The organism is Pseudooceanicola sediminis (assembly GCF_003575965.1).
Lineage (GTDB): Bacteria > Pseudomonadota > Alphaproteobacteria > Rhodobacterales > Rhodobacteraceae > Pseudooceanicola > Pseudooceanicola sediminis.
Map to the genome: position 1 here is coordinate 287066 of NZ_QWJJ01000001.1, position 57671 is coordinate 344736.

The window sequence follows — 57671 nt, forward strand, 5'->3', positions numbered from 1 at the left end:
CAACGAGGCGAATTCGGTTCTGAGGCTGGAGATTGCGCCGTCCATGCGCCGGGACAGGTCGTCGGTATCCAGCTCGAAATCATCGGCCATTTGTCATTCCCTCAAGTCGTCTTATCCGGTGCATCTATATCGTCACCGGGCAGAGTTTGTATAGACTGCGGCCCACGAATTGCACGCAGGCCGGGTGCGGTGCACAAGGCGCAGCGATGATCGCGACGCCCAGCCGCCCCACTTCGTGTCGACGTCGGCTTATTCCTGCACCTTGGTATAGGTGCCCTGCCCCGCAAGGATGCCACGGAACCCGCCCGGCTCGTCCAGCGAAAAGACGATGATCGGCTTGCGGTTGTCGCGTGCCAGCGCGATTGCCGATGCGTCCATGACGTTCAGGTGCTGCGCGAGCACTTCGTCGTAGGTCACCGTGTCATAGCGTTTGGCGTCTGCGTGCTTCATCGGATCCTTGTCGTAGACGCCATCAACCTTCGTGCCTTTGAAGATCGCCTCGCAGGCCATTTCGTTTGCGCGCAGCGTCGCCGCAGTGTCGGTGGTGAAATAAGGGTTTCCCGTTCCGGCGGCAAAGATGCAGACGCGCTTTTTCTCAAGGTGACGCACGGCGCGACGGCGAATGTAGGGTTCGGCCACTTCATCCATGCGAATGGCGCTGATCACGCGGGTGAACACCCCGATCTCCTCAAGCGAGGATTGCATCGCCAGCGCGTTCATCACCGTTGCCAGCATCCCCATGTAATCGGCTGTCGTGCGTTCCATGCCCTGCGCCGATCCGGCCAGGCCGCGAAAGATATTGCCGCCACCGATGACCATGCAGATCTCGACACCCAGGTCGCTGACCGACTTTACCTCTCGGGCAATCCGTTCGACAGTGGGCGGATGCAGGCCGTAGCCTTGCGGACCCATCAGAGCCTCGCCTGAGATTTTCAACAAGACCCGCTTGTAGGTGGGCTCCTGAACACTTTCGGCCATGTTGCACTCCTGCGTGACGGGGTAATAGGATCGGGCGCAAAATGTCTGAAAAGCCGGTCAGGTTCAATGCGCGAAATGGCCTGACCGAGAGGAGAAAGAGCGTTTTGCAGATCAACCGGGTCCAGGGCCTTTCCGTAGAACGCCCGATACTTATCGCGGGACCGACCGCGTCGGGAAAATCGGCGCTGGCCATGCGGATCGCGGCACAGGATGGCGGCGTCATCGTGAATGCAGATGCCATACAGGTCTATGCCAACTGGCGGGTGCTGACCGCGCGGCCCAGCCAGGCCGATGAAGATGCCCATCCCCACAGGCTGTTCGGTCATGTCGCGGCGGATCATTCCTATAGTGTCGGGGAGTGGCTGCGTGAGGTGGAGAGCCTGTTGCAAGGACCTGATCGGTTGATCATCATCGGGGGCACGGGACTGTATTTTCGGGCGCTGACCGAAGGTCTGGCGGAAATCCCACCGATTCCCGCGGCGGTGCGGTCTGCGGGTGATGCCTTGCGCGAACAAGGGGCCCTGGCGCAGATGCGCGAAGAGATCGACCCGGCAAGCGCGGCGCGTATCGACATGGCCAACCCGGCGCGGGTTCAGCGCGCCTGGGAGGTGCTGCGCGCCACCGGTCGGGGCATCGCCGCATGGCAGGACGCAACCCCTGCCCCGTTGCTGCCCGACAGTGCCACCGAGCGACTGGTTCTGGATGCGCCCAAAGACTGGCTGAGCCCGCGCATCGAGAACCGCTTTGACCTGATGCTGGCGCAGGGCGCGCTGGAGGAAGCGCGTGCCAATCTGCCGGGCTGGGATCCTGCGCTTCCATCAAGCAAGGCGATCGGTGCCCCGGAGCTGATCGCGCATCTGCGAGGCGAGATGACGCTGGACGCCGCGCGCGAGGCTGCCGTCATCGCCACGCGCCAGTTTGCCAAGCGCCAGCGCACGTGGTTTCGCGCCCGCATGACAACCTGGACCGCCATAACGCCCTGATATCGTCGGACCGCCGCCACCCCGCTTGATTGACCCGGCGCGGCGACCCGTGCACCCATGACAGCTGTGTCGCCGTTCCTTCGCTTTCCTTTGGTACAAGGCGAAAACGCGCGACATGCCGTGCCCCGAAATAGGCTGGAAATACCCCTGTCATACTGCCACGCTACCCCTGCGAAACCCCGCGACACGCGGCTTTCGGCTTGCGCTTTCGGACATGTCGCATTTGAATTGCACCAATGTCGTTTTCAGGTCCGCGAATGGCGACACGCGAATTGACCTGCCGCCCGTTTGCGTGCGCAATGCAAGAACAGAAACGGTCCGCACAAGACGGTCCGAAATAGACAAGGACATCGCGCCGAAAGGACCTAGATCCCCGGCATGAGAATTTGAAAGTCACAGGGAGAATAGCATGACGTATCGCAATACACCGCTGGGGCGGGTTCACCCGGCGGCCAGCATGTACGCCGATGAATTCAAGGCAGGCAAGCTGAGCCGCCGTGAATTTCTGACCCGCGCCTCTGCACTGGGCGTCGCCACGACAACCGCCTATGCCCTTGGCGGCATCGCACAAGAGGCACAGGCCCAGACAGCCGAGCCGAAGATGGGGGGCACGCTGCGCATGAACATGCAGACGCGCGCATTGAAGGACCCCCGCAGCTATGACTGGTCGGAAATGGCCAACTTTTCGCGCGGCTGGCTGGAGTACCTCGTCGAGTACCAGAAAGACGGCTCCTTCGACCCGATGCTGCTGGAGAGCTGGGACGTAAATGACGACGCCACCGAATACCTGCTGCATGTGCGCCCGGGCGTGACATGGAATAACGGTGATCCCTTTACCGCAGAAGACGTGGCATTCAACATCGCGCGCTGGTGCGAAGCCAATGCCGAGGGCAACTCCATGGCATCGCGCATGTCGTCGCTGATCGATGAAGAGACGGGCATGGCGCGGGATGATGCGATTACGGTTGTCGACGACCAAACCGTCAAGCTGGTCTGCTCGGTGCCCGACATCACGATCATCGCGAACTTTGCCGACTATCCCGCAGCCATCGTGCACCAGAGCTACGATGGCGGCGATCCGTCGGAAAACCCCATCGGCACCGGCCCCTTCCTGCCCGAAGCCAACGAGGTTGGCGTCAAACAGGTGCTGATCAAGAACACCGATCACGACTGGTGGGGTACAGGTGCCTATCTGGACCGGATCGAATTCATCGATTTCGGCTCCGACATGGCGTCGTGGGTGGCAGCGGCGGATGCCGACGAGATCGACATGACCTACCAGTCAACCGGCGAATTCATCGAAGTGCTGACGGCGATGGACTGGAAACAATCCGAGGCGATCACTGCCGCGACGCTGGCCATCCGGTTCAACCAGACCAACGCACCATATGACGACGTCAAGGTGCGGCAGGCACTGACCATGGCCGTCGACAACGCCGTTGTTCTGGAACTTGGCTATGCGGGCTATGGCACCGTCGCGGAAAATCACCACGTCTGCCCGGTACACCCCGATTATGCCGAGATCCCGGCAATCCCGACCGACACCGAAAAAGCCCGCGCAATGCTGGAAGAGGCAGGACATGCCGATACGGTGTTCGAGCTGATTTCGATCGACGATCAGTGGATTTCCGAAACCTGCGACGCGGTCGCGGCCCAGGTGCGCGATGCCGGTATCAACATCGAACGCAAGATCCTGCCCGGTTCGACATTCTGGAATGACTGGCTGTCCTACCCGTGGTCCGCGACCGACTGGGCCATGCGTCCACTGGGCGTTCAGGTGCTGTCGCTGGCCTACAAGTCAGGCGTGCCGTGGAACGAATCCGCGATGTCGAACCCGGAGTTCGATGCGCTGCTGGCCGAGGCCCTGTCGATCGCCGACGCCGACAAGCGCAAGGACGTGATGGCCAAGCTGGAGCAGATCATGCTGGATGAAGGCGTGATGATCCAGCCTTACTGGCGGTCTCTCTACAACCACGCCAAGCCCGAGGTGATGGGGGCAGACATGCACCCCTCGATCGAGCTGCATCACTACAAATGGTGGATCGACGCCTGATCCCGCTGCCGGGGCCGCCGCTGACAGCTGGCCCCGGCGATCATAGTGCTTCCACCTCCTGCGGACGCCAGAACAATAAGGGGCCATCGATGCCCCACCGCCACTGACAGGGATAGTGTATGATCTTCTTCCTCTTGCGACGGACGGCGACGATGATCCTGACGGCCCTGTGCCTCAGCTTCATCGTCTTCTACCTGACCAATCTGCCGCCGAACCTTGAGAAGGTCGCTAAATTTCAGGGCAACAGCCGGATGACCGACGAAGAGGTCGCACGCTGGCTGGATCATAATGGCTATACCCGTCCGACCTACGTCCGCTACGGAGAGTGGCTCGGGGTCGTGCCCGGATGGACAGACGAGCGCGACGGCACGACAACCGGGCGCTGCATCGGGACAGGAGAGAGCGCCGACACCGCGCCACGGTTCTGCGGCATCCTGCAAGGCAACTGGGGCCGCAGTACGGTGTTCCGCGAGGATGTCAGCCATATCGTTGCGATCCGGCTGGCGCAGACCGGCAAGCTGATGTTCTGGGTGATGCTGATGATGGTGCCGATGGCGCTGCTGATCGGCGTTCTGGCCGGCATGCGAGAGGGGTCGAAGCTGGACCGCGCGTTGTCGACGGTTTCCATCATGACCACGGCGACACCGGAATACGTCTCGGGGGTGATCCTGATTGCCGTGTTTGCCTCCTCTGCCGTGGGGCTGAAATGGTTCAAGGGCACGGCGACATCGGCCATGGATGGCGCGAATTTCGAGAATTTCTTTCTGCCGGTACTGACCATCGCGCTTTATGGCACGGGCTATGTCGCACGGATGACGCGGGCGTCGATGGCCGAGGTGATGACGGCACAATACGTGCGGACCGCGCGCCTGAAAGGCGTGTCGTTTCGCAACATCGTGCTGAAACATGCCCTGAGGAATGCCCTGATTGCCCCCTTCACAGTGATCATGCTGCAATTTCCATGGTTGCTGAACGGAGTGGTGATTGTCGAAACGTTGTTCAATTTCAAGGGGCTGGGCTGGGCTTTGGTTCAAGCCGCCGGGAACAATGACATCGACCTGCTGCTGGGCATTTCGGTGGTTTCGGTGATCGTGGTCCTGGTGACGCAGCTGATTTCGGATATCGGCTATGTCTACCTGAATCCGCGCATCCGGATGTCCTGAGGAGGATCGAAACCATGGAAGACCTGTCCTGGGGCGCGATCATTCTGCGCATCCTCATCCGCTTCATCCCCGTGTGGATCGCGTTGGCTGTTACATTCGGCCTGTCGATCGCCTTCAAGCGGCGGCTGGGCCTGTATGGCAAGCTGTTCGACAATACCATCGGCGCGGTGGGTTTCGGGCTGGTGATGTTCTGGGTGTATACGGCACTGGCTGTGGGACTGTTCGACTGGATCGTGACGCATGATCCACTGTCGGCGGCGACCGGCATGAAGAACAAGCTGCCCGGCACCCCGCTCCGCGGCGCCGCCGAGGGGGAATATCCCTATTACCTGCTGGGTGGCGACACGCTGGCGCGGGATGTGTTCAGCCGGATGATCGAGGGCGCCTGGGTGGTGATCCGCATCGCGCCGCTGGCGACACTGTTTTCCTTCATGGTCGGGATCACGCTGGGACTGCCGGCAGGCTATATCGGCGGCAAGCTGGACACCGGGTTGAGTTTTCTGGCCAACCTGATCCTGGCGTTTCCCGTGATCTTGCTGTTCTATCTGCTGGTGACACCCGAAATGGTCGAAACCGGCATCCCGAGCTACATGGCCATCGTGCTGTTCCTGTTTCCCATCGTTTTCCTGATCGTGCTGATCAATGCACGGTTCCATACGCAGCCCACACGGCGCAATATCATCCTTGTGGTGCTGCTGGTCGTGTTGGGCTGGTTGTATCTGTCGTTGATTTCGGACCCGATAACGGTGGTGCGGTTCTGGCCAAGCGAGCTGGATCTGTTCAACGTGCCGGCCGGGATACTGGTGGTGTTCGTCTCGGTCGTCTTCGTCAACGCGCCAACCGTGTTTCGCATCGTGCGGGGGCTGACGCTGGACATCAAGACGCGCGACTACGTGGCCGCGGCCCAGACCCGTGGCGAGGGCCCATGGTACATCATGTTGTGGGAGATCCTGCCAAACGCGCGCGGGCCGCTGATCGTCGATTTCTGCCTTCGCATCGGGTATACGACGATCTTGCTCGGTACGCTGGGTTTTTTCGGACTGGGCTTGCCCCCCGAGAGCCCGGACTGGGGCAGCACCATCAACCAGGGGCGCAAGTTGCTGTCGATCTATCCCCATGCCGCAATCGTGCCCGCCGTGGCGCTGCTGAGCCTTGTGCTGGGCCTGAACCTGTTGGCAGACGGGTTGCGGGAAGAAAGCCTCAGGGACTGATTACAGGTTCCGGACCGGGGGCCAGCCCCCGGACCCCCGGGATATTTTGCAACAGGGAAACCAGGGCAGACCTGCCCGCCGCGATTGAAACAGGGGCCCACAAACCCCGGGAGAGGTGTCATGGACGACGCGTATGACGGACCCATTCTGGAGATCGACAACCTGTCGATTTCCTTTTTCACGCGGCTGAGAGAGATCCCGGCGGTCATGGATTTTTCCGTTTCCGTACGCCCTGGTGAGGCAGTCGGGCTGGTCGGGGAAAGTGGCTGTGGCAAGTCGACGGTAGCTTTGGGAGTGATGCAGGATCTGGGGGTGAACGGCAGGGTCGTCGGAGGGACGATCAGGTTCAAGGGGCGCGATCTTGGCGCGATGAGCGACGGCGAATTGCGGGCAATCCGCGGCAGCGAGATTGCCATGATCTATCAAGAGCCGATGGCCAGCCTGAACCCCGCGATGCGCATCGGCCAGCAGTTGATGGAAGTGCCGATGATCCATGAGGGGATCGGCGCGAAAGAGGCGCGGGCAAGGGCGCTTCAGGTGGTGACGGATGTCAAGCTGCCCGACCCCGAGCGGATCCTGAAAGCCTTTCCACACCAGCTGTCGGGGGGCCAGCAGCAGCGCATCGTCATTGCCATGGCGCTGATGTCGAAACCCGCCCTGTTGATCCTGGACGAGCCGACGACGGCGCTGGACGTGACCGTGGAGGCCGCCATTGTCGAACTGGTGCGGGATCTTGGCAAGAAATACGGAACATCAATGCTGTTCATCAGCCACAACCTTGGCCTGGTGCTGGAGACCTGTGACAAGATCTGCGTGATGTATTCCGGCGAGGCGGTGGAGCGTGGGTCGATCGGAGATGTCTTCGACAGCATGCGCCATCCCTATACACAAGCGCTGTTCCGGTCCATTCCGCTGCCCGGGGCCGACAAGACAGCGCGACCGCTAAAAGCCATTCCGGGCAATTTCCCCCTGCCGCATGAGCGCCCGCCCGGGTGCAACTTCGGCCCCCGTTGCGACTATTTCGAAGCTGGACGATGTGATGTGCAGGACATTCCGATGGCGCCTGTCACAGGCGACGCGGCGCATACCACGCGGTGCCTGCGACATGACGAGATTGACTGGCACGCCGATTATGGCGCGGGCACGCAGAACACCAAGGGCGAGATCGGGCGCACGGTGCTGAAGGTTCAGGATCTGAAGAAATATTACGAGGTCGCGGCCTCGGCTTTGTTTGGCCGGGGCGAAAGGAAGGTCGTGAAGGCCAATGAAACCCTGAGTTTCGAGGCCCGCGAAAGCGAGACCCTGGCGATTGTCGGCGAGAGCGGTTGCGGCAAGTCCACCCTGGCCAAGGTGCTGTTGGGGCTGGAAACAGCGACCTCTGGCACGATTCTGCTGGATGATCGCGAAATTCAGAACACGGCGATCGAAAAGCGCGGGGCCCGCACGATTGCAGATGTGCAGATGGTGTTTCAGAACCCCTTTGACACGCTGAACCCGTCGATGACCGTGGGACGGCAGATCACCCGCGCGTTGGAGGTTTTCGGCATCGGAGACAGCAACGCGGCCCGACGGGAGCGAATGCTGACGCTGCTCGACCTGGTGAAACTGCCGCGCGCCTTTGCCGACCGCATGCCGCGACAACTGTCGGGGGGGCAAAAGCAGCGGGTCGGGATAGCACGGGCCTTTGCAGGTGGTGCACGGATCGTGGTGGCGGATGAACCGGTTTCGGCGCTGGACGTGTCGGTACAGGCCGCTGTGACGGATCTGCTGATGGAAATTCAGCGCGAGGAAAAGACCACTCTGCTGTTTATCTCTCATGATCTGTCGATCGTGCGCTATCTCAGCGACCGCGTGCTGGTCATGTACCTTGGCCATGTGGTCGAGATCGGGACAACGGATCAGGTCTTTGCCCCGCCCTATCACCCCTACACCGAGGCCCTTTTGTCTGCCGTGCCGATTGCCGATACGACAGTTGAAAAGGCACATATCGTGCTGGAGGGGGATATTCCCTCTGCGATGAATCCGCCGACCGGATGCCCGTTTCAGACGCGGTGTCGCTGGAAATCCATGGTGCCGGACGACCTGTGTGACCGCGAGGTCCCCCCCCGCCGCACGATTGCCGACGGGCATGAAATCAAGTGCCACCTGGCGGATGCACAGTTTCAGCAGATGGAACCGGTCATCAGGACCGCAGCAGAGTGATCTGCGGCCCCTGCCCAAGGCGTGCCGGCGGCCTGATTTCGCAGCGGTGATCTGAGTGCGGGAAAGTGCGGGCGCGTCTCAGCCGCCCCAGATGACCTTCACGTAGTTCTGCGTTTCGGCATAGGGGGGGATACCGCCGTACCGCTTGACCACTTTCGGACCCGCGTTATAGGCGGCAAGCGCCAGGGGCCAGGAACCGAATTCACGGTATTGAAGCGCCAGGTATCGCGCGCCGCCGTCCAGGTTTTCATATGGATCACTGGCATCGACGTTGAGGACGCGGGCGGTGTCAGGCATCAGCTGGGCCAGACCGAAGGCCCCCTTGACGGATTGCGCCGTTGCGCTCCAGCCGCTCTCCTGCTGCACGAGCCGCAAAAAGAGCCCCTCGGGCACCCCATGCCGCCGAGCGGCCGAGCGCGCCATGTCCAGGTACGGACCGTTGTAACGACCTTTGTAGAGGGCCGTGCCCCATTTGGTCGGTGCTTCGAAAGCCTGAGGTTGCAGGCGGACCGAGGCCGAATATTGCTGCGCGGAGCGGGTGTCGAGAACCCTTGTCTGTGCGCTGAACTGTGCCTTGCGCGCCTTGGAGGCCAGAACGTCCGCGGAAACCGCTATCGGCAGGGCAAGCGCCATCGCCGTGGCGCAGAACAAAATGTGCAGCTTCACCCGCATCCCCTTTTACCTGTCCCACCCGCCATCCCCCCAAAGGACATCGGGTCATCGTTTTCGGCGTGCACCTTAGCGCGGAGGCTTGAAAAATTGCACCCCTTTACGTCAACATCGGCAGCGGCCCGCCCATCGTGCCCGACGGGAGATATTTTCAGGGAACTTTTCTGAAACTTTACCTTTCGTCGTCGCTCTGTTGTAACCCTGCAAACGGCTGCTGCGGATTCGCGGTCTGCCATATGGTTTAACGGATACGCTTTTCGAACGAAGGGGAATTGCGACATGGCTGGATCTGTCAACAAGGTCATCCTGATCGGCAATCTGGGGCGCGACCCCGAAGTGCGGAACTTTGCCAATGGCGGCAAGGTCTGCAACCTGCGGATTGCCACGTCCGAGACGTGGAAAGACCGCAACAGTGGCGAACGCCGTGAGCGGACGGAATGGCATTCCGTCGCCATCTTTTCCGAACCCCTGGTGCGCGTCGCGGAACAATACCTGCGCAAGGGATCCAAGGTCTATATCGAAGGCCAGCTTGAAACCCGCAAGTGGCAGGATCAAAGCGGCGTCGACAAGTATTCGACCGAAATCGTGTTGCGCCCCTTCAAATCCGAACTGACCATGCTGGATGGCCGTAACGAAGGCGGCAGCGGCGGTGGCGGCGGTTCCTTTGGCGGCGGTGGTGGCGGTGGCTACGATGACCGTGGTGGTTCGGGTGGCGGCTATGACGACCGTGGCGGCTCGGGCGGCGGCTACGGTGGCGGCAGCGGCGGTGGCGGTGGTACCCCCAACCGCGATATCGACGACGAAATCCCGTTCTGATCGGCGGCCGGCGCCGCCCATAGCATCCAGTCCAGCAGGGTCAGAACAACAAAGACCGGCGCTGCCAGACCGATGAACACAAGCAAGGCCGCCTGCCATGTCGGGCGGCTTTGTTCTATTCTGAGGTCGGAAATATTCAGCGTCATGGCCAGCATTAACCATAAATAAGGTTTTCACAGTCTTAACAGGTCTATGAAAGCTGATGGATTTGCCGGTTTCGAAACAACGAAAGAGGCCGCTGTGGCCCGGCCCGCGGCTGATGCAGTGCGTCTACAGCAGCATCCCTTCTACGCGACGACGCTGGCAGCCCTGGGGGCACAGGTCGGTGTGCTTGAGGATGATGGGACAACTCTCGTCGTCGAACGTCGCATCGGCCCCCTGTGGCTGTCCTGGCTGCCGGCACCGCGCAGGTTGCCGGATTTCACAAAGCTCCACCGGATCACGTTGCTCAGCGCAAGGGACATGTCGATGGACGCCGCCTTGCGCGGCACCGGCGCGATCCCTGTCATGACGCCGCAAACACATGCCGTGCTCGACCTGGCACGACCCGACGACCTGCGCCGCAGCGGCATGCACCAGAAATGGCGCAACCGTCTGTCGTCCGGCGAACGCAAGTCGCTTACCGTCACCCACAGCCGGTTTGGCGCTGCGCCGGGCCATTGGCTGTTGCCCCTGGATCGCGCGCAACGTCAGCAAAGGGGCTACCGCGCCCTGCCCCACAGCTTTGCTCTCAGCTGGCCAGACAGCCGGTTGTTCGTTGCAAGATCGCGTGGCACGCCAATTGCCGCCCTGCTCCTCCTGCTGCACCACCCCGGCGCCACCTATCACATCGGCTGGAGCGGATGGGAAGGACGCGCGGCCTCTGCGCAAAACCTGCTGATCTGGCAGGCGAGCTGTTGGCTGAACGCGCGCGGCTTCACGCAACTGGATCTCGGGGTGGTCGACACGGTGCGCAGCGCAGGCCTGGCGCGGTTCAAGCTGGGCACAGGCGCCAGATGCGAACAATCGGGCCACACGTGGCTCTATAGTCGCGCAACCGCCCCCCTTGGGCGGCTGATCGGCTGAGTTCTCGCCTTTCCTCTGGCAATTCTCGCCGAGCCGGTATAGGCGCGAGCGCAAGCTAATAAGGGATGTCCAATGGACCTGCGCAACATCGCCATCATCGCTCACGTGGACCACGGTAAAACCACGCTTGTGGATGAGCTTCTGAAACAGTCGGGTGCTTTCCGCGCCAACCAGGCCGTGGCCGAACGTGCGATGGACTCGAACGACCTCGAACGTGAACGGGGCATCACCATCCTCGCCAAGGCGACCTCGGTCGAATGGAAGGGCCTGCGGATCAACATCGTCGATACGCCCGGCCACGCCGATTTCGGCGGTGAAGTCGAACGTATCCTGTCGATGGTCGACGGTGTCGTCCTGCTGGTCGACGCGGCCGAAGGCCCGATGCCCCAGACAAAATTCGTGACCTCCAAGGCGCTGGCCCTTGGGCTGCGCCCGATCGTTGTCCTGAACAAGGTCGACAAGCCCGATGCCGAGCCCGACCGCGCGCTCGACGAATGCTTCGACCTGTTCGCAAGCCTCGGCGCGAACGACGATCAGCTTGATTTTCCGCATCTTTATGCCTCTGGCCGCAACGGCTGGTGCGATGCCGAGCTGGACGGCCCGCGCAAGGACCTCTCGGCCCTGTTCAACCTGGTCGTCAACCACGTGCCGCGCCCGAAACAGGTCGCGCGCCAGGACGAAGACTTTACCATGCTGGCCACGACCCTCGGCTCCGACCCCTTCGTGGGTCGCATCCTGACGGGCCGTGTCGAATCCGGCAAACTGAAAGTCGGCGCGACCGTGCAGGCCTTGTCGCGCATCGGCCAAAAGATCGAACAGTTCCGCGTCACCAAGATCCAGGCGTTCCGTGGCCTTGGTCAGCAGGACATCGACGAGGCACAGGCAGGCGATATCGTTTCCATCGCCGGCATGACCAAGGCGACCGTGGCCGACACGATCTGCGCCCTGGCCGTCGAGACGCCGCTGGATGCACAACCGATCGACCCGCCGACCATCACAGTGACCTTCGGCATAAACGATTCGCCGCTGGCTGGCCGGGATGGCAAGAAGGTGCAGTCCCGCGTCATTCGCGAGCGCCTGATGAAAGAGGCCGAATCGAACGTCGCCATCAAGGTCAAGGACACCCCCGGCGGCGAGGCATTCGAAGTTTCCGGCCGTGGCGAACTTCAGATGGGCGTCCTGATCGAGAACATGCGCCGCGAAGGGTTCGAGCTTTCGATCTCGCGTCCGCAGGTGATCATGAAGGAAGGCGAGAACGGCGAAAAACTGGAGCCGATCGAAGAAGTCACCATTGACGTCGACGATGAATACTCCGGGGCCGTGATCGAAAAGATCACTGGCGCGCGCAAGGGCGACCTGACCGAGATGAAACAGGCCGGCGCCGGCAAGACGCGGATCATCGCGCATGTCCCGTCTCGCGGCCTGATCGGCTATCATGGTGAGTTCCTGACCGACACGCGCGGTACCGGCGTGTTGAACCGCGTGTTCCACAGCTGGGCACCGCACAAGGGTGCGATCCCGGGCCGCCGCGCGGGCGTTCTGATCTCCATGGACGATGGCACCGCAGTTGCCTACGCCCTTTGGAAACTGGAAGATCGCGGCAAGTTCTTCATCGGTGCGCAGGCCCCCGTCTACCAGGGGATGGTCATCGGCGAACACAGCCGTGAAAACGACCTGGAAGTGAACCCGCTGAAGGGCAAGCAACTGACCAACGTACGCGCCTCGGGTACCGATGATGCGGTTCGCCTGACGACCCCGGTCACCCTGTCGCTGGAAGAGGCGATCGCCTACATCAACGATGACGAACTGGTCGAAGTCACGCCGCTTTCGATCCGCATTCGCAAGCGCTTCCTTGACCCGCATGAGCGCAAGCGCCACTCGCGCGGCCAATAAGGCACAACGCAATAAACAAAAAAGGCGGCGCTGTTTGCGCCGCCTTTTTCATGTCCCGAGGTTGCTGCTCAGGGCCGCTTCAGAACGGCCCCCGAAATATCACGACGGCCCCGGCAAAAATCAGCGCGAACCCGACCAGATGATTTATCGTCAGCGATTCTTTCAGGTAAATCACTGAGAAGGCCGCGAAAACCGTCAGGGTTATCACCTCCTGAATGGTTTTGAGCTGGGCCGTGGAATAGACGGCATGACCGATCCGGTTGGCAGGCACTGCAAGGCAGTACTCCAGCAACGCGATACCCCAACTGACCAGGATCACCAGAAAAAGCGGCCTGTCGGTAAATTTCAGATGGCCATACCAGGCCAGCGTCATGAACAGGTTCGACGCGACAAGCAGAAGAACCGGCGCAAGGTACGCGACCATGATCGGCAATCAGTCCAATGCTTCGATGATTATCAGATCCCGCTCGGATGCACCGCGTGCATGCGCAAGGGCTTCCTGATAATCCGGCCCGCGGTAGCAGGCCTCGGCATCCTCGAGGCTGGGAAACAACGCCACGACGTTGCGGGCATGTTCTGTCCCCTCGAGCGAGACATAACGCCCGCCACGGGCCAGAAACTTGCCGCCATGCTTGGCGATGGCCGGGCCGGCCAGCTTTGCATATCGGCCATAGGCCTCTTCATCCGTGACGGTGACGTGAGCGATCCAATAGGCTTGGGGCATTTTGCTTATCCTTCGATGACAGCTTTGGCGGCAGAAATAGCCTCGGCGGAGTTGGCGGCATCCTTCGCGCCACCCTGCGCCATATCGGCCCGTCCGCCACCGCCCTTTCCGCCCAAGGCCGGAACAGCCGCACGGACCAGATCAACGGCAGACACCCGGTCGGTCAGATCGGCGGTGACACCCGCGGCCACTGCCGCCTTGCCATCCGCATCCGCGATCAACAGGACCGCGCCGGAGCCCAGCCGATCCTTGTGCGCATCAATGAGAGCCGGAAGATCCTTGCCCGAAACACCGCTGAGCACCTGCGCCAGGAACTTGACGCCATTGACCTCGATCGCTTCGGGGCCAGCGCCCTGCCCGTTGCCACCGGACATCGCCAGCTCGCGCCGCAGTTGGGCAACCTCGTTGGTCAGGGCCTTGCGTTCATCCGACAGCGCCTTGACGCGTTCAACAACTTCGTTCGCAGGCGCCTTCAGCAGCGCGGCGATTTCCGACACGCGTTCCGCCTGTGCACCAAGGTGATCCAGCGCCGCCTGCCCTGTCAGCGCCTCGATCCGGCGCACACCGGCAGAGGATGCTGAATCGCCCAGGATCACGCAAAGGCCGATATCCCCCGTCTGCGCCACATGTGTGCCACCGCAGAGTTCCAGGGAATAGGTCTTTCCATCGTGCCCCTTGCCGGTTTCCGCGCGCCCCATTGAAACGACGCGAACCTCGTCACCATATTTTTCCCCAAACAGAGCCTGGGCGCCGATGGCGCGGGCATCGTCGGGCGTCATGATGCGCGTCTCGACAGGGGTATTCTGACGGATATAGCGGTTCACGTCGGCCTCGACGCGGGTCATTTCGTCGGCACTCAGCGCCTGCGAATGACTGAAATCGAACCGCAACCGATCCGGGGCATTCAGCGAACCGCGCTGCGCCACGTGATCGCCAAGCGCCTCCCGCAGGGCTTCGTGCAGCAGGTGCGTCGCCGAGTGATTGGCCCGGATCGTGCCACGGCGCGCATGGTCAACCTCCAGAATTGCCGCTTCGCCGGGTTTCAGCGTGCCCTCGACAACCTCGCCGATGTGCATGAAGATGCCCGACACTTTCTTGGTGTCGGTCACCCGCACCTTGGCGGAGTCCGTGCGAATTTCACCCGTATCTCCGACCTGGCCGCCACTTTCGCCGTAGAACGGCGTCTGGTTCAGAACAACCGTGACCGTATCCGTCGGACCAGCCGCGGCAATTTCCGTGCCGTCCTTGACCAGGGCCAGGATCTGGCCCTCGGCAGTTTCAGTGTCATAGCCAAGGAATTCGGTCGCACCATGCTTGTCTGCCAGGTCGAACCAGATCGCCGCGTCGGCGCTTTCGCCAGTACCGGACCAGGCCGCGCGCGCCTTGGCTTTCTGTTCGGCCATTGCGGCGTCGAAACCAGCGGTATCAACGGTGCGGCCTTTTTCGCGCAGTGCATCCTGCGTCAGGTCCAGCGGAAAACCATAGGTATCATACAGCTTGAAGGCCGACGCACCTGGCAGGGCGGCTTCCTGCCCCAGCCCCATCAGCTCGTCGTCCAGCAGTTTCAGGCCACGGTCCAGCGTTTGCTTGAACCGGGTTTCTTCCAGCTTCAGCGTTTCTTCGATCATCGCCTGCGCACGGCGCAGCTCGGGATAGGCTTCGCCCATCTGGCGCACCAGTTCGGGCACAAGACGGTACATCAGCGGGTCCTGGCTGCCCAACAGGTGCGCATGGCGCATGGCCCGGCGCATGATCCGACGCAGCACGTAACCGCGCCCGTCATTCGACGGCATCACGCCATCCGCAATCAGGAAGGAGGTAGAGCGCAGGTGATCCGCGATCACCCGGTGATGGGTGCGCCCGGGACCATCCGGATCGCTGCTGGTTGCATGGGCCGAGGCCTCGATCAGGGCCCGCATCAGATCGGTCGCATAGTTGTCGTTGGTGCCCTGAAGCAACGCGGCGACCCGCTCGATCCCCATACCGGTGTCGATCGATTGCATATCGAGGGCGCGCATCGTGCCATCCTCGAACTGCTCGTTCTGCATGAACACGACGTTCCATATCTCGATGAAGCGATCGCCATCCTCATCCGGCGAACCCGGAGGGCCACCCCAGAATTTATCGCCGTGATCATAGAAGATCTCGGTGCAGGGCCCACAGGGTCCAGTCGGGCCCATCTGCCAGAAGTTGTCGGAGGTCGGGATGCGGATGATCCGATCGTCGGACAATCCCGCGACCTTTTTCCACATGTCCGCCGCTTCGTCGTCGGTGTGATAGACCGTGACCAGCAGCTTTTCCTTGGGAATACCCAGTTCCTTCGTGATCAATTCCCAGGCGAAGGGGATCGCTTCGGACTTGAAGTAATCGCCAAAGGAAAAGTTGCCCAGCATTTCGAAAAAGGTGTGGTGCCGGTTGGTGTAACCAACATTGTCGAGGTCGTTGTGCTTGCCACCCGCGCGCACGCATTTCTGTGCCGAGGTGGCACGCGTGTAGTCGCGATGCTCGACCCCGGTGAACAGGTTCTTGAACTGCACCATACCGGAGTTCGCGAACATCAGCGTCGGATCGTTACGCGGCACCAGCGGGCTGGACGGCACGACCTCGTGCCCCTGCCGTTTGAAGTAGTCAAGGAAAGTGCTGCGGATATCGTTCAACGACTGCATAGGGGCGGCCTTTTTCGGTTGCCTGACGGTCTTGCTGATTTAGCCGGGGCGGGCGGCGGTGTCCACCGGGTCTGCGCCGTATCACGCGACACGCTTGCAACAGTGCACACCTCGCCAAGGGGTCCGACATGCCGGAGTTGGCAAGCCGCCAGGTCAACAACGGAAAAAGGGTGGCCATATGACCACCCCTTCGGGTTCTTCACAATCGACGCGCATGGCGCCAAGGCCACGAACGGAAATCACCCCGGCCAGTCGAACGGCCGGGGTGAAACGCCTCAGCTTTCCATCACGTCGTCGTCGCTGTCTTCCTTGAATCCATTGCCGAAATCCAGGCCATGCGCCGCCCTGATCTTGTCCTCGATCTCGAAGGCAAGATCCGGGTTCTCCTTCATGAAGATCTTGGCATTTTCACGCCCCTGCCCGATCCGTTCATCCCCATAGGAATACCAGGAACCCGACTTTTCGACCACGCCAGCCTTGACGCCAAGATCCAGCAACTCCCCCGTCTTGGAGATGCCTTCGCCGTACATGATGTCGAATTCGACCTGTTTGAAGGGCGGTGCGACCTTGTTCTTCACGACCTTGACGCGGGTCGAGTTGCCGACGACCTCGTCACGATCCTTGATCGCACCGATGCGGCGAATATCCAGGCGCACGGAGGAATAGAACTTCAGCGCGTTCCCGCCCGTCGTGGTTTCGGGCGAGCCGAACATCACGCCGATCTTCATGCGAATCTGGTTGATGAACACCACCATGCATTTGGACCGGCTGATCGAACCTGTCAGTTTGCGCATTGCCTGGCTCATCAGCCGGGCATGAACCCCAACGCTGCTGTCGCCCATGTCGCCTTCCAGCTCGGATTTCGGCGTCAGCGCCGCGACCGAGTCGACCACGACCATGGAGACCGCGCCCGAGCGTACCAGCGTATCGACGATCTCCAGCGCCTGCTCGCCCGTGTCGGGCTGAGAGATCAGCAATTCATCCAGATCGACACCCAGCTTGCGGGCATAGAGGGGATCGAGCGCGTGTTCCGCATCGACAAAGGCGCAGACACCGCCCTTTTTCTGCTCTTCGGCCACGCAATGCAGCGTCAGTGTGGTCTTGCCCGAACTCTCTGGCCCGTAGATTTCAATGATCCGCCCCTTGGGCAGACCCCCGATCCCGAGCGCGATGTCGAGACCGAGCGAGCCGGTCGAGGTCGCCTCGATTTCCTGGATGGCACCCTTGCCCCCCAGCGTCATGATGGAGCCCTTGCCGAACTGACGTTCGATCTGCGCCAACGCGCTGTCCAGGGCCTTCTGCTTGTTGGGGTCTTTTTTGCTATCCATGGATAATAGATCTGCCGTTGCCATTTTCTGCACCCTTATTTCACACCCGCAGGTGAGCGGCAATGATTGCCGATGTTCGCCTCTTGTTCCAGACACATATGAGGCTAAAACAAGAACATTTCAATCAAATTCTTGGTAAATCGACTTTGCGGGGCGCGGGTTAAGGAGTAGTTTACACCTGAATGCTCAACTGCATTTTCTGCGAAGGGTCTGAGAATGCTGGTATTTTCCAAGGCGCGACTGGTGTTTCTATCGGTTCCAAAAACCGGAACAACTGCCTATGAAACCGCCCTATCGCCCCTGGCCTCGATGATTATCAGCGATCCACCTGAGCTGAAACATACGCCGCTCTATCGTTACAACCGGTTTTTTCGACCTGCGCTCGAGAAATTCATCGGCCCTGACATCGACGTCATCGCGGTTATGCGCGAACCGGTATCCTGGCTTGGCAGCTGGTTTCGCTACCGCCAGCGGTCCTTTCTGCATGGGCATCCGAACGGCACGCATGACCTCAGCTTCGATGCATTCGTCGCGGCCTATTGCCAGCAGACCCGGCCGCCCTTTGCCAACGTGGGTAGCCAAGCGAAATTCCTGGAGCCAACCCGCAGCGGCACCCGCGTGAGCCGGATCTTTCGGTACGAAGACCAGCCGCAGCTGATCGCCTTTCTGGAAGAGCGCCTGGAAGCGAAACTTGATCTGTCTCGGAAAAATGTCTCTCCCGAGATTCCGCTTGGTCTGGCCCCGGAAATCGAGGACCGACTGCGCCACAGACATGCCGATGAATTCGCCCTCTACGCCTCTCTTGCGTGATCATCGGATCTGCCGACGCACCGTCTCGGTCAGTTCGGCCAGGGAAAACGGCTTGGGCAGAAAGACCGAATTCGGAATCTTGGAGTTGGAATCGCGGAAGCTGTCCTCCGCATAGCCCGATACAAAGACCACACGCACATCGGGATAGGTTTCGCGCGCCTTGCGCACCCAGGTTGGGCCGTCCATGCCCGGCATGATCACGTCGGTAACAAAGACGTCTATCTTCATCTCGCAGCTCTCAAGCATCTCCAGCGCCTGCTCCGCACTGTCGGCCTCAAGCACCGTATAGCCGCGCAAACGCAGCGCCCGCGATGCAAAGGCCCGTACTGGCGCCTCATCCTCGACCAGCAGCACCACCCCATCGGCGTGGGTCGGCGCATCCTCTTCGACAATCGGGGCCGGCAGTTCGAGGACAACGTCGTCGTCCCGCTGCGCCGGGAACATCAGGGTGAAACAGGTGCCCTCGCCCGGTGTGCTGTCGACAAAGATGAACCCGCCCGACTGCTTGACGATGCCATAGGCCGTCGACAGGCCCAGCCCCGTCCCCTCGCCCACACGCTTGGTGGTAAAGAACGGTTCGAACACCTTGGGCAACTTGTCCGGGGGAATGCCGACGCCCGTGTCGGTCACCGTCACGATCACATATTCGCCCGGAACGAGCGAGGCACGATCACGCTGGATTTCTTCGGTCAGGTGCAGGGTCTCGGTCACGATCTGGATTTCGCCGCCATTCGGCATCGCATCGCGCGCATTCACGACGAGGTTCATCAGAACCTGTTCCAGCTGCCGCTTGTCTGCGCGAATCTTGGGCAGAACGGGATCGTGGCGCAACACCAGCGTCACCTTTTCGCCCACCAGCCGGTTCAGCAGATGCGTCAGGTCCGACAATGTATTCGGCAGGTCGAGGGTTTCGGGGCGCAGCGTCTGCTTGCGCGAAAACGCCAGCAATTGCCCGACGAGCGAGGCCGCGCGGTTGGCATTCTGGTTGATCTGTATCAGGTCGCCATAGTCGGGGTCGCCGTGGTCGTGGCGCAATAACAACAGATCGCAATGCCCTGAAATTGCTGTCAAAAGGTTATTGAAATCATGCGCCACCCCGCCCGCCAGCTGGCCGATCGCCTGCATTTTCTGGCTCTGGACGAACTGCGCCTCAAGGGTCTTCAGCTCAGTTGCGTCACTCAGCATGGCAATCAAAGCGACCCGGCCTTCGTGGCGGATCGGCTTGATCGCCACCTGCACGAAGACCTCGCGTTCGGACCGGGACAGGCGCAGGAATTCCGAATGCGGTTTCGCACCGTGTTCCATTGCCGCCGTGGCGGCCTCGGCCAGCCATTCGTTGATCGACCGCCCAAGGCCCTCCATCAGCCCCGATAGCGGCATCTCCGGCTCACGCTCGATCGACAGCAGCTGCTGGGCCGCACCGTTCGCCAGCTCGATCATGCCCGAGGCCGCAAGACGCAGCATCGGTACAGGCAAATCGTCGATGGCCTTCCAGACGCTTTCCTCCTGCCCTGCGGCGGCGGCGGGACTCTCTGAGATATTGTGTTCGCCCTGAACCGGAATGAACAGAAATTCCGATCGTCCTGCCGCATTGGCAATCTCGGTCACGCGGCATGTTGCGGTTCCCGAACTGGTCCGGATTTCGGCCAGATCATCCCCATCCTTCAACGGCCGCGTCAGCAGATCGTCCATCCGTCGCGGACGGTTGCCGATCAACTTGCGCGCCGCGGTGTTCATGTACAGGATCGCCTGCCCGCGGCCGACCGAAATCAAGGGCACCTGCGCCTCGACATCCTCATCCGGGGCTGCCACCGAAAATTGCTCGATCCGCCACAGCAGGTTGCCGCAATCCAGCGACTGAACACTCAGCCTGACATGGCCATTGGCACTGACCAGGTCTTCCCGCAACGCGCCTTCGGTCTGGGCCCGGCGCGACAGGCGACGCACAAGCGCCTCGGCGTTGTTGAAGCGAGAGGCCAGCGCAGCAACGACCGTTGCGCAGTCTTCGTGCCCCGTCAGCTCCAGCGCAGCGGGGTTGCGAAAGCCCAATGTGCCGTCGGGCTGAGAGATCATCGCCGGGGTGGGGTCACCGGACAGCAGCCCGGTCAGCATCCCGGTTTCGGCCGTCGCAGCGCCGGCAATCCGGCGCGGCTCACGCCTCAGCAGCACGATCACGAGGACAAGTGTGACACCGCTCAGCAGCAGCGCCAGCGATGTGACACGATGTTCGATCAGGAGGGCAAGACTGACGAAGGCGCAACAAAGCAACATCAGCAGGCTGGTCCGCGTGCCCAGCTTGTGCCAGGCAATCGCGCCAGCATTCAAACTCAAATCCGACTGAGCCACCCCCGCCCTCCTAGCCTAGGTGTCGACGCATTCTTGTGGGACGCACCAGCTTAACGAGAGGTTAACAACGACGCGGAAAAAATCATAGCACCCTGATTGGCAGACTCTCCGCTTTCAGATGCGGCGCAGACAGGCAAGAAAGAAACCATCGCCCCCATCAAGCGGTGTCAGGCGTCGCGTCGTCTCGACCTGCCACCCCGGATTGCGCGCAAGGAACGCCGCGATCTGGTCGCCGTTTTCCGCCTCGAACAGAGAACATGTCGCATAGGCCAACAGGCCCCCCGCCGCCACAAGCGATGCCGCCTCGTCCAGGATCTGCGCCTGTATGCCCAGCAGTTGCTCAAGGCGGTCCTCGGTCAGCCGCCATTTTCCTTCGGGCGCGCGCCGCCAGGCACCGCTGCCGGAACAGGGCACGTCGCACAGCACGACATCGAAAGGGGCCAGCCCCGCCAGCTCGCCCCGCTCGGCCAGGTGAACATCGATCCCGGCGCGGCGGGCCCGCACAGGCAGATCCCGCATCCGTTCGGGCGCCACGTCATGCGCTGTCAGGTGCAGCGTGGCCCGCGCCCCAAGCGCCAGCGTCTTGCCACCGCCCCCGGCGCAGTAATCCAGCACGCTGTGCCCGTCCTGCACCGGTATCGCGGCACAGATGGCCTGGCTGGCCGCGTCCTGCATCTCGAACCGTCCTTCGCCAAAGGCGATGGTCGACGCCAGGCGACGGGCGCCTTCCGTGACCTCAAGCGCCGTTGCCACCAGCGGGCCCGGCGTGGTCAGAATGCCTTCCGCCGCCAGTTCGCGCGCCAAGGCATCGGCACTGATCAGGCTGGTATTGACGCGGATATAGACCGGGGCCCGGTGGCGCAGAACCTCGGCCACGGCGGCGGCCTCGTCTGCCAGTGCACGTGTCAGATGCGGCCAGAGCCACTCCGGCATATCGCCCGCCTCGGCGTCGCTTACGGGGGGCTGGCCCGCGGCGCGCTCGGCGTCGCTTAGCGCGGCGGCACCGTGGCCTTCGCCGGTAAAGATCGTCTCCGGGTCTGTTTCCGTGCTCCGGGCCATGCCGATCATCAGCCCGCGCCCTGTCATCGCACCGCCAAGGGCGGCAAAGCTGCGCAGGCAACGCAGGGCATCAAAGACATGGTCCCGCACCGCCGCGCGATCCTTTGACCCGGCAAAGCGCGACCGGCGCGCCCAACTGGTCAGCACCTTTTCCGCCGCCGCGCCCTCCAGAACCTCGTCCAGCAGTTCCGCCGCCGTGGCGATACGTGCCGCCGGGGTCATTGCACAGCCCCGAACAGCTTGCCGGGGTTCAGGATCTGGCGTGGATCCAGCGCCAGCTTGATCGCGCGCATCACGTCCAGCGACGCACCTGCCTCGGCGGCCAGAGCAGCCATCTTGCCCTGCCCGATACCATGTTCCCCGGTACAGGTGCCCCCCGCGTCCTGCGCCCGCTGCGTAATGCCTTTCAAAAACGCCGAAACCTTCTCAGCCTCTGCCGTGTCCTCGGGGTCGGTCATCAGCACCACATGAAAGTTCCCGTCGCCGACATGCCCGAGGATGGTGCCGATCAGCGCCTTTTCCACCAGGTCGGCCTGCGCCGCCGCGATGTTTTCGGCCAGCGCCGAAATCGGGACGCAGGCATCACTGACCAGCCCCTTGCATCCCGGTCGCAGCGCCAGCGCCGCCCAGTAACTGTCATGGCGCGCCTGCCACAACCTGCTGCGGGTATCGCGGTCCGATGACCAGTTGATTGCCGTCGCGCCATGTTCCTCTGCGATATCGGCAAAGGTCTGTGCGGCGTCACGGGCCGACGTGTCGCTGCCCGAGCATTCAAAGAACAGGGTCGGCACCTCTGCCAGATCCAGCTTTGAATAGGCATTGCAGGCACGGATCTGAGCGGCATCCAGCAACTCGACCCGCCCGACCTCCAGCCCGACCTGAACCATCACGATCACGGCCGCACAGGCGCTGTCCAGGTCGGGGAACGCCGCGACACCGCCCAGAGTTTCCTCGGGGATGCCACGCAGGCGCAGCGTCACTTCGGTAATGATCCCCAGCGTCCCCTCGCTGCCGATCATCAGCCGCGTCAGATCATAGCCTGCCGCGCTCTTGGCCGCCCGAGATCCCGTGCGGATCACGGTTCCGTCCGCCAGAACCACCTCCAGCGCCAGAACATTCTCGGCCATCGTGCCATATCGCACCGCATTCGTCCCCGAGGCCCGCGTCGCGCACATGCCCCCGACCGAAGCATCGGCCCCCGGATCGATCGGAAACTGCAACCCTGTCGCCCGCAATTCGTGGTTCAGCGCCTTGCGCGTGATGCCGGGCTGGGTCACCGCCAGCAGATCCTCGGCGCGCACCTCCAGCAATTGGTTCATGCGGCTCATATCGACAGACACCCCCCCCAGCGGCGCATTCAACTGCCCCTCCAGCGATGATCCGGCGCCAAAGGCGATGACAGGTACGCCATGCTGCCAGCAGCAGCGCAGGATGGCCGAGACCTCCTGCGTGTCCAGCGGATAAACCACCAGGTCAGGGGCCTGCGTTCCGCGCCCTGTCGCCGTATTCGCATGTTGCGCGCACAGCGCCGCCGACGTCTGAAGCCGGTCGCCCAAAAGGGCGCTCAACGTCGCGCGCACCGCATCCAGCGAAGCCTCTGCAGGTTTCACGATCGCATTCATGGCCAAAACCTCCGGCAAATTGGGAACCTGCCCCGCGCCGGGACGCCGCACCATCAACCGCGCCAACGACTCGTAACACTCCGCAGGGGAATGTCTTTTCCTACCCCCCACAGCCGATGCAGGCAAGGTGCGCACCACCGCGCGCCCCGCACCACTGATCGGCCGGCCATGCGGCGATCATCGGCCACGCCAAAGGAACCTGCACCGCATCACACCCCCTATATGAACCAGAGCAGTAAGGGGCCTGGCACCGGACCATCGGCACCATCACCGGTCCCGGAAATCCGCAGCACGGCAGAGATCTTCGCAAACATATCCACTGAACAACTCGCTGTCCCCAAGACCCTTGACCGGCCCCGTCAGAAGACCCTGCGCCACAACCTTAAATAGAACCACTCATCCGGGGGCAACATCCTGAAACCTAAAGAAAAACGTTAGATATGAAGTTCAAGATATTGAAATACCTGAATTCGATAGATATTGACACCACTCCAGACTTTCGCACAGCGAGAGTGCGATACAACATTAATCCCTCGGTGTCCGGCACGGCCATATGACAGAAATGAAACCTGTCCACCCCGCAAGGTGACAAGTCTCCCCAGACTTATCCACAGACTTTTACGTGCGCTTTCCATGACTTGCCAGCCCCGCGTGGATAACGCGGGGCCGCTCGTCTCAGCTCATCTGGTACCCGGGGGTCGAGGTTGAAATGGCCAGTTCCTCGGCGTCCATCTCGGCGTCGATGGCCTCGAACAGCGGGGTGCTCATGTACCGTTCGCCGGTGTCGGGCAGCATTACCAGGATCACCGTTCCCGGCGGGGCCGTCTCGGCCATCTGCATCGCGACGGCAAAGGTGGATCCGCCTGAAATTCCGGTCAGGATCCCCTCTCGCGCCGCCAGTTTGCGCGCCCAGGCGATCCCGTCTTCGCCTGCCACGGGGACAAGCTCGTCAAACGTCCGCTGGTCCAGCGCCTCCTGCAACACCAACGGAATGAAATCCGGCGTCCAACCCTGAATGGGATGCGGTTGAAAGGCGCTGTGGCTCACGGCCGGGGCGCCATCGGAATCGCGGTCCTGCGTCACGCCGCTGCCGACCAGGGGGGCGTTCGACGGCTCGCTCAGCACGATGCGTATCTCGGGGCGCTCCGCCTTCAGCCGACGCCCCAGGCCCGTGGCCGTCCCGCCGGTGCCGTATCCCGTGACCACGGCGTCCAGCCGGTGCCCCTCGAAGTCGCCCAGGATCTCGGCCGCCGTGGTATGTTCGTGAATGGTGGCGTTTGCCTCCGTCTCGAACTGGTGCGCCAGGAACCAGCCGTTCTTTTCCGCCAGCTCGACAGCCTTGCGATACATCCCCAGACCCTTTTCAGCCTTTGGCGTCAGCACCACCTTTGCCCCCATCATCCGCATCAGGCGTCGCCGCTCCACGGAAAAGCTTTCGGCCATGGTGATCACCAGGGGATATCCCTTCTGGGCGCAGACCATCGCCAGGCCGATACCTGTGTTGCCGCTGGTCGCCTCGACCACGGTCTGCCCCGGCTTCAGTGCACCGCTCTGCTCTGCCGTCTCGATGATGCTCAGCGCCAGCCGGTCCTTGACCGACGCCGCGGGGTTGAAGAACTCGGCCTTGACGTAGATCTCCACCCCCTCGGGCGCCAGGTTGTTGATCCGCACCACCGGTGTATTGCCGACCGTCTCCAGGATCGACGCATAGCGGGTGCCGCGTCCACGGGTTGTTCTCTGGGTCATGTTCATGCTCCTTCTTCCATACTCTCACCTTATGCTCCCCCGGAATTCTGGCAATGGCGATGCGACATCCCTGCCGTTCTCACTGCGTCGCCCCCGACGTCGACCCCGACATCGACCCCGTCTGCGCGCCGAGGTGACCATGAGGTAAATAATTCGGCCCGACAGTCTGTTTTCACCGGAAATATTCTGCTGCGGCATCGCAACGCGCTCGACTTGAAAGCGCAAATCTCCTAACGATTACAGTCATGGGCGCAGCACACATCGGTGACTCGCACCAGGCCGGCGGCAAACGCCGGACTCTCCGTTACAAAAGGAAATACCTGTGCTGATTTGCTGCGGTGAAGCCCTGATCGACATGATCCCTACGCCCACTGTCGAAGGTCCGGATGGCTTTGTGCCCCATTGCGGCGGGGCGATTTTCAATACCGCCATCGCGCTCGGACGCCTCGGCGCCAACAGCGCCATGCTCTCCGGGGTGTCGACCGACCTGTTCGGTCAGCGACTGGCCGATGCGCTGTCGGGGGCACATGTTTCGACGGACATGCTGATCCGCTCGGACCGTCCGACCACGATGGCGTTCGTCACGCTGGTTGACGGCAAGGCCAGCTACAATTTCTACGATGAAAATTCCGCCGGTCGCATGATCACTCCGTCAGATCTGCCCGAGACGCTGTCCGACTCCATCGAGGCTTTCTATTTCGGTGGCATTTCGCTGGCCTGTGAACCCGGTGCCGACGCCTATGCCGCGCTCTGCGATCGCGTGCATACCGATCACGTCGTGATGATCGACCCCAATATCCGCCCCGGCTTCATTCGCGATCAGGACCGCTTTCGCGCGCGCCTGGACGCAATGCTGGGCCAAAGCGACATCATCAAGATCTCTGACGAAGATCTCGACTGGTTGCGTCCCGAATCCGCACCGCTGGACGAAAAGGCCTTTTCCCTGTGCGAAAGCGGTCCGGCGGTGGTGATACTGACCCGCGGCCGCGACGGTGCCTCCGCCTATTTCGGGGACGGTCGCAGCCTGCATGTCCCCGCGCGCCCCGCCCAGGTGGTGGACACCGTCGGGGCTGGCGACACCTTCAACGCAGGTGTCCTGTTCCGCCTGTCCGAACTCGGCCTGCTCAACAAGGCCGCGCTGCGCGACATCGACACCGGCGCATTGTCCGACGCCCTCGGGTTCGGCGCCCGGGTTGCGGCGGTAACCGTCTCACGTGCCGGGGCCAATCCGCCCTGGCGCAGCGAAGTGCCGAACTGACCTGCAAAAAGGGCGCCAATGCGGCGCCCTTTTCTTTGATAATCAAACCGTTACTGGATGGATTTAAGGCCGGGATAAGCCGCCCGAAACCGTGCATATCCCGATTCGAAGGCATCGCTCAACGCCCTATCCGGCTCGACCACGGACCCGATCTCGGGCCGTGTCATTACCTCTTGCGCCTCTGCTTCGCCTGCCGCGACCAGACCAAGCCGCGCCGCGCCCAAGGCTGCGCCAAACTCGCCCTTCGCAGGCAGCATCAGCGGCACGTCCAGCACCGTCGCGATCAGCTTGACCCAATAGGGCGACGCCGAACCGCCGCCGATCGCCAGCAGTGCCTCAGGCCGCGCGCCGACGCCCTTCAGCGCCTCCGCCGTGTCGCGCAGCCCGTAGGCCACGCCCTCCAGCACCGCGCGGGTCATGTCCTCCAGCGCAGTTTCTGTCCCCAGCCCGGTAAAGGCGCCCCGGATCGCCGCGTCATTGTGCGGCGTCCGTTCGCCCGCGAGATACGGCAGAAACTGTTCCCGCCCCGGCGCCCGGACATCGCCCAGAACCGAGGTCAGCTCGGCAGGGCGGCGGCCGCTGATGCGGGCCAGCCAGTTCAGACTGTCGGTTGCCGACAGCATCACGCCCATCTGGTACCAGCGCCCCGGCACCGCGTGGCAAAACGTGTGCAAAGCGCTGGCCGCATCCGGCGCATAGCCGTCGCGCGCCGCCAACAACACGCCCGACGTGCCGAGCGAGACGAAGCCCTCGCCCTCGGCCAGGCAGCCAGTGCCGCAGGCCGCAGCGGCGTTGTCACCCGCTCCCCCTGCAACGGTCACCTTGCCCATGCCCCATTTCTGCGCCAGCTCGGCGCGCAGGCCACCGGCGGCGTCGCAGCCCTCCACCAGTGCAGGCATCTGATCGCGACGCATATGTCCGGCGTCCAGCAGGACCTCCGACCAATCACGCGCACCGACGTCCAGCCAGGACGTGCCCGCGCTGTCCGACATATCCGCCACATAGTCGCCGGTCAGATAATAGTTCAGATAAGCTGCGGGCAATAACACCTTGGCAACGCGCGCAAAATTGTCCGGTTCGTGCTGCCGCACCCAATCCAGCTTCGGGGCTGTGAAACCGGGAAACACGATATTGCCCGACAGATCGCGCACGCCCGGCAAACCGTCCAGACGCGCGGCCTCCACATGCGACCGCGTATCGTTCCACAGGATGCAGGGCCGGATCACCTCGCCCGCCGCATCCAACAGGGTGGCGCCGTGCATATGCCCGGCCACGCCAATGCCGGTCACCGCCGCCAGTTCCGCAGGATGCGCCTCTTTCAGCTCGGCCAGCGCCGCTTCCAGCGCCACGACCCATTCAGCCGGGTTCTGTTCGGACCATCCGGGATGCGGGTTGCTGACCCGGCACGGGCTTTCCGCCGCGCCGATCACCGCCCCGCTCTCGTCGATCAGCAGCGCCCTCAGCCCAGATGTGCCAAGGTCCAACCCCAATGCATTCGCCATTACTGCTCCTTAAGATAGGCGTTCAGCGCCGCCTCCGTCCCCTGCGCCCAGATCAGGCCCAGCCAATCGGCAAAGCGCCCGGCAAAGGCAGGAACCTGCGCGAGATCGCCGTAGACATCGCGCATTTCCAGCCAGGCCATCGGCGTATCCTTGGCCCGGGCGGCGGTTGCGGTCAACCGCTCCCAACTCGGGTCGTTCGGCGCGACCGCGGTGCCATCCTCGATATGGCCGATGCAATAGCGGCACCACAACGCCGACAGCAGGGCCAGACCGTCGACCGAGATGCCCGCGGCAAGACCATCGCGAACGGAGGGCACGATGAATTTCGGCTGCCTGTTCGATCCATCCAGGCACAACCGCCGCGTCGTGTCCTTGATCGCGGGGTTGGAAAACCGCGCGTCGATCAGCTCAAGATACTGCTCAGGCGTGAATTCCGGCACTGCGTGGACATGCGGCAGGATCTCCTCTGCCTCTACCTTGCGAAAGAACGCGTGCACCAGCGGATGCGCCATCGCATCATGCGCCAGCTCGCACCCCAGCAACGCGCCGGGATAGGCGATCACCGCATGTCCCCCGTTCAGGATACGGATCTTCATCCGTTCATAGGCGTGCACGTCGTCGGTAAAGGTCACGCCCACCTCTTCCAGGCGGGGGCGCCCCAGTGGAAACTTGTCTTCCAGCACCCACTGGCGAAACGGCTCGCAGGTCACCGGCACCGGATCGTCCAGTCCGAATCTGGCGGCCAGCGCGCGCTCTCCCTCGCCCGTGGCAGGGGTGATGCGGTCGACCATGCCGTTGGGAAAGGCCACCTGCCCCTCGATCCAGTCCGCCAGGTCCAGGTCGATCAGCTGCGCAAACCCCACGACGGCATCGCGCGTCACGTCACCATTGCCCGGCAGGTTGTCGCAGGACATCACCGTGAAGGGCGCGAGACCCGCCGCCCGCCGCGCTTTCAGTGCCGCGACGATGGCCCCGAAAACCGTGTGTGGCGCCTCGGGACGGGCCGCATCCGCAACGATATCGGGGTGCGAGGGATCAAAGGTGCCGGTGTCGGCAGAAACGAAGTATCCCCCCTCGGTCACCGTCAGGGACACGATGCGCGTCGCTTCGTCCGTCATCCTGTCGATCAGCGGCCCGTTGTCCGCGTCGACCTCGATGAAATCGATCATCGCGCCGATGACCCGGGCGCGCGTGCCTGCCGGGTCCAGCTCGATCACCGTCGACAGGAAATCCTGTTCCTTCAGCATCTGGCGCATTGCCCCGTCCGGGGCGCGCACACCGGCGCCGGTCAGGGCCCAGTCGTGATCCAGCCCCTTGGCAAACAGGTCATCCAGGTACACCGCCTGGTGCGCGCGATGAAAATTGCCCAGACCGACATGCACGATGCCATGGCTCAAGGCGGCCCGGTCATATCCGGGCACGACGATTTCAGGGCTGAGATTCCCCAGCGTATCCGCTGCCAGTTTCATGGCCTTCGCCTCCGAATTATCATTATTATCAGCCGCCTGCGCGACTCAGCTCATCCAGTTTCCGCCGTCGACGTTATAGGTCTGCGCGACGATGTAATCGGCCTCGGGCGTGGCCAGGAAAACGGCCATGCCGGTCAGGTCCTCGGCCCGGCCCATGCGGCCAAAGGGAACGGCAGCGCCGACCTGCCGCTTCTTTTCGCCCGGCGCCAGCCCTTCGGCGGCGGCGAACTTTGCGTCCACCGCATCCCAATGATCGCCATCCACCACGCCGGGCGCGATGGCATTGACGTTGATACCCCGGTCGATCAGGTTCAGCCCGGCACTCTGCGTCAGCGAAATGACCGCCGCCTTGGTGGCGCAATAGACCCCGACCAGAGATTCGCCACGCCGCCCGGCCTGGCTTGCCATGTTGATGATCTTTCCGCCGGTGCCTTGCGTCACCATCTGCCGCGCCACGGCCTGCATGGTGAACAGCGTTCCACCCACGTTCACGGCAAACAGCCGGTCATAGCTTTCGCGGGTGATCTCGGCGATGCCGGCCAGGTCGAACAGCGCGGCATTGTTGACCAGGATGTCGATCTTGCCCGCGGTCGCGACCACCTGGGCGACACCCGCCTCGATGCTCGCCTGGTCGCAGACATCCATCTGCACGCCATAGGCCCCCGGCCCCAGGTCCATCGCGGCCCGCTGCGCGGCATCGCCATCGATATCAGCGATCGCCACCTGCGCCCCTTCGCCAAGATAGGCGCGCGCAAAGGCCTTGCCGATACCGCGCGCCGCCCCGGTGATCAGGGCAGATTTCCCTGCCAGACGGGTCATGCGATCCGCAGCCCCTCGGCATCGAAGCGGTGCAGCTTGTCCATCTGCGGCGTCAGAAAGATGCGGTCGCCATGGCGCAGGGCCACCTCACCGCTGGCCCGCACCGTCAGCGTCTCGGCCAGCCCGGTGTCATGCACGTGAAAGAACGTGTCCGACCCCAGGTGCTCGCTGACGCCCACGCGCCCTTCCCAGGTCCCGGCCTCGGCCGAGGTATCCAGGTGCTCGGGGCGAATGCCGATGGTATGGGCGGCGTGCTTGGCCGCTTCCGGCCCCTCGATCAGGTTCATCTTGGGAGAGCCGATGAAGCCTGCCACGAAGGTGTTGCGCGGCGTGTGATACAGCTCCAGCGGGCTGCCCACCTGCTCGATCCGCCCGGCATGCAGCACGACGATCTTGTCCGCCATCGTCATCGCCTCGACCTGGTCGTGGGTGACGTAGACCATCGTCGTCTTCAGCGTGTTGTGCAGCTCGGAAATCTCCAGCCGCATGTTGACCCGCAGCGCCGCATCCAGGTTGGACAACGGCTCATCGAACAGGAACGCCGCCGGTTCACGCACGATGGCACGCCCGATGGCGACACGCTGCCGCTGGCCCCCCGACAATTGCCCGGGCCGCCGGTCCAGGTAGTCGGTCAGGTTCAGCACCGAAGCCGCGTAATCGACACGCTTGTCGCGCTCGGCGGCATCCATCTTGGCCATCTTCAGCGGAAAGGCGATGTTCTTGCGCACCGACATGTGCGGATACAGGGCATAGCTCTGAAACACCATCGCCAGCCCGCGTTTTGCCGGTGGCACATGCGTCGCGTCCTCCCGGTCGATGCGGATCTGACCCGAGGTGATGTCCTCCAGCCCCGCAATCAGCCGCAGCAACGTCGACTTCCCGCAGCCCGACGGCCCGACAAACACCACGAACTCGCCATCGTCGATGGTCAGATCCAGCGGCGGAATGACCTGCACCTCGCCAAAGCTCTTGGTCACCTTATCAAGTGTGATACGTCCCATTGAGGTCTTCCTTACTTAACCGCGCCAAAGGTCAGGCCGCGGACGAGTTGTTTCTGGCTGAACCAGCCCATGATCAGGATCGGCGCGATGGCCATGGTCGACGCGGCCGAAAGCTTGGCGTAGAACAGCCCCTCGGGGCTGGAATAGCTGGCAATGAAGGCCGTCAGCGGGGCCGCCTTGGCCGCCGTCAGGTTCAGCGTCCAAAACGCCTCGTTCCACGCCAGGATGATGTTCAGCAGAACGGTGCTGGCCATCCCGGGCACCGCCATCGGCAGCAGCACGGAAATCACCTCGTCCTTCAGGCCCGCCCCGTCCATCCGCGCCGCTTCCAGGATATCGACCGGGATCTCGCGGAAATAGGTGTACAGCATCCAGACGATGATCGGCAGGTTGATCAGCGTCAGCACGATGATCAGCCCGACCTGCGTGTCCAGCAATCCGAACCGCTGAAACAGCAGGTAGATCGGCACCAGCACACCCACGGGGGGCAGCATCTTGGTCGACAGCATCCACATCAGCAGATCCTTGGTGCGCTTGCCGGGCACAAAGGCCATGGCCCAGGCCGCCGGCACCGCGATCGCCAGCCCGATCAGGGTCGAGCCGACCGAGATCACCACCGAATTCCAGAAGTGGCGGAAATAATTCGACCGCTCCTGCACCGTGACATAATTCTCCAGCGTCCAGTGAAAGTTGAACCAGATCGGCGGATCGGCAATCGCCTGCGCCTCGGTCTTGAAACTGGTCAGGACGGTCCACAGGATCGGGAAAAAGATCAGCAGACCCACCGTCCAGGCGATCCCGGTATTGACCGCCTTGCGCCGTGTGGAAACCTTACGTGCCATGACACGGCCTCCCTGTCATCTGGCCAGAAATACTCCGGGGTGAATGGGCCGAAGGCCCAGAGGGGCAGCGCCCCTTACCCGGCTGATGCGAAAACCACATGTCCATCCCCCCTCAGGCGTCCAGGTTCTTGCCGATCATCCGCATCAGGAAGATCGCAACGATATTGGCCAGCACGATCGCCACCACGCCCCCGGCAGACCCGGTGCCGACATCGAACCGCAACAGGCTCTCGGCATAGACAAGGTAGGTCAGGTTGGTCGAGGCATTGCCCGGCCCGCCGTTCGTGGTCACCAGGATCTCGGCGAACACCGACAGCAGAAAGATCGTCTGGATCAGGATGACGACGGTGACAGCGCGCGACAGGTGCGGCACGACGATGTAGAAAAAGCGGCTGAACGGGCCTGCGCCGTCCATTTCAGCGGCCTCCAGCTGCTCCTGGTCCAGCGATTGCATCGCGGTCAGCAGGATCAGCGTGGCGAACGGCAGCCATTGCCAGCTGACGATGCCGATGATCGACATCAACGGCGCCTGCGCCAGGAAATCGATCGGTTGCAGTCCCAGGAACTTGGCAAGATAGGCGAACAGCCCGTTCACCGGGTTCATGAACATGTTCTTCCAGACCAGCGCGCTGACCGTCGGCATCACGAAGAACGGCGCGATCACCAGGATCCGCACGATCCCCTGTCCCCACATCACCTGGTCCAGCAACAGGCCCAGCAGAACGCCCCCGATGACGGTGATGATCAGCACCCCGCCCACCAGCAGCAGCGTATTGACCAGCGCGATCTTGAACGCCGGATCGCTCAGGAAATAACTGTAGTTCTCCCAACCGACAAAGGGATGCTCGCCGGGCATCAGCAGGTTGTAGCGCAGCAGCGAGAAATAGATCGTCATCCCCAGCGGGATCAGCATCCACCCCAGCAGCAACAGAACGGACGGCGAAATCATGAACCGCGCCGCGGCGCGCGAATGCTGTGTGGCCATCTCAGCCTCCCTCAGCGAAATGTCTGATCGGTAATGGTGTGATCGTCAGGAAAAGGCGGCCGGAGGCAAACGTCGTGCCCCCGACCGCAAGGAAAAGCGTCAGTCCTGGTAGCCTGAGCGCTTCATTTCGCGCGAGGTCAGTGCCTGCGCGTTTGCCAGGGCTTCATCCGCCGTGACCTGCCCGGCCAGCGCGGCCGAGAATTGCTGACCCACAGCCGTACCGATGCCCTGGAATTCCGGGATGGCGACGAACTGCACGCCGACGTAGGGCACTTCGTCCACGGTCGGGTTCTGCGGATCTGCCGCCTGGATGGACTCCAGCGTCATTTTCGCGAAAGGCGCCGCATCCAGGTATTCCTGGTTTTCGTACAGCGAGGTGCGGGTGCCCGGCGGCACGTTCGCCCAGCCTTCATTGGCCGCGACCAGCTCGGTGTACTGCTTGCTCGTCGCCCAGGCGACGAAAGCCTTGGCAGCGTCTTCCTTTTCGGTGCCCGCGGGGATCCCCAGGTTCCATGCCCACAGCCAGTTGCCGCGCTTGCCCAGGCCCTTGTCGGGTGCCAGCGCAAAGCCGACCTTGTCGGCCACGGTGCTGTCGGTGGGGTTGGTCACGAAGGACGCCGCGACGGTCGCGTCGATCCACATGCCGCATTTGCCCTGCTGGAACAGCGCCAGGTTCTCGTTGAAGCCGTTCGAGGACGCGCCCGGAGGACCGTAGTTGTTCATCAGGTCCAGATAATCGGTCAGGGTGGCTTTCCACTCGGGGCTGTCGAACTGGGCGTTCCAGTCCATGTCGAACCACTTGGCACCATAGGAGTTCGCCATGGCAGTCAGGAACGCCATGTTCTCGCCCCAGCCGGCCTTGCCACGCAGGCAGATGCCGTAGATCTCGCCGTCCTTGTCGGTCATTGCCGCCGCGGCTTCCTTGATCTCGTCCCAGGTGGGGGCATCAGGCATTTCCAGCCCGGCCTTCTCCATCAGGTCCTTGCGATACATGACCATGGAGCTTTCGCCGTAGAACGGCGCGGCATACAGCTCGCCGTCGGTCGTCAGACCGCCCGCGATGGCAGGCAGCAGGTCGTCGGCATCATAGCCGTCGGGCATGTCGGTCAGCGGCAGCAGCCAGCCCTGCTTGGACCAGATCGGAACCTCGTAGGTGCCGATGGTCATGACATCGAACTGGCCGCCCTTGGTGGCGACGTCCTGCGTGACGCGCTGACGAAGGACGTTTTCCTCCAGCGTGACCCACTCCAGTTCGATATCGGGATGGCTTTTCGTAAAGTCGTCGGTCAGCCCCTGCATGCGGATCATGTCGCCGTTGTTCACGGTGGCGATGGTGATCGTCTCACCGCTCGCGGCGGATGCGACAAGCGCAGAGGCGGCACAGGCCATAAGCCCGGCACGGATCGTGAAAGTCATGGTTTCCTCCCAAAGCTCTCCTGAGCTTCTGCCCAGTTGATGAACTATTTCTCACAATACAGCGCAGCTCAAGTCAAGAACCTTTTCCGCCGCAGCGCAGCGGTCTCCCTGGCGCGACCCTGCGGGCCTTTGCCTGCCGCCGGGTTGTCAAGCCTGCAACAGCGCCTCTGCCGAGATTTCGTCCGTCACCAGGCTGGCAACCAGTCGCCCTTTCAGAGCGGCCCGCAAAGCCTTGATTTTCTTGGCACCCCCCCCGATGCACAGCGTCGTGTCCCCCTGTTCGGGCACCCGGACGCCGACCATCATGCGGTTGATCGAGTGATCGAGGTAGCGCCCCTCGTCATCAAAGACGTGGCCGCAGATTTCCCCCGCCGCCCCGGCGGCCCGAAGGCTCGCCAGCTCCTGCGCCGTGATGAATCCATCCATGAAAAGCGGGGCGTCGTCCCCCATCTGACCGATCCCGACGATGACCCTGCCCGCCGCCGCCGCCAGCGCACGCGAGTTTCGCACATGCGGCAATGTCCGGTAGAGAGAAAGCTCGTCCGAATCGCGTGCCATGACCGGAACCGACATCGGATAATGCGCCGCCCCCGTGCGATCCGCGAATCGCATCAGCACCTCGTAAAAGCTGGCAGAGCCATCGGGGGCGACATTGCCGATCAGCGACACCAGCTTGTGCTGCATCCCTTGCACGGCCTGCATGTTTTCGACCACGTAGCGCAGGGTGCGCCCGGTCCCCAGGCCGATGATCTGCGGCACCTCGTCGCGAAAGATCCGCTCGACCTCGGCGGCAGCCACCGGCGCGATTGCCTTCAACGCGTCGCCGTCCCCCCCCAGCGACGGCGCCACCCGCACCAGGTCGAGGGCGAACTTGCGTTTCAACTGTCGCTCCAGGTCCAGGCAGGCCCCGATGGGGTGGTCGATGCGCACCCGGATCAACCCCTCCTGCACCGCACGCGCCACCAGCCGCTGCGCGCGCTGCCGGGAAATCCCCATTTCCTCCGCGATCAGGTCCTGCCGCATCCCCCCGACATAGTACAACCACGCCGCCCGCGCCGCGTCATCCTTCAGCGCCCTGTCCGTATCCTCGATGCTGCCGTTCGCCATGACCACCCGTTTCCCTTACGCGCCTGTCCGGAACAGACCGGGCGCAAGATGCGGCAATTCATCGAAATGTGCAAAGTGGCTTTGCGGCGCAACCTGCAATTCGCGCGCCAGGTCCAGCCCCGCCAGGTGGCTGCCGCCGCGAAAATGCCAGACCTGCATCCCCGCCGCCAAGGCGCCGCGAATGCCCGGCAGGCTGTCCTCGATCACCAGGCAGCGCGACGGCGCCACCCCGGCCTTTTCCGCCGCGCGCAGGAACAGGTCCGGCGCCGGCTTGCCACGCGTCACCTCCGATGCGGTGGTAAAGCGATCCCCGAACAGCTCCGTCAGGCCCACCATCCGCATCGAACTGCGCACCCGCTGCTCGCTCGACGAGGTCGCGATGCAGAAGGGCACCACCATACGCTCCAGCACGGCCCGCACGCCCGGCATGATCACCAGCTCCTCGGCAAAGGCCGCCAACAGGCGCGCCCGATAGGCCGCCTCGAACCCCTCGGGCAGGTCGATGCCGAATTCGGCGCGGATCTGCGCCAGCACGACAGGATAGGACCGCCCCAGGAAGTGCCGCGCGATATAGGCCAGATCGACCTCGATCCGATGACGTGCCAGCTCGGCCACCAGCATCCGCGCGCTGATCACCTCGCTGTCCACCAGCACCCCGTCGAAATCAAAGATCACCAGATCGAAATCGCCCCGCATCACGCCCCTTTCCGACCGCCCTGACCATGCCCCCAGACATGCAAACGCCCCCGAATGTCGATCCGGAGGCGCGCTTTCCCACGATCCAACCCGCCCCGAAGGATCCGCCTGAACGGACCCTCCCCAGCCGATCCTCCCCAGCCGATCCGCCCCAGCCGATCCGCCCCAGCCGATCCGCCTCAGCCGATCCGGTAGTTCGGGCTTTCGCGGGTGATCTGCACATCGTGCACATGACTCTCGCTCAGGCCCGCGCCGGTGATCTTGACGAAATTGCAATTGCTGTTCATCTCGGCCACCGTCGCGCAGCCGGTATAGCCCATGGCGGCGCGCAGACCGCCGACCAGCTGGTGCAACACCGCGCCCGCCGACCCCTTGTAGGGCACCTGCCCCTCGATGCCCTCGGGCACCAGCTTGTCACTGGCGGCATCCTTCTGGAAATACCGATCGGCCGACCCGCGCGCCATCGCACCCAGGCTGCCCATGCCACGATAGCTCTTGTAGGTCCGGCCCTGGTACAGGATCACCTCGCCCGGGCTCTCGTCGGTCCCGGCGATCATGCTGCCGACCATGGCGACACTGGCACCCGCCGCAATCGCCTTTGCGAAATCGCCGGAAAACTTGATGCCACCATCGGCGATCACCGGCACATCACCCGCCGCACCCGCACAATCCATGATCGCGGTCAGCTGCGGCACGCCGACACCGGCAACCATCCGCGTGGTACAGATCGACCCAGGCCCGATGCCCACCTTGATGGCATCCGCACCCGCATCGATCAATGCCCGCGTGGCCGAGGCCGTGGCCACGTTGCCCGCCACCACCTGCACGCTGTTCGAGATCATCTTGACCCGCTCGACCGCCCGCGCCACGCCTTCTGAATGCCCATGCGCCGTGTCGATCACGATCAGGTCACAGCCCGCATCGATCAGCGCCTGGCTGCGCTCGAACCCGGCATCGCCCACGGTCGTCGCCGCCGCCACCCGCAAGCGTCCCAGGTCATCCTTGCACGCCGTCGGGTTCAGCACCGCCTGCTCGGTATCCTTCAGCGTCAGCAGGCCCGTCAGCTTGCCGGTGGCGTCGGTCACCAGCAATTTCTCGATCCGACGTTCCTTCATCATGCCGATGGCCTGATCCCGGTCCGCCGGCTCATGCAGGATCGCCAGGTCCGCCCCGGTCATCATCGCCGAAACAGGCGTCCGCTCATCCTGGGCAAAGCGCATGTCGCGGTTGGTCACGATCCCCAGCACCCGGCCCTTCTCGTCCACCACGGGAAATCCTGAAATCTTGTATTGCTCGCGCAACGCATTGGCATCCGCCAGCGTCTGGTCGGGCCGCAGGGTGATCGGGTTGTAGACGATCCCGCTCTCGAACCGCTTGACGCGGCGCACTTCCGCGGCCTGTTCGTCAATGCTCAGGTTGCGATGAATCACCCCCATGCCCCCCGCCTGCGCCAGGCAGATCGCCATACGGCTTTCGGTCACGGTGTCCATGGCCGAACTCAGCAGCGGAATGTTCAGGGAAATGCTCTTCGTGACCCGCGTCCGCGTATCCGCCGTCGACGGCAATACCGAAGAAGCAGCAGGAACAAGCAGTACGTCATCGAAGGTCAAAGCCTCGCGAATCTCCATCGGGTCTCTCCATGGGTCAGTTCACTTGGCGCTTCCCTATTACACGGATGCAGGTCAGGCGAAAGATCAAAAGAGAGCGCGACACCGCGTGCAACCACGCACCGTTCCCATCATCTGACAGGAATCGCCACATCAACGCACGCCCCCAAAACGCGCAGCCCGAACCCTCGTCCTCAGGCGCAACCGGCTTTCTCATCTGGCCCAAAATACCCGCGGGCACAGCCCGCAGCCCCGGCCTGCGTCCATCACCCCGCCGGCCCCCCGACGCACCGTTCGGACACCGCCCGGATACCGTTCAAATACCGACGTCGGAATTGCGTTATTTCAAAGACTTAGCGGTTTCATACCGCCACGTAGGTGCGCCCCCTTTTGCTTCCCCCCCGTTTTGCCTAGAGTGCACCGAACCCGAGATCGAGGACAGCATGAGCGAACAGGACCCCCTGGTGATCTTCACCCCTTCCGGCAAACGCGGACGCTTTCCCGCCGGAACCCCCGTCCTTCATGCCGCCCGGTCTCTCGGCGTCGACCTAGATTCGGTCTGCGGCGGCCGCGGCATCTGCTCCAAATGCCAGATCACCCCGAGCTATGGTGACTTCTCCAAGCATGGCGTCACCGTGCATGACGACGCCCTGTCCGAATGGAACAAGGTCGAACAGCGCTACGAGGACAAACGCGGCCTCAAACCCGGCCGCCGTCTCGGCTGCCAGGCGCAGATCCTGCGCGACGTGGTGATCGATGTTCCCGCCGAAAGCCAGGTGCACAAGCAGGTCATCCGCAAACGCGCCGATACCCGCGCCATCGTGATGGATCCCGCCACCCGCCTCTACTTCGTCGAGGTGCTCGAACCGGACATGCACGAACCCTCCGGTGACTTCGAACGCATCGCCGCCGCCCTCGCGGACCAGTGGAAAATCAACGGGTTGATCGCCGATCTCAGCATGATGGCGAAACTGCAACCGGTGCTGCGCAAGGGCAAATGGCAGGTCACGCTCGCCGTGCATCACGACCATACCGGCGCCGCGCCGCGGCTGGTCGAAATCTGGCCCGGCCTGCATGAATCCGGCCTCTACGGGCTGGCCATCGACCTCGGCTCGACCACCATCGCCGCCCACCTGACCGATCTTGAAACGGGCGAGGTCAAGGCCGCCTCGGGCCTGATGAACCCGCAGATCCGCTTTGGCGAAGACCTGATGAGCCGGGTCTCCTACGTCATGATGAACCCCGGCGGTGACCGCGAAATGACGCGCGCCGTGCGCGAGGCTCTCTCTCAACTCGCGATGGAACTGGCCGCCGAAGCAGACATCTCGCCCGATCTCATCGTCGAGGCGGTCGTGGTCTGCAACCCCGTGATGCACCACCTGTTTCTCGGCATCGACCCGGTGGAACTGGGCCAGGCCCCCTTTGCCCTCGCGACCTCCTCGTCGATGTCACTGGCCATGGCCGAACTCGATATCACCTCCATCAACCCCCGGGCGCGCGGCTATATCCTGCCCTGCATCGCGGGCCACGTCGGGGCCGATGCCGCCGCCGTCGCCCTCTCGGAAGCCCCTGAAAAATCAGAGGATCTTGTGCTGATCATCGATGTCGGCACCAATGCGGAAATCCTGCTCGGCAATACCACGCGCGTGCTTGCCTGCTCCTCGCCCACCGGCCCCGCCTTTGAGGGTGCGCAGATTTCCTCGGGCCAGCGCGCCGCCCCCGGCGCCATCGAGCGGGTCGAGATCGACCCCGACACGAAAGAACCGCGCTTTCGCGTCATCGGCTCCGACATCTGGTCCGACGACCCTGCCTTTGCCGAGGCCGTCGGCGCCTCCGGCATCACTGGCATCTGCGGCTCGGGCATCATCGAGGCCGTGGCCGAAATGCGCATGGCGGGTATTCTCGACGCCTCCGGCCTGATCGGCTCGGCCAGCCAGACCGGCACCCCCCGGTGCATCGCAGAGGGGCGCACGCATTCCTACGTGCTACATGACGCGACCGCCGACAACGGCCCCCTGATCAGTGTCACCCAGGGCGACATCCGCGCCATTCAGCTTGCGAAATCAGCGCTTTATGCCGGTGCGCGGTTGCTGATGGATGAAATGGGTGTCGACAAGGTCGATCGTATCGTTCTGGCCGGGGCCTTCGGCGCGCATATCTCGTCAAAGCATGCGATGGTGCTGGGCATGATCCCCGACGCCCCGCTCAACAAGGTCTCCTCGGCCGGCAACGCCGCAGGGACAGGCGCGCGCATTGCGCTGTGCAACATCGCTGCCCGCAAGGCGATCGAGGCCAATGTCAGCAAGATCACCAAGGTCGAAACCGCCATCGCCCCCGCCTTCCAGGAACACTTCGTCTCGGCAAACGCGATCCCCCATGCAACCGCCCCCTTCCCGGAACTCGCCCGGATCGTCACCCTGCCCGCCGTCAGCTTCAATTCCGGCGGTGAAGACGGCGGGGGACGCACCCGGCGCGGGCGGCGGCGAGGCTGAGAAAGGGCTGCGACGGGACGGATCGCGCGCGCCGGTAACTCTTTTTAACATCTTCTCTGCGCAGTATCGGGAAATCAGGCGCGTGATCTGCTCTTTCAACTTGACGGGGCAAACACCTTGAATTAGCTCGGTCCTCGCGCGGCGGGTGTAGCTCAATGGTAGAGCTTTTGCTTCCCAAGCAAGTGACGAGGGTTCGATTCCCTTCACCCGCTCCAGTTCTTTTCCGCCCGGATCGCTTCGGCCCGTTCAACGCCATGGCCTCGGTGGCGTTTCGCGCCAAGACCGGCCTAGAATGACTTGAACGCTTTCCTGAAATCCCTGCCCCTCGCTCTCGGTATCTGTGTTTTGGGCCTGGTCGGCGGGATGATTGCCCACTACGCCCATGCGCCGCTGCCCTACATGCTCGGCTCGTTGTTCTGCGTTGCACTCGTGACCGGCCTGATGCCGGGGCTCCTGCCGCAGAACTACCGCTTTCCCGAACATTTCCGCTCCATCTTCATCGGCATGATCGGTGCCACCATCGGCGCCAAGATCACGTGGGACGTGCTGGCGCAATTGCCGCAAGTGGCGCTGTCGATGGCCGCGCTGACCCTGTTCGTGCCGCTGACACAATGGCTCAACTTCTTGATTTTCCACAAGATAGGCCGCTACGATCGCCCGACAGCCTTTTTCTCGGGATCACCCGGCGGCCTGATCGAGGCCATCGTCTCGGGCGAAGCGGCGGGCGCGGATGTGCGCATCCTGGCCGTGCAGCAATTCCTGCGTATCATCATGGTGGTGACCTGCCTGCCCATCGGCCTGTCGCTGTACTATGGCCACCCTGTCGGTTCGGCCGCCGGCATGTCGTTGAACCGCACCGCGGTCGGGGCCGAACATATCCCGGAGGTTCTTGCGGTTGCCATCCTCGGGTTGCTGATCTTTCGCCGCCTCAAGATCCCCGCGTCGCAATTGATCGGGCCGCTGATCTGTGCCGCAATCGTGACGCTGTCAGGGTTGGCGGTGATCCAGGCGCCGTCCTGGTTGATCAGTGGCTGCCAGGTGGTGATCGGCGCATCTCTCGGGACACGTTTTGCCGGGATGAACCTGGGGCGGCTGGTTCGGGCGACCGGGCTCAGCCTGCTGTCGGTCGGCACGATGGTGGCCGTGGGCCTTGCCATGGCGCTCAGCATCGCACCGATCACCGGGCAGCACATGGACGTCTTGCTGATTTCGTTTTCGCCCGGCGGCGTGACCGAAATGGCGCTGATCGCCCTCAGCCTGAACGCAAATCCGGCGGTGGTCACGCTGCACCATCTCTACCGGATCATCCTGACCGTGGCGATGCTGGGCGTGGCGAAACGCCGGCAATGGTTCCCGGCCCCCGCCGAACGGCAGGATCCGGGCCAGTCCTAGCTTTCGGCTTTTTCTTCCAGCTGCATCCATTCGGCTTCGGCACGCGACAGATCCGCCTGGCGCGCCGTCAGGGCCTCGGTACCCTTGGAAAACTTTACCGGTTCTTTTTGGTAAAGATCCGGCTGGGCCAGGAATTCTTCCAGCTTGGCGATCTCGGCCTCAAGCTTTTCGATGACCGCGGGCAGTTCCTCGAGGCGATGCCGCTCGGTAAACGAAAGACCCGATTTCTTGCCTTTGCCACTGTCTTTTGAGGGCTGAGCCGGGGCTCTCGGGGCTGCCTTGGCACGGGATTCAGCTTCTGCCGCAACCTCCTTGCGCTGCGCCTGGTAGTCGGTCCAGCCGCCGGCATACACCGTGGCCCGGCCATCCCCCTCCATCGCCACCGTCGTCGAGGCCACCCGATCCAGAAAATCCCGGTCGTGGCTGACCAGCAGAACGGTGCCATCGTAATCGTCCAGCAGTTCCTGCAACAGGTCCAGCGTCTCGACATCCAGATCGTTGGTCGGTTCGTCCATCACCAGCAGGTTGGATTCCCGGGCCATCAGCTTGGCCAGCAGCAGCCGCGCCTTTTCCCCACCCGACAGTGACCGGACAGGGGCACGTGCCTGCGCCTCGTCGAACAGGAAATCCTTGAGATAGGCCACCACGTGCTTGGGCGTGCCACGCACCATTACCTGATCCGCCTGCCCCGACACCCGCATGTCCTTGTCGCCGGTAAGGCTCTCCCACAGCGTCATCTTGGGGTCCAGCGCCGCGCGGCTCTGATCGAAGATCGCCGGCAACAGGTTGGAGCCAAGCTTGACCGTGCCGGAATCCGGTGCCTCTTCGCCCATCAGCATTTTCAGCAGGGTCGTCTTGCCAACGCCGTTCGGTCCGACAAAGGCCACCCGATCGCCACGGTTGATCTTGAGGTCGAAACCGCTGACGATCTGCTTGCCACCAAACGATTTTTGCAGGCCCTCGGCCTCGATGACCTTGCGCCCGGATTGCTGGCCGCTGTCAAAGGCCATTGCGGCGGTGCCCTGGCGGCGGATCTGGCCGGCGCTTTCAGCGCGCAGGTCCTGCAGCGCGCGCACCCGGCCCTGATTGCGCTTGCGCCGGGCGCTGATGCCTTCGACCGCCCATTTCGCTTCGGCCTTGATCTTGCGGTTCAGCTTGTGGCGGGCGACGTCCTCGTCCTCCCAGACCTTGTCGCGCCAGAGCTCGAAATTCTCGAATCCCTTTTCCTGACGACGCACCTGGCCCCGGTCGATCCAAAGCGTGGCGCGGGTCAGGTTGCGCAGAAACGCCCGGTCGTGCGAAATCAGCACATAGGCGGTGCGGGTCTGGGCAAGTTCGGCCTCGAGCCAGGCGATCGCCTCGATGTCGAGGTGGTTGGTCGGTTCGTCGAGCAGCATCAGCTCAGGCGCTTCGGCCATCAATTTTGCCAAGGCGGCCCGGCGACGTTCCCCACCCGAGGCAGTATCGACCGGGCGGGAGGGATCGAATTTCAGACCCTCGCCCGCGATCTCGACCTTGTATTGTTCGGAAATGTCGAGGCGCGACATGGCAAAATCGCCGAGGGTCGCGAAGCCGGACATGTCCGGTTCCTGTTCCATGTAGCCAACGGCGGTCCCGGGCGCCATGACGACATCGCCGCGGTCAGCCTCGACGAAGCCGGCCATGACTTTCATCAGGGTTGATTTGCCAGAGCCGTTGCGCCCGACAAGGGCGACACGGTCGCCTTGCTGAACGGTCAGGGAAAGGTCATCGAAAACGGGATCGCCACCGAAAGTCAGGGAGATGCCGGAAAGTTGGAGAAGGGGTGCCTGTGCCATGTGCGGCAGCTAATCAGGCGGCGGGTCGGCGTCAAGCGGTGCTTTGCAGGCTGGCCTGGGCAGGGCCTGTGCAGAGGCTGGGCTGATATGGGGCGCGGGCTGGGCGGAGGCTGGCTCGAAGGGGGCTCTGCCCCCGCCGCGCGTGCCGCGCGCCTCCCCCGGGGTATTTTCGGCCAGATGACAGGGAAGCCAGATGACAGGGAGAGGATGCAGGGGAACCAGATACATCGCCTGGGCTGGCGCGTCAATTGGCGGAGAGACGCAGCAGCCGTTTGCGGGCGGCGGGAATGGCGCGGATCTCGAGCCCGGTGAAGACATGCAGCGTGTTCATCCGGGCATCGACCACGGCATGATCGGACACCCAGCCGCCCATGAGCAGATATGTGCGCAGCAGTGGCGGCATTCCCAGAACGGCGCGTTTGCGATCCGGCGTGCGACGCAGTTTCTGGGCAAAGCGGAAGACGCGCGGCGCCTTGACCCGCGGCAGCCATCGTTTCGGGGCGAGATGGCGTTCCTTGAGAACGGCGAAGGCATCGAGATAGGCGTCGGCATCGGTGCCCTTGAAGGAGGAGCAGCCAAAGAGCATCTCGACGCCGTTGTCATCGACATAGGCGGTCATTGCGGCCCAGGCAACGCGCAGGATATCGGCGTCGTGGTGGTCGGGATGAATGCAGAATCGCCCCATTTCGACCATCGGACCTTCGAAGGATTCGAGGCTGGAGAGTTCGTAATATTGTGCCGAATAGCTGCGCCCGATCTCTCGGCCTGCGCTGAGCGGGAGAATGCGGAAACAGCAGACCAGCGTGCCGTCGCGCTGATCCTCCACCAGCACATGGGTGCAGATCCTGTCAAAATCGTCGATGTCGCGGGGCGCGGCAGAGGCCCCGTCCGGCGCGCCGAAAAACGCCAGGGATCGCAGGTGCTGCGCGGATTGCACGTCCGCCTCCGTTTCAGCGATGCGGGCGGCGTAGCGCCCCTTCTTCAGTGTCAGCATTCTTGTTGCTCCGACAGGACCCCGAGGCATGATAGGCCCCGGTTACCATGTCAGATGTGACCTCAGCGTGACAGAAGGAAGGTTCCGCTGCGCGATTTCCGGCAACGTCCGGCGAATAGAGGGCGCCTTACCGGCGCCCGAGGCCTATTCCGCACCGAGCACGGAGGCAGCGTCAAAGGTGCCGAGGTTGCCCAGCAACTGGCGTATGAATGTCTTGTCGGCGGTCGAGGAATCGGTCACCCGACGGGTCAGAGGCACCACACGGCCCTGATCGAGGCCGAAGGTTTCGATGTTGCTGACGGTGCCGGAGGGCGCAAAGCTGATGGCCAGCACTTCGCGTGACACCACTGTTGGCCGCAGGAAGGCGTAGTGGCGCACCCGCGAGCGGACGTAGTACAGGCTGCTGTCCTTGAGCACGCCCGCCGTGGTCGGCGGACCCGCGACCTCTTCCACGGTGTCGCGGGTATCGACACCGACGGTGATCTGGGAAAGCTGTCCTTCGTCGGGCATATATCCGTGATTGCGGTATTGCGCCGAGCAGGCCGACAGGCCGACAATGGCGACGAGCGACACCAGCCACCCTGCCCTGATCTTGTTGCGCCCCATCTTTGCCCCTCTTGTATTCAACCGCACAGGCTTTTACCTCGCTTACAGAAGGAACGCGGCCTGTTCAAGAAAGGAAGCCATGACCGATCCCACAGCGGACGCCCTGCGCGTCTCGACACTGTCAAAGACCACAGCAACCCCGTTCGAGGTGCGCCCCGATGCCGAGCTGCTGGGCCAGATTGCCGGGCGCCTTGAGCTGATCGGCCTGCGCAAGCTGAGCTTTCGTGGCGATGTGCGCGCGGACGGCAAGGCGGACTGGCTGCTGAAAGGGCAGTTGGGTGCGACGGTCGTCCAGCCCTGTTCGGTCACTTTGGAGCCCGTCACCACCCGTATCGACCAGCCGGTCTTGCGCCGATTTACGCCGACGCTGCCCGACGAGGAGGGCGATTCCGACGAAATCGAGATGCCGGAGGACGAAACGCTGGAAAAGCTCGGCACCCATATCGACCCGAGCAGCGTGATGGAGGAGGAGCTGGCCCTGGCGCTTCCGCTGTATCCGCGGGCCGAGGGGGTGGCGCCGGTCGAGATCGCGGTTACGGAGCCGGGGCGCGCGCCGATGACCGACGAGGACGCGAAACCGTTTGCCGGCCTGGCAGGCCTGATGTCGGAGCTTGACCCAAACGCGGCAAAAGACGACGACGACGGCAAGGCGTGATCACACCTCTGGAAAGAGGCAAAGAATCGCTTGCGCCGGCAAGATTTAGAAGTATTTTCGCGCCTCCATCCGAATTTTGGGTTGAATGCAGAGGCCGGGTCCGACTATGAGCCTCGCATCCGACTGAAACCGGGCCGATGTGCCCCCGAATTACAGATAAGGTTGTGACATGGCTGTCCAACAGAACAAAGTCTCCAAGTCGCGCCGCAACAACCGTCGTGCGCATGACTCCCTCGTGGCTGCAAACCCGAACGAGTGCCCCTCCTGTGGCGAGCTGAAACGCCCGCACCACGTGTGCCCGTCCTGCGGCAACTATGCCGACCGTGAAGTTATCGCCATGGTCGATGAAGTCGATCTCGACGAAGACGCGGCATAAGTCGGGTTCGGGAGGGCTGGTCGTCTTCTATGTCTGAGACGGATACGCCAGTTTCAGCGGTGCAAGCGCCCGAGCCCAAAGGCCGGATCGTTCTTTCCATTGACGCCATGGGTGGCGATCGTGGGCCGGCGACGGTTGTCGCCGGCATGGCGCGTTCTGCGCGCAAGAATCCCGATATCAACTTTATCCTGCACGGCCCACGGGCCGAGCTGGAAAAGCTGGTGGGAAAGCGACGCTATCTGGCCGACCGGGTCGAGATCCGGGATGCCTCCGACGTCGTGACGATGGACGACAAGCCGAGCCAGGTCGTGCGGCACGGCAAGCAAACCTCGATGTGGTCTGCCCTGGATGCTGTGCGCGCTGGCGATGCCTCTGTTTGCGTATCCTGTGGCAACACCGGGGCGCTGATGGCGCTGTCGATGATGCGCCTGCGCAAGCTGCCGGGGGTCAACCGGCCGGCCATTGCCGTTCTGTGGCCATCGCGCAATCCGCAGGGTTTCAATGTCATGCTGGATGTCGGCGCGGATATTCGCGCCGACGAGAGCGACCTGCTGCAATATGCGCTGATGGGTTCGTCCTATGCGCGCAACGGCTTGCACCTCCCCCGCCCTCGCGTAGGCCTGCTGAACGTCGGCACCGAGGAGCACAAGGGCCGGACCGAGCTGAAAGCCGCGCATGAGATGATCCAGACCGCATCGGAAGCGGCGAATTTCGAATTCGTCGGCTTTGTCGAAGGCGGCGATATTCCCGGTGATCGCTGCGATGTGATCGTGACGGATGGGTTTACCGGCAACGTGGCCCTGAAAACCGGCGAAGGCACAGCGAGCCTGATCGGTGATCTGCTGAAAGAAGCGTTCAAATTCACACCCTTGTCGCGGATCGCCGCCGTTCTGGCGCTGACCTCGATGCGACGTCTGAAAAAGCGCATCGATCCGCGCCGGGTCAACGGTGGCGTGTTCCTGGGCCTGAACGGACCGGTCGTGAAGTCGCACGGGTCTGCTGACGCGACAGGGGTTTCCGCCGCCATCAAACTGGCCTATCAGCTGGCGCTGTCCGGGTTTCAGGACAAAATCGCTGCACGGGTTGCATCTGCCGTTTCGCTGGCACAGGATGCCGCGGAACGGGAGACGGGAACGGAATGACACTTCGCTCAGTTGCAACAGGCGTCGGGCACTATCTGCCAGAACGAGTGGTTCCGAACAGCGAATTCGAAAAGAGCCTGGACACGTCGGACGAATGGATTCGCACCCGGTCGGGCATCGAGCGTCGTCATTTTGCAGCCGAAGGCGAAACCACCTCTCAGATGGCTACCGCTGCGGCGCGCAACGCGCTTGAGATGGCCGGGCTGACGCCAGATGACATAGATGCGATTGTCGTCGCAACCTCGACCCCCGATCTGACCTTTCCCTCGGTCGGCACCATGGTGCAGAACGGGCTGGGCATGACACGTGGCTTTGCCTACGACGTTCAGGCAGTCTGCGCCGGGTTCATCTTTGCGATGGCGAATGCCAATGGGCTGATCCTGTCAGGCCAGGCCGAACGGGTGCTGGTGATCGGCGCGGAGACCTTCTCTCGGATCATGGACTGGACCGACAGGTCGACCTGTGTGCTGTTCGGTGATGGCGCCGGTGCGGTCGTGCTCGAGGCGCGCAACGGCAGCGGATCCTCCGATGATCGCGGCATCCTGTCCAGCGACCTGAACTCGGACGGTCGTTACCGCGAAATGCTTTACGTTGACGGGGGTGTTTCCACCTCAGGGGACTCGGGCAAGTTACGCATGCAGGGTAACCCCCTGTTCCGGCAGGCCGTCGGAAAACTGGCCGATACCGCAGAAGCCGCACTGGGCAAGGCAGGTCTGAGCGGGACCGACGTAGATTGGATCGTGCCGCACCAGGCCAACATCCGCATCATCCAGGGCACCGCAAAACGCATGGGAGTGTCGATGGACAAGGTGATCGTGACCGTACAGGATCACGGCAACACCTCTGCGGCATCGATTCCCCTCGCCCTGTCTGTCGGCGTGGCGGAGGGCAAGATTCGTCAGGGCCAGCTGCTCGTTGCCGAGGCAATTGGCGGTGGACTGGCCTGGGGATCGGTCGTACTGCGCTGGTAAGGTCGATTAAGGCCGTTAGGCCCATCGTCACAAACCATTGATATTGACTCGGAAAATGCAGCACGCCTATTCTGACGCAACCAGAGAGGGACGGGGAATGAGTGAAAAAACATTGACGCGCATGGACCTTAGCGAAGCAGTCTTCCGTGAGGTCGGCCTGTCGCGCAACGATTCAGCACAATTGGTCGAGACCGTACTGGCGCATATGTCAGATGCCTTGGTCAAAGGTGAGCAGGTCAAGATTTCGTCTTTCGGCACCTTTTCGGTGCGCGAAAAAGCGGCCCGGATCGGGCGCAACCCCAAGACCGGGGAAGAGGTGCCGATCAACCCTCGCCGGGTTCTGACCTTCCGTCCGTCGCACCTGATGAAAGATCGCGTCGCCGCCGGAAACAAGAGCTAAGGCACAACTATGGTTAAGAGCGCCGACGCTTTCCGGACCATCAGCGAAGTCGCCGAATGGCTGGAAACCCCTGCGCATGTCCTGCGTTTCTGGGAGAGCAAATTCAGCCAGGTCAAACCGGTCAAACGGGCGGGCGGACGACGGTACTATCGCCCCACCGATATGGAGCTGCTGGGCGGCATCAAACGGCTGCTGCATGACGAAGGCATGACCATCAAGGGTGTGCAAAAGATGCTGCGCGATCAGGGGATTGCCCATGTCGCCGCGATGTCGCCACCGCTTGAGGACATGGCCGCCCCCCTGCAAGCCGAGATCGTGCCGCTGCGCCGCCCTGCCGCGCCGGAAACGACAGAAGTCGCATCGCGGATGGCAGTTGCCAGCGAGGGCACCTCGCCGGAACAGGCGCCTGAAACCGCCGCCCTCAAGGCCCAAATACCTGCCGACTCGCCCCCCGACGAACACCCCCCTGCGCATGCCGCGGAAGAGAATACCGATATGTCTGCTGATGCGCCCGCCGGCCTCCCCTTCGCGCTGCCCCAAGACCCCGAGGACGACGCCTATGACGTTGCCCCCGGTATCCTTGAACTGCTGGCTGCGCGCCGTACCTCCATGCCGACGGACGTCGCCATGGAGGCCTGGATGCTGGCCCGCAAGCTGACCCGAACGCTCACCTGATCCTGCGTTTGAACGCCCCTGACCGGCCCCGCAGAATTTTGGTCTGGACGCTGGAAAAACCTCTTGCCCTCGCGGTCAGATCGGATATTACACCCGGACATTCGGGCTATAGCGCAGCCTGGTAGCGCGTCCGTCTGGGGGACGGAAGGTCGCAGGTTCGAGTCCTGCTAGCCCGACCAAAAATTCCCCGATAGCCAAATCCGCCGCAGCGAAAGCTCGGCGGATTTGGTGTTTTAAGCCTTGATTTACGGGCCTTTTTACCGCTGTTGCGGCTTTCCTTCGCGCGCTCTGCGTCCTAATCTCGGGCATCACACCGCTAAGGACACGCTATGACCGGCATTCTGGCCAGCCAACATCTGAAACGCATGATTGCCAAGGGCGAGATCGCGGCGGCCCCTGCCGTCATCGACGCGCAGATCCAGCCGGCCAGCCTTGACCTGCGGCTTGGCATGACGGCCTGGCGGGTGCGCGCATCGTTCCTGGCTGGCGAAGGCCGCACGGTACAGGAGCGGCTGAACGAATTCGAAATGCACAAGGTGGACCTGTCGCAGGGTGCCGTGCTGGAAAAGGGCTGCGTCTACGTCGTTCCGCTGATGGAGCATCTGGCCTTGCCCGACGACATCGCGGCGATGGCCAATGCCAAAAGCTCGACCGGGCGACTGGATCTCCTGACGCGTCTGATCACCGACGGCGGCACGGAATTCGACCGTATCCCCAGCGGGTACACCGGGCCTCTGTACGCTGAAATTTGCCCGCGCAGCTTTTCGGTGCTGGTCCGCCCCGGAATGCGCCTGAACCAGATCCGGTTCCGCGCCGGTCAGGCCGGGTTGAGCGATGATGCCCTGCGTGCCCTGCATGCGCAGACACCCCTGGTCGACGGGATCGCGGTGATCGAACAGGGGCTCGGCTTTTCCGTCGACCTGCGCCCGGGCGCAGACAAGCTGGTGGGGTATCGCGCCAAACCGCACACGGGCGTCATAGATCTGGATCTTCTGAACCACTATGACGCCAGCGATTATTGGGAAGAGGTGCGTACGGACGCGCAGCAGATCATCCTTGATCCCGGCGCGTTCTACATCCTTGTCAGCCGGGAATCTGTCACGATTCCACCAGATTACGCAGCCGAGATGGCGCCCTACCTTGCCATGGTGGGAGAGTTCCGCGTGCACTATGCGGGCTTTTTCGACCCTGGCTTCGGCTATGCCGAGGCGGGTGGCGCCGGATCGCGCGGCGTGCTCGAGGTGCGCTGCCACGAGGCGCCCTTTGTGCTGGAACATGGGCAGGTGGTTGGCCGTCTGGTGTTCGAGCGCATGTCGGAGCGGCCAGAGACGCTCTATGGCACTGGAATCGCCTCGAATTACCAGGGTCAGGGGCTGAAGCTGTCGAAGCATTTCCGGGCCGGTTAAGATGAACCGTGCTGTTGCCTTGCTGACCGGCGCCATTGCCGTGGTCGGCGCGAATTCCATGGTGCTGGCGCCGATCACGGCGGCAGTCGCGCGCGACCTGGGCGGAGACCCGGCGGAAATCGTCCAGGCCGCCGCCGCCTATGGCCTGACGACCGCTGTATCCGCGATGTTTCTGGCGCCGCGGTCGGATACCATCGGCGCGGATCGCGCCCTGAACCAGGCGGTGATTATCCTTATTCTTTCGCTGGTTGCGTCCGTATTGGCCCCGAGCAAATGGGCGCTGATCGGCGCGCAGGCCATCGGCGGGCTGGGCGCGGGCATGGCCATTCCCGCGATCTATGTGCTGGCGCCGCAGCTGGGCCCCCGGGGCGAGGAAAAGCGCACGATGGGCCTGGTGCTGAGCGGCTGGACGCTTGCCCTGGTGGCCGGTGTCGCGGGGTCGGGCTTTCTTGCCGAATGGGCCGGATGGCGCGCGGTTTACGTGGTCCTGGGTCTGCTGATGGCGGGTCTGTGGATTGCGATGCGTCGCACAGATCTGAGGGTGCCGCGCATTGCGACCAGCGCGACCTCTCCTCTGACGGCGCTGCGGGTGCCCGGGATCACGCGGGCCTTGTTTTCCGCGCTGATGCTGATGCTGAGCTTTTATGGCACCTATGCCTTTGTCGGGGCCCATGTGGCTGATGCCCTGGGTCGCGGCACCGACGTCGCCGGGATCATAACGCTTTGTTATGGAACAGGTTTCGGGATCTCTGCCCTGCTGGACAGGTACTTTGACAGGCTGCGGCCCGGATTGGCGGGCGCGCTGTCGTTCGCGGCGCTGACAGTGATCTATGCGTTACTGGCCCTACTGGGCACGAACCTGTGGCTGCTGGCGGGGCTGGCCGTGCTGTGGGGCATGGCGCAGCACCTGGCGCTGAACTTTGTGGTGTCGCGGCTGTCGTCGCTGGACCCGAGCCAGCGGGGCGCAATCCTCGGCCTTAACTCTTCGGTAACCTATCTGGCAGTGTTTGGCGGGGCGCTGGCGTTCCGGCATCCCTACGAGGTGAGCGGCTTTGCAATCTGCAACACCGTTTCGGCCATCGTGGCGGCGATAGCATTGGTGGAATGTGTTTATCCCCAAAGGCTTGCGCCGCGAAGCTAATCTTTCCTAACGGATCAGGCGGCGCACTTTCCGTGTGTGATCCGCAATCTTTTTCGTGTGCACAGTCTCATTTGTGCGGTGTGCTTGCGTCCCTGGGGCGTGCCGCCGGCCCGTTGATGCGGACCCTTGGCGACGGCTTTGCGCAGGACCCTGCGCGCAATGCCGTGGAACAAACGTGCGGCGTTCACTGGCGGCGCTTTAAGGGCGAAATTTCGACACAGTATAACACATGGCCGAGGGTGTTGCGCCGCGCGATCGCCCGGCACGGTGCCCCCTTGGTTTGACCGTCCGGGCGTTGCATCGCACCGTCGCATCGGGCCCGGTGCGCGATTGGGTTACGCTTCGTCCTCGAACATGTCGGGCTGGTCGTCGTCGGTGGGGTCGTCCTCGTCAGGGATCGCGCGGCCCGGCGGTGGACGATTGTCGAGCAGACCGGCGGCGCGCAGATCCTTGAGGCCTGGCAGATCGCGCGGCGACTCGAGGCCGAAGTGATCCAGGAACGACGGCGTCACCACGAATGTCACCGGACGGCCGGGCGTCATGCGGCGGCGGCCAAAGCGAATCCATTCCATTTCAAGCAGTTGGTCGACGGTGCCCCGCGACACGGACACGCCCCGGATCTCTTCTATCTCGGCACGGGTGACGGGCTGATGATAGGCGATGATTGCCAGAGTCTCGATCGCGGCGCGGGACAGCTTGCGCGTTTCAACCGTCTCTTTCTGCATCAGAAATCCGAGGTCGGGCGCGGTGCGGATGGCCCAGGCCTCGCCCACCCGGACGATGTTGACGCCCCTGCCCTCATAGCGTTTTGCCAGATTGACCAGCGCCGCCGCGCCATCGCATCCATGGGGCATGCGTGCGTTCAGTTCGGCCACGGAAACAGGTTCGGTAGAGGCGAACAGGATCGCTTCGACCATGCGCTCCTGCTCGCCCATCGGGGGGGCCTCGAACAGGCTGTCACGGGGCGCGTCGCGCCCGGTGGGCACGTCGGTGTCGGTATCGGCGGATTGATCTGCGCTAAGGTCTTGATTCAATGGATTTTCAACGTCGGTATCTGAACGGTGTCGGAGCGGTATCCGAACGGTGTCATTTCGGGTGCTGTGAAAGGCGGGGCCCGGCGCGGCGCGCGGGCCGTCATCCGCGGGATCGGGGGGTGTGTCAGACATTGTCGCCCCTGTCCCTGCGGCGCAGGTGGATCGGTTCAAAGGTATCGGACTGGCGGATTTCCAGCTTGCCTTCCTTGGCCAGCTCAAGCGAGGCGGCGAAGGTGGCGGCGGTGACCGAGCGGCGGCGCATCGGGTCCGAGGTCCAGCCCGGGGGCATGTAGGCCGAAAGATCGGTCCAGCTGCCAGCATAGGCGATCATGCCGCGCATGTGAGCCAGTGCCTGTTCCATGGTGAAGACATTGTCACGATCCATCACGAAGGGGCGGAATTCGTCGCGGGTACGGATGCGCGCATAGGCCTGCATCAGGTCCAGCAGCGTCGCGGAGTAGCTGACGCGGCGCACGCGTGTGACGTCTTCGGGAAGGCCGCGCACAAAGAAATCGCGGCCCCGCTGGTCGCGCGCCATCAGGCGGGCGGCGGCATCGCGCATGGCCTGAAGGCGTTCGAGCTGGAACGCCAGGTGCGCGGCGAGTTCTTCGCCCGAGGGGCCCTCTTCGGTCGGGTCGGGCGGCAGCAGCAGGCGCGATTTCAGAAACGCCAGCCAGGCGGCCATCACAAGATAGTCGGCGGCCAGTTCGATGCGCAGTTTCTTGGCGCGTTCGACAAAGGCCAGGTATTGCTGGGCCAGCATCAGGATGGAGATCCGCCGCAGGTCGACCTTTTGCGTGCGCGACAGCGTCAGCAACAGGTCGAGCGGCCCCTCGAAACCATCGACATCGACAATCAGCGCCTCGGCCGCAAGGCGTTCGGAGACGCTATCGGGGTCTTCCTGAAACAGGTCTTTTTCAGCCATAGAGCGGTCCGTCCAGCAGAGCGGACAGCTTGGCCTCCATGGCGTCAAAGTCAAGCGCGGGGGCGGTATCGGGGCGCATCGAGAGGGCACGTTCGGCGCGTTGCTGCGCGGCGGGGGTCATGAAACCGGCCGCCTCGGCCACCTCCATGCGGTCCTTGAGGTCGGCGTTGCACAGCAGCACGACGTCGCAGCCCGCGGCAAGAGAGCCCCGCGCGATGTCGGTCAGGCTGCCCGAGAGCGCCTTCATCGAGATATCATCGGTCATCAGCAGGTTGTCGAAGCCGATCTGGTTGCGGATCATCTGGATCCCGCGCGGCGACAGGGTGGCCGGCTGATCGGGGTCAAGCGCGTCGTAGACGATATGCGCGGTCATCGCCATCGGCTGATCGTTCAGCACCTTGAACGGCGCGAGGTCGACCGCGTCCAGTTCGGCCAGCGAGGCGGTGACACGCGGCAGTTCCATGTGGCTGTCGGCACGGGCCCGGCCATGGCCGGGGATATGCTTGATCACCGGCAGCACGCCACCGGCCAGCAGGCCCATCGAGACGGCGCGGCCAAGGCCCGCGACCGTGGCGGCATCGGTGCCATAGCACCGGTTGCGCAGAAACGGGTGGGTGCTGTCATCGGCCACGTCGACCAGCGGCGCGCAATTGGTGTCGATGCCGACGCTGCGCATTTCCGCCGCGATGATGGCATAGCGCAGGTACATGGCCGCGATGGGATCTGAGGCGCGCGCGACGAAATCGAGCGGTGCGTCCCATTGGCGAAAGTGCGGCGGGCCAAGGCGCTGTACCCGCCCGCCTTCCTGGTCCAGCAGGATCGGGGCGTTGCGGCCAACGGCCTCGCGCAGCTCGGCGCACAGGGCGGCCGTCTGTTCGGGCGTTTCGATATTGCGGGCGAACAGGATGAAGGCAAAGGGATCGGCGCTGCGGAACACGCGCTTTTCCTCGGGCGTCAGCGTGGTGCCGGTGGGGTCGAGAATGGTGGCTCCGAAGGCCATGCTAACCTCTGACGGCAACTGTCGCTGTTGCCTGTTGCGGATGGCGCGCATCCGGGGGCGAGTGGGGCCGCCGCGCCCATCCCCGAAGGGCGGGCGCGGGTCGCGGTTACTTGGTCAGGACGGGGATGCAATCGGCCTTGTCGGCCACCAGTGCTGCGCAGAAACGGCGGGTGTCGGACAGATCCGCAAAGCCCATGGCGCGCAGGCGATAGAAGGTGCGCCCACCGGTTTCGGCCTTTTGGATCACGCGGGCCTTGCCGGCGAGGTAGATGTCGAACTGCTTGGACAGGCGGGTCCATTCGGACAGGGCGACATCCTCGGAGGCAAAGGCGCCGAGCTGGGCGAGCTGGGTGCCGGGGGGCACGGCGTCGGCGGCAATGTTGGTCACGGTTTCCGCCGGCGGCGCCGAGGCCACGATATCGGCGGAGGAGGCCGAGGCCTGAACGACGCTGGCCAGCGCGGTCAGGCTGGCCGGGCGCGCGCGCGGTCGAATGGTGGTGCCGGAGGCCTCGGCGCGGTCGTCGCTCGCCCCCTGGCTGGTCCCTTCGCCGTCGGCACGCAGGCGCGCGATGGCGGCGGCGTCCTGGCCGGTGCCGTCGGTTTCGCCGGTATCGAGCACCGCGCCGTCCAGCGACATGGTGGCACTGGCGGGGATGGCCGAACGCGCGGCCAGTTCCTCTTCGGTAAGGGCGTCGTCGCCCAGGGCGATGCCATTCGGGGCCAGGGTGACCTGATCCGGGGCCGAGGCGGCCTCTTTCGCGGCGGCGACGTGATTGACCGACAGGCCAAGGAAATCGGCGGTCTGGCCCCCGGCGTCGGTGGGCACGCGCCGCACCTCGCCCGTCATGGCGCGCACCACGGGCACACCGCTGACGTCGCGCATGACCATCTGGTAGCCCCAGAGGCCGATGCCCGCGACCAGCGCCAGCGAGACGACGCCGCCGACCCAGGTGAACATGGTGCCAAAGGAGGCGCCATCGCGCAGATCGGCGCCGTGATCGTGGGGGGGATGATCGTAGGACCCGGCGTCATAGCCGCCCTCATCGTCGGGGCCATAGCCGTAGGGCTGGCTGTTGCCGTAGGGCTGGCCGTTGTCGTAGGGCTGGGCCTGACCACGCGGGTACTGGCCTTGGTTGTGGCCCTGGTTGTGGCCATAGCCCTGGCCGCGATTGGAACGGGTGCCGTAATTGACGGGCGCAAAATGCCCGTCTGCCTGAAAGTCTGCCATACTGCCTCGCACGCCGGGGCTTTGACGCCCGGTCTTGTCGTGTCACGGTTCGCGAACGGAATTATTGCCTGCTCGGGCCCCGGCGCGCTGCGTTATCGCATTTCTTCCGCCGGAGTGACGCCAAGGATACCAAGACCTGCGGAAATGACAACGGCCACGGCACGCGCCAGCGCCAATTTTGCCTGAGACACCTCGGGGGCGTCTTCCTGGACGAAGCGCAACTGGTGTTCTTCGTTGCCGCGATTGTAGAGACCGTGCAGATCCGACGCCAGTTCATAGAGGAAAAAGGCGATGCGGTGCGGTTCGTTGGTGCGCGCGGCCAGCTCGACGTGGCGCGGCCATTCGGCAAGTTTGCGCGCAACCGCCAGCTCGGACTCATGCGTCATGGCGGACAGATCGGCGGCGGCCAGCGTGGCATCGTCGGTGGCGATCCCTGCCTCGTCCGCGCGACGCAGCGCCGAGCAGACGCGGGCATGGGCGTATTGAACGTAGAACACCGGGTTGTCGCGCGACTGTTCCATCACCTTGTCGAAATCGAAATCCAGCGGGGCGTCGTTCTTGCGCGTCAGCATGACGAAACGGGTCACGTCAGGGCCAACCTGTTCGACCAGATCGCGCAGCATGATGAAGGTGCCGGCACGCTTGGACATCTTGAACGGCTCGCCGTTCTTGAACAGTTTGACCAGTTGGCAGAGCTTGATATCGAGCGGCACGGTGCCGCCCGAAAGCGCGGAAACGGCCGCCTTCATGCGTTTGACATAGCCGCCGTGATCCGCGCCAAACACATCAATAAGGGCGTCGAAGCCCCTGGAAACCTTGTCATAATGATAGGCGATGTCAGGCGCGAAATAGGTCCAGTCGCCGTCGGATTTCTGGATCGGGCGATCCACGTCATCGCCATGCTCGGTGGACTTGAACAGGGTCTGTTCGCGGGGTTCCCAATCTTCCGGCAGCTTGCCCTTGGGCGGCTCCAGGGTGCCGCGATAGATCAGCCCCTTGGCGCGCAGGGAATCGATGGCCGCCTCGATGCGCCCGGTGCCATAGAGCGATTTTTCGGAGAAGAAGACGTCCATCTTGACCCCGAGCAGCGCCAGGTCGGACCGGATCAGGGCCATCATCGCCTCGGTTCCGAAGGTGCGCACATCGGCCAGCCAGACGGATTCGGGTTGATCGACATAAGCGTCGCCCACCTTGGCCTTGAGCGCCTCTCCCACCTCGATCAGATAGTCACCGGGATAGGTGCCATCCTCGAACGCGACCTCCTGGCCGTGTGCTTCGAGGTAGCGCAGATAGACGGAGCGGGCGAGGACATCGACCTGCGCACCGCCGTCGTTGATATAGTATTCACGCGTCACGTCGTAGCCCGCGTAGGCCAGCAACG

General features: G+C 63.2%; 49 protein-coding genes and 2 tRNA genes (2 of these 51 running past the window's edge). 22 read left to right on the forward strand and 29 right to left on the reverse strand.

Translation table 11 applies throughout. The features are described 5' to 3' along the window. Positions 1 to 90, reverse strand: the start of a protein-coding gene (frr, locus tag DL237_RS01305; protein ID WP_119397200.1) for a ribosome recycling factor. It extends 474 nt beyond the left edge of the window; the window shows 90 of its 564 coding nt (coding positions 1–90); its start codon is at positions 88 to 90; the stop codon falls past the left edge of the window. A 159-nt stretch (positions 91 to 249) separates the two neighbouring features. Then, positions 250 to 978 (reverse strand): UMP kinase, encoded by a 729-nt coding sequence (gene pyrH, locus DL237_RS01310; RefSeq protein WP_119397201.1) that lies wholly within the window; start codon positions 976 to 978, stop codon positions 250 to 252. Positions 979 to 1019: 41 nt separating this feature from the next. Between pyrH and miaA the strand changes: the two genes are divergently transcribed. The 5 genes from miaA to DL237_RS01335 all read left to right on the forward strand — a co-directional run bounded on the left by miaA (position 1020) and on the right by DL237_RS01335 (position 8590). After that, positions 1020 to 1961, forward strand: a complete 942-nt coding sequence (miaA, locus tag DL237_RS01315; RefSeq protein ID WP_119397202.1) for a tRNA (adenosine(37)-N6)-dimethylallyltransferase MiaA — start codon at positions 1020 to 1022, stop codon at positions 1959 to 1961. A gap of 409 nt (positions 1962 to 2370) precedes the next feature. Further along, positions 2371 to 4014, forward strand: a complete 1644-nt coding sequence (locus DL237_RS01320; protein ID WP_119397203.1) for an ABC transporter substrate-binding protein — start codon at positions 2371 to 2373, stop codon at positions 4012 to 4014. 119 nt (positions 4015 to 4133) lie between these two features. Then, positions 4134 to 5177, forward strand: a complete 1044-nt coding sequence (locus tag DL237_RS01325; RefSeq protein ID WP_119397204.1) for an ABC transporter permease — start codon at positions 4134 to 4136, stop codon at positions 5175 to 5177. Between the two features lie 14 nt (positions 5178 to 5191). After that, positions 5192 to 6388 (forward strand): ABC transporter permease, encoded by a 1197-nt coding sequence (locus DL237_RS01330; protein WP_119397205.1) that lies wholly within the window; start codon positions 5192 to 5194, stop codon positions 6386 to 6388. Between the two features lie 120 nt (positions 6389 to 6508). Next, a complete protein-coding gene (locus tag DL237_RS01335; RefSeq protein ID WP_119397206.1) occupies positions 6509 to 8590 on the forward strand; it encodes a dipeptide ABC transporter ATP-binding protein in 2082 nt (693 codons plus the stop codon). A 78-nt stretch (positions 8591 to 8668) separates the two neighbouring features. Here the strand turns inward: DL237_RS01335 and DL237_RS01340 are convergent, their stop codons facing one another. Further along, the gene (locus DL237_RS01340; protein ID WP_149884158.1) at positions 8669 to 9262 is read right to left on the reverse strand and encodes a lytic transglycosylase domain-containing protein; all 594 of its coding nucleotides are present in this window, start codon (positions 9260 to 9262) and stop codon (positions 8669 to 8671) included. A 276-nt stretch (positions 9263 to 9538) separates the two neighbouring features. On the opposite strand from DL237_RS01340, the gene ssb reads away from it, so the two are divergent. The 3 genes from ssb to typA all read left to right on the forward strand — a co-directional run bounded on the left by ssb (position 9539) and on the right by typA (position 13033). Then, complete coding sequence (gene ssb / locus DL237_RS01345) at positions 9539 to 10075, forward strand: single-stranded DNA-binding protein (RefSeq protein WP_119397207.1); 537 nt, start codon at positions 9539 to 9541, stop codon at positions 10073 to 10075. Positions 10076 to 10315: 240 nt separating this feature from the next. Continuing rightward, entirely contained in the window at positions 10316 to 11140 is an 825-nt protein-coding gene (locus tag DL237_RS01350; protein WP_158585572.1) for a GNAT family N-acetyltransferase, read from the forward strand. A gap of 72 nt (positions 11141 to 11212) precedes the next feature. Continuing rightward, on the forward strand, positions 11213 to 13033 hold the full coding sequence (typA, locus tag DL237_RS01355; protein ID WP_119397209.1) for a translational GTPase TypA: 1821 nt from the start codon (positions 11213 to 11215) through the stop codon (positions 13031 to 13033). A 79-nt stretch (positions 13034 to 13112) separates the two neighbouring features. Here the strand turns inward: typA and DL237_RS01360 are convergent, their stop codons facing one another. The 4 genes from DL237_RS01360 to recA all read right to left on the reverse strand — a co-directional run bounded on the left by DL237_RS01360 (position 13113) and on the right by recA (position 17775). Continuing rightward, entirely contained in the window at positions 13113 to 13457 is a 345-nt protein-coding gene (locus DL237_RS01360; RefSeq protein ID WP_119397210.1) for a DMT family protein, read from the reverse strand. A gap of 9 nt (positions 13458 to 13466) precedes the next feature. Next, entirely contained in the window at positions 13467 to 13757 is a 291-nt protein-coding gene (locus DL237_RS01365) for a DUF1330 domain-containing protein (protein ID WP_119397211.1), read from the reverse strand. Positions 13758 to 13762: 5 nt separating this feature from the next. Beyond that, complete coding sequence (gene alaS, locus DL237_RS01370; RefSeq protein ID WP_119397212.1) at positions 13763 to 16423, reverse strand: alanine--tRNA ligase; 2661 nt, start codon at positions 16421 to 16423, stop codon at positions 13763 to 13765. 275 nt (positions 16424 to 16698) lie between these two features. Continuing rightward, entirely contained in the window at positions 16699 to 17775 is a 1077-nt protein-coding gene (gene recA, locus DL237_RS01375; RefSeq protein WP_119397213.1) for a recombinase RecA, read from the reverse strand. Between the two features lie 192 nt (positions 17776 to 17967). Here recA and DL237_RS01380 point away from each other — a divergent pair, with 192 nt between their 5' ends. After that, a complete protein-coding gene (locus DL237_RS01380) occupies positions 17968 to 18561 on the forward strand; it encodes a gamma-glutamyl kinase (protein WP_119397214.1) in 594 nt (197 codons plus the stop codon). Here the strand turns inward: DL237_RS01380 and DL237_RS01385 are convergent, their stop codons facing one another. From DL237_RS01385 to cysK, 4 genes are all read right to left on the reverse strand, one after another. Next, positions 18562 to 20832, reverse strand: a complete 2271-nt coding sequence (locus DL237_RS01385) for a hybrid sensor histidine kinase/response regulator (RefSeq protein WP_119397340.1) — start codon at positions 20830 to 20832, stop codon at positions 18562 to 18564. Positions 20833 to 21021: 189 nt separating this feature from the next. Further along, entirely contained in the window at positions 21022 to 22188 is a 1167-nt protein-coding gene (locus DL237_RS01390; protein WP_119397215.1) for an RsmB/NOP family class I SAM-dependent RNA methyltransferase, read from the reverse strand. Beyond that, complete coding sequence (locus tag DL237_RS01395; protein ID WP_119397216.1) at positions 22185 to 23588, reverse strand: FAD-binding oxidoreductase; 1404 nt, start codon at positions 23586 to 23588, stop codon at positions 22185 to 22187. The genes DL237_RS01390 and DL237_RS01395 overlap by 4 nt, the downstream gene beginning before the upstream one ends. 675 nt (positions 23589 to 24263) lie before the next feature. Then, the gene (gene cysK / locus DL237_RS01400; RefSeq protein ID WP_407691890.1) at positions 24264 to 25334 is read right to left on the reverse strand and encodes a cysteine synthase A; all 1071 of its coding nucleotides are present in this window, start codon (positions 25332 to 25334) and stop codon (positions 24264 to 24266) included. A 322-nt stretch (positions 25335 to 25656) separates the two neighbouring features. Here cysK and DL237_RS01405 point away from each other — a divergent pair, with 322 nt between their 5' ends. Then, complete coding sequence (locus tag DL237_RS01405) at positions 25657 to 26592, forward strand: carbohydrate kinase family protein (protein ID WP_119397218.1); 936 nt, start codon at positions 25657 to 25659, stop codon at positions 26590 to 26592. A 50-nt stretch (positions 26593 to 26642) separates the two neighbouring features. On the opposite strand, the gene xylB is transcribed toward DL237_RS01405, so the two are convergent. From xylB to guaB, 10 genes are all read right to left on the reverse strand, one after another. Next, complete coding sequence (gene xylB, locus DL237_RS01410; protein ID WP_119397219.1) at positions 26643 to 28094, reverse strand: xylulokinase; 1452 nt, start codon at positions 28092 to 28094, stop codon at positions 26643 to 26645. After that, a complete protein-coding gene (locus DL237_RS01415) occupies positions 28094 to 29563 on the reverse strand; it encodes a mannitol dehydrogenase family protein (RefSeq protein WP_119397220.1) in 1470 nt (489 codons plus the stop codon). The genes xylB and DL237_RS01415 overlap by 1 nt, the downstream gene beginning before the upstream one ends. A gap of 45 nt (positions 29564 to 29608) precedes the next feature. Continuing rightward, on the reverse strand, positions 29609 to 30382 hold the full coding sequence (locus DL237_RS01420) for an L-iditol 2-dehydrogenase (protein ID WP_119397221.1): 774 nt from the start codon (positions 30380 to 30382) through the stop codon (positions 29609 to 29611). Beyond that, positions 30379 to 31383: an ABC transporter ATP-binding protein gene (locus DL237_RS01425; protein ID WP_119397222.1), complete on the reverse strand. Its 1005-nt coding sequence runs from the start codon at positions 31381 to 31383 to the stop codon at positions 30379 to 30381. The genes DL237_RS01420 and DL237_RS01425 overlap by 4 nt, the downstream gene beginning before the upstream one ends. 11 nt (positions 31384 to 31394) lie before the next feature. Continuing rightward, on the reverse strand, positions 31395 to 32225 hold the full coding sequence (locus tag DL237_RS01430; RefSeq protein WP_119397223.1) for a carbohydrate ABC transporter permease: 831 nt from the start codon (positions 32223 to 32225) through the stop codon (positions 31395 to 31397). Between the two features lie 112 nt (positions 32226 to 32337). Then, positions 32338 to 33210: a carbohydrate ABC transporter permease gene (locus tag DL237_RS01435; RefSeq protein ID WP_119397224.1), complete on the reverse strand. Its 873-nt coding sequence runs from the start codon at positions 33208 to 33210 to the stop codon at positions 32338 to 32340. A 99-nt stretch (positions 33211 to 33309) separates the two neighbouring features. Further along, complete coding sequence (locus DL237_RS01440) at positions 33310 to 34626, reverse strand: ABC transporter substrate-binding protein (RefSeq protein WP_119397225.1); 1317 nt, start codon at positions 34624 to 34626, stop codon at positions 33310 to 33312. A 147-nt stretch (positions 34627 to 34773) separates the two neighbouring features. After that, positions 34774 to 35733, reverse strand: coding sequence for a sugar-binding transcriptional regulator (locus tag DL237_RS01445; RefSeq protein ID WP_119397226.1), 960 nt, complete (start codon positions 35731 to 35733; stop codon positions 34774 to 34776). 15 nt (positions 35734 to 35748) lie between these two features. Continuing rightward, positions 35749 to 36429: an HAD family hydrolase gene (locus tag DL237_RS01450; RefSeq protein WP_119397227.1), complete on the reverse strand. Its 681-nt coding sequence runs from the start codon at positions 36427 to 36429 to the stop codon at positions 35749 to 35751. A 179-nt stretch (positions 36430 to 36608) separates the two neighbouring features. Further along, complete coding sequence (gene guaB, locus DL237_RS01455) at positions 36609 to 38057, reverse strand: IMP dehydrogenase (RefSeq protein ID WP_119397228.1); 1449 nt, start codon at positions 38055 to 38057, stop codon at positions 36609 to 36611. A 422-nt stretch (positions 38058 to 38479) separates the two neighbouring features. Here guaB and DL237_RS01460 point away from each other — a divergent pair, with 422 nt between their 5' ends. From DL237_RS01460 to DL237_RS01470, 3 genes are all read left to right on the forward strand, one after another. Beyond that, complete coding sequence (locus DL237_RS01460) at positions 38480 to 40528, forward strand: ASKHA domain-containing protein (protein WP_119397229.1); 2049 nt, start codon at positions 38480 to 38482, stop codon at positions 40526 to 40528. Between the two features lie 141 nt (positions 40529 to 40669). Further along, positions 40670 to 40743 (forward strand) — tRNA-Gly (locus DL237_RS01465). 82 nt (positions 40744 to 40825) lie between these two features. Continuing rightward, positions 40826 to 41920 (forward strand): AbrB family transcriptional regulator, encoded by a 1095-nt coding sequence (locus tag DL237_RS01470; RefSeq protein ID WP_233544820.1) that lies wholly within the window; start codon positions 40826 to 40828, stop codon positions 41918 to 41920. Here DL237_RS01470 and DL237_RS01475 read toward each other — a convergent pair. From DL237_RS01475 to DL237_RS01485, 3 genes are all read right to left on the reverse strand, one after another. Then, the gene (locus DL237_RS01475; RefSeq protein ID WP_119397230.1) at positions 41917 to 43737 is read right to left on the reverse strand and encodes an ABC-F family ATP-binding cassette domain-containing protein; all 1821 of its coding nucleotides are present in this window, start codon (positions 43735 to 43737) and stop codon (positions 41917 to 41919) included. The two genes, DL237_RS01470 and DL237_RS01475, sit on opposite strands and share 4 nt — an antisense overlap. 244 nt (positions 43738 to 43981) lie before the next feature. Next, positions 43982 to 44731: a GNAT family N-acetyltransferase gene (locus DL237_RS01480; RefSeq protein ID WP_119397231.1), complete on the reverse strand. Its 750-nt coding sequence runs from the start codon at positions 44729 to 44731 to the stop codon at positions 43982 to 43984. A 144-nt stretch (positions 44732 to 44875) separates the two neighbouring features. Next, positions 44876 to 45337, reverse strand: a complete 462-nt coding sequence (locus DL237_RS01485) for an outer membrane protein assembly factor BamE (protein WP_119397232.1) — start codon at positions 45335 to 45337, stop codon at positions 44876 to 44878. A 79-nt stretch (positions 45338 to 45416) separates the two neighbouring features. Here DL237_RS01485 and DL237_RS01490 point away from each other — a divergent pair, with 79 nt between their 5' ends. From DL237_RS01490 to DL237_RS01530, 9 genes are all read left to right on the forward strand, one after another. Further along, positions 45417 to 45992, forward strand: a complete 576-nt coding sequence (locus DL237_RS01490; protein WP_119397233.1) for a YceD family protein — start codon at positions 45417 to 45419, stop codon at positions 45990 to 45992. A gap of 169 nt (positions 45993 to 46161) precedes the next feature. Continuing rightward, positions 46162 to 46368: a 50S ribosomal protein L32 gene (gene rpmF, locus DL237_RS01495; protein WP_119397234.1), complete on the forward strand. Its 207-nt coding sequence runs from the start codon at positions 46162 to 46164 to the stop codon at positions 46366 to 46368. A gap of 29 nt (positions 46369 to 46397) precedes the next feature. Continuing rightward, positions 46398 to 47510, forward strand: coding sequence for a phosphate acyltransferase PlsX (gene plsX, locus DL237_RS01500; RefSeq protein WP_119397235.1), 1113 nt, complete (start codon positions 46398 to 46400; stop codon positions 47508 to 47510). Next, complete coding sequence (locus DL237_RS01505; protein ID WP_119397236.1) at positions 47507 to 48481, forward strand: beta-ketoacyl-ACP synthase III; 975 nt, start codon at positions 47507 to 47509, stop codon at positions 48479 to 48481. The genes plsX and DL237_RS01505 overlap by 4 nt, the downstream gene beginning before the upstream one ends. Positions 48482 to 48578: 97 nt before the next feature. Next, positions 48579 to 48881, forward strand: a complete 303-nt coding sequence (gene ihfA, locus DL237_RS01510; RefSeq protein WP_119397237.1) for an integration host factor subunit alpha — start codon at positions 48579 to 48581, stop codon at positions 48879 to 48881. Positions 48882 to 48890: 9 nt separating this feature from the next. After that, positions 48891 to 49556, forward strand: coding sequence for a MerR family transcriptional regulator (locus DL237_RS01515; RefSeq protein WP_119397238.1), 666 nt, complete (start codon positions 48891 to 48893; stop codon positions 49554 to 49556). Positions 49557 to 49658: 102 nt separating this feature from the next. Next, a tRNA-Pro gene (locus DL237_RS01520) sits at positions 49659 to 49735 on the forward strand. Positions 49736 to 49885: 150 nt separating this feature from the next. Continuing rightward, positions 49886 to 50962 (forward strand): 2'-deoxycytidine 5'-triphosphate deaminase, encoded by a 1077-nt coding sequence (locus DL237_RS01525; protein ID WP_119397239.1) that lies wholly within the window; start codon positions 49886 to 49888, stop codon positions 50960 to 50962. Position 50963: 1 nt separating this feature from the next. Next, positions 50964 to 52103 carry an MFS transporter gene (locus DL237_RS01530; protein ID WP_119397240.1) on the forward strand — a complete coding sequence of 380 codons (1140 nt, stop codon included), beginning with the start codon at positions 50964 to 50966 and terminating at the stop codon, positions 52101 to 52103. A 335-nt stretch (positions 52104 to 52438) separates the two neighbouring features. On the opposite strand, the gene scpB is transcribed toward DL237_RS01530, so the two are convergent. The 5 genes from scpB to argS form a co-directional block, all read right to left on the reverse strand. Next, positions 52439 to 53038 (reverse strand): SMC-Scp complex subunit ScpB, encoded by a 600-nt coding sequence (scpB, locus tag DL237_RS01535; protein ID WP_119397342.1) that lies wholly within the window; start codon positions 53036 to 53038, stop codon positions 52439 to 52441. Positions 53039 to 53261: 223 nt separating this feature from the next. Continuing rightward, entirely contained in the window at positions 53262 to 54062 is an 801-nt protein-coding gene (locus DL237_RS01540) for a segregation and condensation protein A (protein WP_119397241.1), read from the reverse strand. Further along, complete coding sequence (locus DL237_RS01545; RefSeq protein WP_119397242.1) at positions 54055 to 55062, reverse strand: glycoside hydrolase family 3 N-terminal domain-containing protein; 1008 nt, start codon at positions 55060 to 55062, stop codon at positions 54055 to 54057. Before DL237_RS01545 ends, DL237_RS01540 begins: the two co-directional genes overlap by 8 nt. Positions 55063 to 55168: 106 nt before the next feature. After that, positions 55169 to 56290, reverse strand: a complete 1122-nt coding sequence (locus DL237_RS01550; protein ID WP_119397243.1) for an SPOR domain-containing protein — start codon at positions 56288 to 56290, stop codon at positions 55169 to 55171. Positions 56291 to 56382: 92 nt separating this feature from the next. Next, on the reverse strand, positions 56383 to 57671 hold the 3' portion of the coding sequence (gene argS, locus DL237_RS01555) for an arginine--tRNA ligase (RefSeq protein WP_119397244.1). It continues 457 nt past the right edge of the window; the window shows 1289 of its 1746 coding nt (coding positions 458–1746); the start codon falls outside the window, past its right edge; its stop codon occupies positions 56383 to 56385.

Coding starts and splice junctions, on each gene's coding strand:
- pyrH (WP_119397201.1), bottom strand. CDS start 978: ATGGCCGAAAGTGTTCAGGAGCCCACCTACAAGCGGGTCTTGTTGAAA.
- miaA (WP_119397202.1), top strand. CDS start 1,020: ATGTCTGAAAAGCCGGTCAGGTTCAATGCGCGAAATGGCCTGACCGAG.
- DL237_RS01320 (WP_119397203.1), top strand. CDS start 2,371: ATGACGTATCGCAATACACCGCTGGGGCGGGTTCACCCGGCGGCCAGC.
- DL237_RS01325 (WP_119397204.1), top strand. CDS start 4,134: ATGATCTTCTTCCTCTTGCGACGGACGGCGACGATGATCCTGACGGCC.
- DL237_RS01330 (WP_119397205.1), top strand. CDS start 5,192: ATGGAAGACCTGTCCTGGGGCGCGATCATTCTGCGCATCCTCATCCGC.
- DL237_RS01335 (WP_119397206.1), top strand. CDS start 6,509: ATGGACGACGCGTATGACGGACCCATTCTGGAGATCGACAACCTGTCG.
- DL237_RS01340 (WP_149884158.1), bottom strand. CDS start 9,262: ATGCGGGTGAAGCTGCACATTTTGTTCTGCGCCACGGCGATGGCGCTT.
- ssb (WP_119397207.1), top strand. CDS start 9,539: ATGGCTGGATCTGTCAACAAGGTCATCCTGATCGGCAATCTGGGGCGC.
- typA (WP_119397209.1), top strand. CDS start 11,213: ATGGACCTGCGCAACATCGCCATCATCGCTCACGTGGACCACGGTAAA.
- DL237_RS01360 (WP_119397210.1), bottom strand. CDS start 13,457: ATGGTCGCGTACCTTGCGCCGGTTCTTCTGCTTGTCGCGTCGAACCTG.
- DL237_RS01365 (WP_119397211.1), bottom strand. CDS start 13,757: ATGCCCCAAGCCTATTGGATCGCTCACGTCACCGTCACGGATGAAGAG.
- alaS (WP_119397212.1), bottom strand. CDS start 16,423: ATGCAGTCGTTGAACGATATCCGCAGCACTTTCCTTGACTACTTCAAA.
- recA (WP_119397213.1), bottom strand. CDS start 17,775: ATGGCAACGGCAGATCTATTATCCATGGATAGCAAAAAAGACCCCAAC.
- DL237_RS01380 (WP_119397214.1), top strand. CDS start 17,968: ATGCTGGTATTTTCCAAGGCGCGACTGGTGTTTCTATCGGTTCCAAAA.
- DL237_RS01385 (WP_119397340.1), bottom strand. CDS start 20,832: ATGTTGCTTTGTTGCGCCTTCGTCAGTCTTGCCCTCCTGATCGAACAT.
- DL237_RS01390 (WP_119397215.1), bottom strand. CDS start 22,188: ATGACCCCGGCGGCACGTATCGCCACGGCGGCGGAACTGCTGGACGAG.
- DL237_RS01395 (WP_119397216.1), bottom strand. CDS start 23,588: ATGAATGCGATCGTGAAACCTGCAGAGGCTTCGCTGGATGCGGTGCGC.
- cysK (WP_407691890.1), bottom strand. CDS start 25,334: ATGACCCAGAGAACAACCCGTGGACGCGGCACCCGCTATGCGTCGATC.
- xylB (WP_119397219.1), bottom strand. CDS start 28,094: ATGGCGAATGCATTGGGGTTGGACCTTGGCACATCTGGGCTGAGGGCG.
- DL237_RS01415 (WP_119397220.1), bottom strand. CDS start 29,563: ATGAAACTGGCAGCGGATACGCTGGGGAATCTCAGCCCTGAAATCGTC.
- DL237_RS01420 (WP_119397221.1), bottom strand. CDS start 30,382: ATGACCCGTCTGGCAGGGAAATCTGCCCTGATCACCGGGGCGGCGCGC.
- DL237_RS01425 (WP_119397222.1), bottom strand. CDS start 31,383: ATGGGACGTATCACACTTGATAAGGTGACCAAGAGCTTTGGCGAGGTG.
- DL237_RS01430 (WP_119397223.1), bottom strand. CDS start 32,225: ATGGCACGTAAGGTTTCCACACGGCGCAAGGCGGTCAATACCGGGATC.
- DL237_RS01435 (WP_119397224.1), bottom strand. CDS start 33,210: ATGGCCACACAGCATTCGCGCGCCGCGGCGCGGTTCATGATTTCGCCG.
- DL237_RS01440 (WP_119397225.1), bottom strand. CDS start 34,626: ATGACTTTCACGATCCGTGCCGGGCTTATGGCCTGTGCCGCCTCTGCG.
- DL237_RS01445 (WP_119397226.1), bottom strand. CDS start 35,733: ATGGCGAACGGCAGCATCGAGGATACGGACAGGGCGCTGAAGGATGAC.
- DL237_RS01450 (WP_119397227.1), bottom strand. CDS start 36,429: ATGCGGGGCGATTTCGATCTGGTGATCTTTGATTTCGACGGGGTGCTG.
- guaB (WP_119397228.1), bottom strand. CDS start 38,057: ATGGAGATTCGCGAGGCTTTGACCTTCGATGACGTACTGCTTGTTCCT.
- DL237_RS01460 (WP_119397229.1), top strand. CDS start 38,480: ATGAGCGAACAGGACCCCCTGGTGATCTTCACCCCTTCCGGCAAACGC.
- DL237_RS01475 (WP_119397230.1), bottom strand. CDS start 43,737: ATGGCACAGGCACCCCTTCTCCAACTTTCCGGCATCTCCCTGACTTTC.
- DL237_RS01480 (WP_119397231.1), bottom strand. CDS start 44,731: ATGCTGACACTGAAGAAGGGGCGCTACGCCGCCCGCATCGCTGAAACG.
- DL237_RS01485 (WP_119397232.1), bottom strand. CDS start 45,337: ATGGGGCGCAACAAGATCAGGGCAGGGTGGCTGGTGTCGCTCGTCGCC.
- DL237_RS01490 (WP_119397233.1), top strand. CDS start 45,417: ATGACCGATCCCACAGCGGACGCCCTGCGCGTCTCGACACTGTCAAAG.
- rpmF (WP_119397234.1), top strand. CDS start 46,162: ATGGCTGTCCAACAGAACAAAGTCTCCAAGTCGCGCCGCAACAACCGT.
- plsX (WP_119397235.1), top strand. CDS start 46,398: ATGTCTGAGACGGATACGCCAGTTTCAGCGGTGCAAGCGCCCGAGCCC.
- DL237_RS01505 (WP_119397236.1), top strand. CDS start 47,507: ATGACACTTCGCTCAGTTGCAACAGGCGTCGGGCACTATCTGCCAGAA.
- ihfA (WP_119397237.1), top strand. CDS start 48,579: ATGAGTGAAAAAACATTGACGCGCATGGACCTTAGCGAAGCAGTCTTC.
- DL237_RS01515 (WP_119397238.1), top strand. CDS start 48,891: ATGGTTAAGAGCGCCGACGCTTTCCGGACCATCAGCGAAGTCGCCGAA.
- DL237_RS01525 (WP_119397239.1), top strand. CDS start 49,886: ATGACCGGCATTCTGGCCAGCCAACATCTGAAACGCATGATTGCCAAG.
- DL237_RS01530 (WP_119397240.1), top strand. CDS start 50,964: ATGAACCGTGCTGTTGCCTTGCTGACCGGCGCCATTGCCGTGGTCGGC.
- scpB (WP_119397342.1), bottom strand. CDS start 53,038: ATGGGCGAGCAGGAGCGCATGGTCGAAGCGATCCTGTTCGCCTCTACC.
- DL237_RS01540 (WP_119397241.1), bottom strand. CDS start 54,062: ATGGCTGAAAAAGACCTGTTTCAGGAAGACCCCGATAGCGTCTCCGAA.
- DL237_RS01545 (WP_119397242.1), bottom strand. CDS start 55,062: ATGGCCTTCGGAGCCACCATTCTCGACCCCACCGGCACCACGCTGACG.
- DL237_RS01550 (WP_119397243.1), bottom strand. CDS start 56,290: ATGGCAGACTTTCAGGCAGACGGGCATTTTGCGCCCGTCAATTACGGC.